The organism is Enterobacter cloacae complex sp. IR53041, assembly GCF_049238285.1.
Taxonomy (GTDB): domain Bacteria; phylum Pseudomonadota; class Gammaproteobacteria; order Enterobacterales; family Enterobacteriaceae; genus Enterobacter; species Enterobacter roggenkampii.
Genome location: NZ_JBMKHB010000019.1, coordinates 56,114 through 102,245 on the forward strand (window position 1 = coordinate 56,114; position 46,132 = coordinate 102,245).

A 46,132-nucleotide genomic window follows, 5' to 3' on the forward strand; every position below is an offset into this window, starting at 1 on the left:
CCCGTGCGAAAATTGCGGTGAAAACCAACGACAAGCGTATCGACCCGGTCGGTGCTTGCGTCGGTATGCGCGGTGCGCGTGTCCAGGCAGTTTCTACTGAGCTGGGCGGCGAACGTATTGATATCGTTCTGTGGGATGACAACCCGGCGCAGTTCGTGATCAACGCAATGGCTCCGGCTGATGTGGCGTCTATCGTTGTTGACGAAGACAAACACACCATGGATATCGCTGTTGAAGCGGGCAACCTGGCGCAGGCAATCGGCCGTAACGGTCAGAACGTACGCCTGGCGTCACAGCTGAGCGGCTGGGAACTCAACGTCATGACCGTTGATGACCTGCAGGCTAAGCATCAGGCTGAAGCCCATGCGGCGATCGATACCTTCACCAAATACCTGGATATTGACGAAGATTTCGCCACTGTTCTGGTTGAAGAAGGTTTCTCTACGCTGGAAGAACTGGCCTATGTGCCAATGAAAGAGCTGCTGGAAATTGACGGTCTGGATGAACCAACCGTTGAAGCCCTGCGTGAACGCGCTAAAAACGCACTGACCACCCTGGCACTGGCTCAGGAAGAAAGCCTTGGCGATAAGAAGCCGGCTGATGACCTGCTGAATCTGGAAGGTCTTGATCGTGCGATTGCGTTCAAGCTGGCTGCCCGTGGTGTTTGTACGCTGGAAGATCTCGCTGAACAAGGCGTTGATGACCTGGCTGATATCGAAGGTTTAACCGACGAGAAAGCCGGCGAGCTCATCATGGCCGCACGTAATATTTGCTGGTTCGGCGACGAAGCGTAATAAACTGTAGCAGGAAGGAACAGCATGACTGATGTAACTGTAAAATCGCTGGCTGCTGAGATTCAGACCTCCGTGGACCGCCTGGTACAGCAATTTGCTGATGCAGGGATCCCGAAGTCCGCTGATGACTCGGTGACCGCGCAAGAAAAACAAACCTTGTTAACGCACCTGAACCGTGAACACGGCTCTACGCCTGACAAGTTAACGCTGCAGCGCAAAACGCGTAGCACGTTAAACATCCCTGGTACCGGTGGCAAAAGCAAATCGGTACAAATTGAAGTCCGCAAGACGCGCACCTTTGTAAAACGTGATCCGCAAGAGGCAGAACGCCTTGCGGCGGAAGAGCAGGCACAGCGTGAAGCGGAAGAACAAGCTCAGCGTGAGGCGGAAGCAGCCGCTAAACGTGAAGCAGAATTAAAAGCTGAACGTGAGGCCGCAGAAAAAGCGAAACGCGACGCAAGTGATAAAGTGAAGCGTGACGCTGCGGAAAAAGACAAAGTGAGCAATCAACAGACAGACGAAATGACCAAAACCGCCCAGGCTGAAAAAGCCCGCCGTGAAAATGAAGCTGCCGAGCTGAAGCGTAAAGCGGAAGAAGAAGCCCGCCGTAAGCTGGAAGAAGAAGCTCGCCGCGTCGCCGAAGAAGCGCGTCGCATGGCAGAAGAAAATGAGAAGAACGGTGTTGATACCGCTGAGCAGTCTGAAGACACCAGCGACTATCACGTGACCACTTCTCAGCACGCACGTCAGGCTGAAGATGATAACGACCGTGAAGTAGAAGGCGGCCGTGGCCGTGGTCGTAATGCAAAAGCAGCGCGTCCGGCGAAAAAAGGCAACAAGCACGCGGAATCCAAAGCTGACCGTGAAGAAGCACGTGCGGCTGTTCGCGGTGGTAAAGGCGGCAAGCGTAAAGGTTCCGCTCTGCAGCAGGGCTTCCAGAAGCCGGCTCAGGCCGTTAACCGTGACGTTGTGATCGGCGAAACCATTACCGTTGGCGAACTGGCGAACAAGATGGCGGTTAAAGGCTCTCAGGTCATCAAAGCAATGATGAAGCTGGGCGCTATGGCAACCATCAACCAGGTGATCGATCAGGAAACTGCGCAGCTGGTTGCGGAAGAGATGGGCCACAAAGTTATCCTGCGTCGTGAAAACGAGCTGGAAGAAGCAGTAATGAGCGACCGTGACACAGGTGCTGCGGCAGAACCGCGCGCACCGGTAGTGACCATCATGGGTCACGTTGACCACGGTAAAACCTCGCTGCTTGACTACATTCGCTCTACCAAGGTTGCCTCTGGCGAAGCGGGTGGTATTACCCAGCACATCGGTGCATACCACGTAGAAACTGACAACGGTATGATCACCTTCCTGGATACCCCAGGCCACGCCGCGTTTACCTCCATGCGTGCTCGTGGTGCTCAGGCGACGGATATCGTTGTTCTGGTTGTTGCTGCAGACGACGGCGTCATGCCGCAGACCATCGAAGCTATCCAGCACGCGAAAGCAGCGGGTGTGCCGGTTGTGGTTGCAGTGAACAAGATCGATAAGCCAGAAGCGGATCCCGATCGTGTTAAAAACGAACTTTCCCAGTACGGTATCCTGCCGGAAGAGTGGGGCGGCGAAAGCCAGTTCGTACACGTGTCTGCGAAAGCGGGTACCGGTATCGACGAACTGCTGGACGCGATCCTGCTGCAGGCCGAAGTTCTGGAGCTGAAAGCCATCCGTAACGGTATGGCGAGCGGTGCGGTTATCGAATCCTTCCTGGATAAAGGACGTGGCCCTGTTGCTACCGTTCTGGTTCGTGAAGGTACACTGCATAAAGGTGATATCGTTCTGTGCGGTTTCGAATACGGTCGCGTTCGTGCGATGCGTAACGAACTGGGTCAGGAAGTGCTGGAAGCAGGTCCGTCCATTCCAGTGGAAATCCTGGGTCTGTCCGGCGTTCCGGCTGCTGGTGACGAAGTGACCGTTGTGCGTGACGAGAAGAAAGCGCGTGAAGTGGCACTGTATCGTCAGGGCAAATTCCGTGAAGTTAAACTGGCTCGTCAGCAGAAATCTAAACTCGAGAACATGTTTGCCAACATGACCGATGGCGAAGTTCACGAAGTGAACATCGTTCTGAAAGCCGACGTTCAGGGTTCTGTGGAAGCGATCTCCGACTCCTTGCTGAAACTGTCTACCGACGAAGTGAAAGTGAAGATCATCGGTTCTGGCGTAGGTGGTATCACCGAAACCGACGCGACCCTGGCTGCTGCCTCCAACGCTATCCTGGTTGGCTTCAACGTTCGTGCGGATGCCTCTGCGCGTAAAGTCATTGAATCCGAAAGCCTGGATCTGCGTTACTACTCCGTCATCTATAACCTGATCGACGAAGTGAAAGCAGCGATGAGCGGTATGCTGTCTCCTGAGCTGAAACAGCAGATCATCGGTCTGGCTGAAGTACGTGACGTGTTCAAATCACCGAAATTCGGTGCGATCGCGGGCTGTATGGTTACCGAAGGTAACATCAAGCGTCACAACCCAATCCGCGTACTGCGTGACAACGTGGTTATCTATGAAGGCGAGCTGGAATCCCTGCGCCGCTTCAAAGATGACGTTAACGAAGTCCGTAACGGCATGGAATGTGGTATCGGCGTGAAGAACTACAACGACGTTCGCGTTGGCGATATGATCGAAGTGTTCGAGATCATCGAAATTCAGCGTACCATCGCTTAATTTCCGATTGTAAGCCGGGATCGCCTCGCGCCACCCGGCAATAATTTCAAAAAGGGGCTTTAGCCCCTTTTTTGTCTGGAGAATTTATTATGGCGAAAGAATTTGGTCGCCCTCAGCGCGTAGCGCAGGAAATGCAGAAAGAGATCGCACTCATTCTGCAACGTGAAATCAAAGACCCGCGCGTCGGCATGATGACCACCGTTTCCGGTGTGGAAATGTCCCGCGATTTGGCCTACGCAAAAGTGTTCGTCACCTTCCTGAACGATCAGGACGAAGCCGCAGTGAAGAACGGCATTAAAGCGCTGCAGGAAGCCTCTGGTTTCATCCGCTCTCTGCTCGGCAAAGCGATGCGCCTGCGTATCGTGCCTGAACTGACCTTCTTCTACGACAACTCGCTGGTCGAAGGTATGCGTATGTCCAACCTGGTGACCAGCGTGGTTAAACATGACGATGAGCGTCGTGTTAACCCGGCGGACGACAGCAAGGAGGACTGATGAGTCGTCCTCGTCGTCGTGGTCGCGACGTGCATGGTGTGCTGCTGCTGGATAAACCCCAGGGCGCTTCCAGCAACGACGTGCTGCAAAAAGTGAAGCGTATTTTTAACGCCAACCGAGCGGGCCACACCGGCGCGCTCGATCCGCTGGCAACCGGCATGCTGCCGATCTGCCTGGGAGAGGCGACAAAGTTTTCCCAGTATCTGCTCGACTCCGATAAGCGTTACCGCGTTATCGCTAAGCTGGGCCAGCGTACGGATACCTCCGACGCGGATGGTCAGGTCGTGGAAGAGCGTCCGGTGACCTTCAGTGCGGAGCAGCTTGATGCGGCGCTGGAGAGCTTCCGTGGGGAGACGATGCAGGTGCCGTCGATGTATTCGGCGCTAAAGTATCAGGGCAAAAAACTCTACGAATATGCGCGCCAGGGCATTGACGTCCCGCGTGAAGCCCGTCCGATTACCGTGTATGAGCTGCTCTTTATTCGCCACGAAGGTGATGAGCTGGAGCTGGAAGTACACTGTTCGAAAGGGACCTATATTCGCACCATCATTGATGACCTCGGTGAAAAGCTGGGCTGCGGCGCGCATGTGATTTACCTGCGTCGCCTTGCGGTGAGCAAGTACCCGGTGGAGCGAATGGTGACCATGGAACATCTGCGCGAGCTGGTTGAACAGGCTGAAGCGCAGGGGATCGCGCCGGCAGATTTGCTGGATCCGTTGCTGATGCCGATGGACAGTCCGGCTGCGGACTTCCCGGTTGTTAATCTTCCTTTAACATCGTCCGTTTACTTTAAGAACGGCAACCCGGTTCGTACGTCAGATGCGCCGCTGGAAGGCCTGGTACGTGTGACCGAAGGTGACGAAGGGAAATTCATCGGCATGGGCGAAATGGATGGCGAAGGGCGCGTTGCGCCGCGTCGTCTGGTCGTCGAATATCCGGTCGACGCGTGACGGTAATAACGGCTCACCTTGCGATAAGCAGGGGAGACGAGTAGAATATCGCCGCTTAACGCCTGGTAAATTGTTTAACAATCTGCGGGGCGTACATGGGATTGCTGAATTAGAGATCGGCATCCTTACATTCTTTATACTTTGGAGTTTGAAAATGTCTCTAAGCGTTGAAGCTAAAGCTAAAATCGTTTCTGAGTTTGGTCGTGGTACTAACGACAGCGGTTCTACCGAAGTTCAGGTTGCACTGCTGACTGCACAGATTAACCACCTGCAGGGTCACTTTGCAGAGCACAAAAAAGATCACCACAGCCGTCGTGGTCTGCTGCGTATGGTTTCTCAGCGTCGTAAACTGCTCGACTACCTGAAACGTAAAGATGTTGCACGCTACACCGCGCTGATCGAGCGTCTGGGTCTGCGTCGCTAAGTCTTGCGAGTTTCAGAAAAGGGGGCCTGATGGCCCCTTTTTTCAAGCAGACGGCAGCAATTCACTGGAAACTATTGTATTGTTGCTATAAATGATCTTCATTGCAGAGGTTCGCGCGGCTAATGAGAGGCTTCACCCAGGGGGGTGTTGGTTGTCATTAGTCGCGAGGATGCGAAGAAGGTCGGGTCAAATCGACAGCACACCGGTGGTGTGCTGTCAAACATTTAAGAAAGGACAGAACTTTGCTGAATCCGATCGTTCGTAAATTCCAGTATGGTCAACATACCGTCACGCTGGAAACCGGCATGATGGCACGTCAGGCGACTGCTGCCGTTATGGTAAGCATGGATGACACCGCGGTATTCGTTACCGTTGTGGGCCAGAAAAAAGCTAAACCAGGTCAGGACTTCTTCCCGCTGACCGTTAACTACCAGGAGCGTACCTACGCTGCCGGTAAAATCCCGGGTGGTTTCTTCCGTCGTGAAGGCCGTCCAAGCGAAGGCGAAACCCTGATCGCGCGTCTGATTGACCGCCCGGTTCGCCCGCTGTTCCCGGAAGGCTTCGTCAACGAAGTGCAGGTTATCGCGACCGTTGTTTCCGTTAACCCACAGGTTAACCCGGACATCGTAGCGATGATCGGTGCGTCCGCAGCCCTGTCACTGTCTGGTATTCCATTCAATGGTCCAATCGGTGCCGCGCGCGTGGGTTACATCAACGACCAGTACGTGCTGAACCCAACTCAGGAAGAGCTGAAAGAAAGTAAGCTGGACCTGGTGGTTGCGGGTACCGAAGCCGCTGTGCTGATGGTTGAATCCGAAGCTGAACTGCTGAGCGAAGATCAGATGCTGGGCGCTGTGGTCTTCGGCCATGACCAGCAGCAGGTTGTTATCCAGAACATCAACGACTTGGTGAAAGAAGCCGGTAAACCACGTTGGGACTGGCAGCCAGAAGCGGCCAACGACGCGCTGAACGCACGCGTTGCTGCACTGGCAGAATCTCGTCTGAGCGATGCATACCGCATCACCGACAAACAGGAGCGTTACGCTCAGGTTGATGTGATCAAATCTGAAGTAACCGCGACCCTGGTTGCCGAAGACGAAACGCTGGACGCTAACGAAATTGGCGAAATCCTGCACGCTATCGAGAAAAACGTTGTTCGTAGCCGCGTTCTGGCTGGCGAGCCGCGTATCGATGGCCGTGAAAAAGACATGATCCGTGGTCTGGATGTGCGTACTGGCGTGCTGCCACGTACTCACGGTTCTGCGCTGTTCACCCGTGGTGAAACGCAGGCGCTGGTTACCGCGACCCTGGGTACAGCCCGTGACGCGCAGATCATCGACGAACTGATGGGCGAGCGCACTGACAGCTTCCTGTTCCACTACAACTTCCCTCCGTACTCCGTAGGTGAAACCGGCATGGTTGGCTCACCGAAGCGTCGTGAAATTGGTCACGGTCGTCTGGCGAAGCGCGGCGTGCTGGCAGTCATGCCAGAAGCAGACAAATTCCCGTACACCGTACGTGTGGTGTCTGAAATCACCGAATCCAACGGTTCTTCTTCCATGGCTTCCGTGTGCGGTGCCTCTCTGGCGCTGATGGATGCAGGCGTGCCAATCAAAGCCGCCGTTGCGGGTATCGCAATGGGCCTGGTGAAAGAAGGCGACAACTATGTTGTTCTGTCTGACATTCTGGGCGACGAAGACCACCTTGGCGATATGGACTTCAAAGTGGCGGGTTCCCGCGACGGTATCTCTGCGCTGCAGATGGATATCAAAATTGAAGGTATCACCAAAGAGATCATGCAGGTTGCGCTGAACCAGGCTAAAGGTGCACGTCTGCACATCCTGGGCGTGATGGAACAGGCTATCAACGCGCCACGCGGTGATATCTCTGAATTCGCACCGCGTATTCACACCATCAAGATCAATCCAGACAAGATCAAAGATGTTATCGGTAAGGGCGGTTCCGTTATCCGTGCATTGACCGAAGAGACCGGCACCACGATCGAAATCGAAGATGACGGTACTGTGAAGATCGCAGCAACCGACGGCGAGAAAGCGAAATTCGCGATCCGTCGCATCGAAGAAATCACTGCAGAAATCGAAGTGGGCCGCGTCTATGCAGGTAAAGTGACCCGTATCGTTGACTTTGGTGCGTTCGTTGCCATCGGTGGCGGTAAAGAAGGTCTGGTTCACATCTCTCAGATCGCTGACAAGCGCGTTGAGAAAGTGACCGATTACCTGCAGATGGGTCAGGAAGTGCCGGTTAAAGTTCTGGAAGTCGATCGCCAGGGCCGTATCCGTCTGAGCATTAAAGAAGCAACCGAGCAGTCTCAGCCAGCTGCTGCGCCAGAAGCACAGGCAGCAGAACAGCAAGGCGAGTAAGTTGCCATTTGCCCTCCGCTTTGCGGAGGGCCTATTATCAGGCAGGACGCCTTGTTAAGCCGCCGGGGGACAGGACGTTCATCCAATAGTTGTCTTCGGGAGTGGGAAATGAAGCCTTTTTTGCGCTGGTGTTTCGTTGCGACAGCTTTAACGCTGGCAGGATGCAGCAACTCTGCCTGGCGTAAGAGCGAAGTCCTCGCAGTGCCATTGCAACCGACTTTGCAGCAGGAAGTGATCCTGGCACGCATGGAACAAATACTTGCCAGTCGGGCTTTAACCGATGACGAACGCGCACAGCTTTTATATGAGCGCGGAGTGTTGTATGATAGTCTCGGTCTGAGGGCATTGGCGCGAAATGATTTTTCACAAGCGCTGGCTATCCGACCTGATATGCCTGAAGTATTCAATTACTTAGGCATTTATTTAACGCAGGCAGGCAATTTTGATGCTGCCTATGAAGCGTTTGATTCTGTACTTGAGCTTGATCCAACTTACAACTACGCGCACTTGAATCGCGGTATCGCATTGTATTACGGCGGTCGTGACAAGTTAGCGCAAGATGATCTGCTGGCGTTTTATCAAGACGATCCTAATGATCCTTTCCGTAGCTTGTGGCTTTACATCGTTGAGCGGAAGCTCGATGAGAAGCAGGCAAAAGAGGCACTGAAACAGCGCTTCGATAAATCGGACAAGGAACAGTGGGGATGGAACATTGTCGAGTTCTACCTGGGCAACATTAGCGAAGCAACGCTGATGGAACGCCTCAAGGCGGACGCAACGGATAACACCTCGCTCGCTGAGCATCTCAGTGAAACCAACTTCTATTTAGGTAAGTACTACCTAAGTCTGGGGGATAAGGACAGCGCTACGGCACTGTTCAAATTAGCGGTCGCTAACAACGTACACAACTTCGTTGAGCACCGTTATGCATTGTTGGAATTATCGCTCTTGGGCCAGGAGCAAGACGACCTGGCAGAATCGGACCAGCAATAGCTGACGACATAAACATCAGCCCGTAATCTTTTGATTGCCATCACCTTAACTGGTGAGGGCGTTGTTGTTCGTCAATACACCTACTTTGAGCCGGTTCACACTTTTCAATGAAAATTGCTAATCATTTTCACGATGAGCTAAGTAGACTGGCCGCCATTGACATTGAGGCACTCGTACTACATGGCTGAATTCGAAACCACTTTTGCAGATCTGGGCCTGAAGGCTCCTATCCTTGAAGCCCTTAACGATCTGGGTTACGAAAAACCATCTCCGATCCAGGCTGAGTGTATCCCACACCTGCTTTCTGGTCGTGACGTGCTGGGCATGGCCCAGACTGGTAGCGGTAAAACTGCAGCGTTCTCGCTGCCGCTGCTGAACAACATTGATCCGGACCTGCGTGCACCGCAGATCCTCGTTCTGGCTCCAACTCGTGAACTGGCTGTTCAGGTTGCAGAAGCCATGACGGAATTCTCTAAACATATGCGCGGCGTAAACGTGGTTGCCCTGTACGGCGGCCAGCGTTATGACGTGCAGTTACGCGCCCTGCGCCAGGGCCCACAGATTGTTGTCGGTACGCCGGGCCGTCTGCTGGATCACCTGAAGCGCGGTACCCTGGACCTCTCTAAACTGAGCGGTCTGGTACTGGATGAAGCAGATGAAATGCTGCGTATGGGCTTCATCGAAGACGTTGAAACCATCATGGCGCAGATCCCGGACGGTCATCAGACCGCGCTGTTCTCTGCCACCATGCCGGAAGCGATTCGTCGTATCACCAAACGCTTCATGAAAGAACCTCAGGAAGTGCGTATTCAGTCCAGCGTAACCACTCGCCCGGACATCAGCCAGAGCTACTGGTCTGTATACGGCATGCGTAAAAACGAAGCGCTGGTACGTTTCCTGGAAGCGGAAGATTTTGATGCGGCGATTATCTTCGTTCGTACCAAAAATGCGACCCTGGAAGTGGCTGAAGCCCTGGAGCGTAGCGGCTACAACAGCGCAGCGCTGAACGGCGACATGAACCAGGCCCTGCGTGAGCAGACTCTGGAGCGTCTGAAAGACGGTCGTCTGGATATCCTGATTGCAACCGACGTGGCAGCACGTGGTCTGGACGTTGAGCGTATCAGCCTGGTTGTTAACTACGACATCCCGATGGATTCCGAGTCTTACGTTCACCGTATCGGCCGTACCGGTCGTGCGGGTCGTGCTGGCCGTGCGCTGCTGTTCGTTGAGAACCGCGAGCGTCGTCTGCTGCGTAACATCGAACGCACCATGAAGCTGACCATTCCAGAAGCGGACCTGCCAAACGCAGAGCTGCTGGGCAAACGCCGTCTGGAAAAATTCGCCGCCAAAGTACAGCAGCAGCTGGAAAGCAGCGATCTGGATCAGTACCGTGCGCTGCTGTCGCAGATTCAGCCTGTTGCTGAAGGCGAAGAGCTGGACATGGAAACCCTGGCTGCAGCTCTGCTGAAAATGGCTCAGGGCGAACGTAGCCTGATCGTGCCACCAGATGCACCGATGCGTCCTAAGCGTGAATTCCGTGACCGTGACGACCGCTTCGAACGTCGTGGCGACCGTAACGATCGTGGCCCACGTGGTGACCGTCCAGAGCGTGGTGGTGAAGACCGTCCTCGTCGTGAACGTCGCGACGCAGGCGATATGGAACTGTACCGCATTGAAGTGGGCCGTGATGATGGTGTTGAAGTTCGTCACATCGTTGGCGCTATCGCTAACGAAGGCGACATCAGCAGCCGTTACATTGGTAACATCAAGCTGTTCGCATCCCACTCTACCATCGAGCTGCCGAAAGGCATGCCGGGTGAAGTACTGCAGCACTTTACGCGTACCCGCATCCTGAACAAGCCGATGAACATGCAGCTGCTGGGCGATGCACAGCCACGCCCTGACCGTGGCGGCGAACGTCGTGGCGGTGGTCGCGGTTTCGGCGGCGAGCGTCGTGAAGGCGGTCGCAGCGAAGGTCGCGGTGGTGAAGGTCGTCGTTTCTCCGGCGAGCGCCGTGAAAGCCGTGGCCCGCGTCGTGAAGAAGGCACCAGCCGTCGTCGTTTCGGTGACGCGTAAGCCTTACGCTTCTGACGTAAAGTAAAATATACAGCCCCGATACATGCTATCGGGGCTTTTTTTATTCCCTTTGTACTCTTGTACTGGTACAGTGCGTCACATTAAAATGCAGAACCGCATGATTGACTGGAGAAAAGGCTGTATGGCGACACTAACCACCACCCAAACGTCACCTTCGCTGCTTGGCGGCGTGGTGATCATCGGCGGAACCATTATAGGTGCCGGGATGTTCTCCCTGCCCGTGGTCATGTCCGGTGCGTGGTTCTTCTGGTCGCTGGCCGCGCTGGTCTTTACCTGGTTCTGTATGCTCCATTCCGGGCTAATGATCCTCGAAGCCAACCTGAACTACCGCATTGGCGCGAGCTTCGACACCATCACCAAAGACCTGCTGGGCAAAGGCTGGAACCTGGTGAACGGGCTGTCCATCGCGTTTGTGCTCTATATCCTGACCTACGCGTATATCTCGGCAAGCGGTTCGATTCTGCATCACACCTTCTCGGAGATGTCGCTGAACGTACCGGCGCGTCTGGCCGGGCTGTGCTTTGCGCTGGGCGTGGCGTTTATCGTCTGGATGAGTACCAAAGCGGTGAGCCGGATGACGGCGATCGTGCTGGGCGCGAAGGTCATCACCTTCTTCCTCACCTTCGGCAGCCTGCTGGGGCACGTGACGCCTGCCACGCTCTTTAACGTTGCCGAAGTGAATACCTCCTATACGCCGTACCTGCTGATGACCCTGCCGTTCTGCCTGGCGTCGTTTGGCTACCACGGTAACGTGCCGAGCCTGATGAAGTACTACGGCAAAGATCCGCGCACCATTGTGAAGTGTCTGGTCTACGGCACGCTGCTGGCGCTGGCGCTGTACGTCATCTGGCTGCTCGGGACGATGGGCAATATCCCGCGCCCGGAGTTTATCGGTATTGCGCAGAAGGGCGGTAACATTGATGTGCTGGTGCAGGCCCTGAGCGGCGTGCTGAACAGCCGCAGCCTGGATTTACTGCTGGTGATCTTCTCTAACTTCGCGGTGGCGAGCTCTTTCCTCGGCGTGACGCTGGGCCTGTTTGACTACCTGGCGGATCTGTTTGGCTTTGATGACTCTGCGATGGGCCGCTTCAAAACCGCGCTGCTGACCTTCCTGCCGCCGATTGTGGGCGGCCTGCTGTGGCCGAACGGCTTTCTGTACGCCATTGGCTATGCCGGACTGGCGGCAACCATCTGGGCGGCAATTGTGCCGGCGCTGTTGGCCCGCAAATCACGTAAACGCTTCGGCAGCCCGAAATTCCGCGTCTGGGGCGGCAAGCCGATGATTGCGCTGATCCTGGTGTTTGGCGCGGGCAATGCCCTGGTACACGTGCTGTCGAGTTTTAATCTGTTGCCGGTGTACCAGTAAACATTTTGTGCCGGATGGCGGCTACGCCTTATCCGGCCTACGCGTCCCCGTAGGCCAGGTAAGCGAAGCGCCACCTGGCAAAAAGGCTACCCCACCAGCTCCTCTTTCACCTGCATGGCCAAATCAAACGAATGCAAACGTGCCTGGTGATCGAAAATCTGACCGTTAACCATAATTTCATCCGCCTGCGTTTCGCGCAGCACTGCTTCCAGCCCGTGACGCACTTTCGCTTTATCGCCTACCAGCGACATGCTCAGCGCCTGCTGTACGCCATACTGCTCTGAAGCTGACCACAGTTGATGCATATTCTCCACCGGCGGCGGAAGCTGGCCCGTCTCACCGCGACGCAGCTTCACAAACGCCTGCTGCATGGAGGTGAACAGGAATTCCGCGTCGCGATTGCTGTCGGCGGCAATAATGTTGATACAGACCATCGCGTACGGTTTCTCCAGACGCTCGGACGGTTTGAAGTGCGTACGGTAAAGATGCAGCGCCTGATGCAGCATATCCGGCGCGAAATGGGAGGCAAACGCAAACGGCAGCCCCAGCTGGGCGGCAAGCTGCGCGCTGTAGAGGCTTGAGCCCAACAGCCATACCGGGATCTTCTCGCCGTAACCCGGTACCGGGCGCACGTGCGGGTTCGGGTCACGCGCGTCGAACCAGTCCACCAGTTCGGCCACGTCGCGCGGGAAGTTATCAATATCGCCGCTCATATGGCGACGCAGGGCACGCATGGTCGGCTGATCGCTGCCCGGCGCACGGCCAAGCCCTAAATCGATACGGCCCGGATACAGGGTATTCAGCGTGCCGAACTGCTCGGCGATCACCAGCGGGGCGTGGTTCGGCAGCATCACGCCGCCGGAGCCCAGGTGCAGCGTGGTGGTATTTGCCGCCAGATAACCAATCAGTACTGAGGTAGCGGCGCTGGCAATGCCCACCATATTGTGGTGTTCGGCCAGCCAGTAGCGGTGATAGCCACGCTTTTCGGCCAGCTGAGCCAGATCCAGAGAGTGCGAAAAGGCTTCTCTCGCCGAGGAGCCTTGTGGGATAGGCGCCAGATCCAGCACCGAAAACGGAAGGGTTTTGTCAGTCATAACAGCTCACTTTGTCGACGGTGAATCTTTAATACTGCATTAAAAAATGATAACCGTTGTTAACAAAGTGAGCCTTTTTTAGGCCTGCAGTTCCAGCCCGGCCAGACGCTTCCAGTAGCCGTTACAGTCGCTGTTTGCCTTCAGCGGCAGCGGAGCAGCGCCGTTTTCGTTAGCGCGGAAGGCGTCCAGCATCGCGAACACGCCGGTATCCAGCGGCGACAGGCGCACCATATCTACCAGCCCGTCCATCGACGCCAGCTCGTTGCCCAGGTTATAGACATAGCCGCTCATGGTCTGAATACCGTTGAGAACAAACACCTGCTGATTCTCCTGGGACAGCATGCTGCGCCCGTTCGGATACTTAATGCAGCAGGTTTCGCACTCGTCTTTCGGACGGTCTTCCGAGCGTGCGGTAAAGCAGCGGGCGGAATAGGCCAGCGGCAGATGTCCGTAGCTCAGCACTTCCACTTCAAACTTGTTGCGAATGCCCAGCTCTTCACACTGCGTGAGCAGGTTTGCCAGCCAGTCGCGGGAGAGTTCCACCGGCATGCACCAGCGCGTCATCCCCTGTTTGAGCAGCAGGCGCAGGGTCACCGCGTTGTAGCAGTTCAGGGCATGACCCGCGACAAACGGCAGCTTGCGCTCGGCACACATGTTCACCACGCCGAGATCGCTCGCTTCCAGCAGGAAATCGCCGTTCTCAACGTAGCGTTTCAGCTCGCCCAGTTCAGAAGAGGCCTGCACCAGCGCGAGCGTGGAAAGCACCACCTGTTTGCCGCTTCCCGCCAGGCTTTTCGCCATCTCCAGCCAGTCGCCCACTTTCGTCGCCCGGCGTTTGCTGCACACCGCTTCGCCGAGGTAAATCACATCGGCGCTGCTGGTGGCGGCCTGTTGGTAAAAATCTTCCAGCGTCTCTTTTGGCCAGTAGTAAAGCACCGGCCCTAATGAATATTTCATGATTTTCTCACTGCCATTTACGGTGATACGCGCCCAGCGTGGTTTGCGTGCCTTCGGACATCGATCCGAGCGTCTCCATCCAGGCCAGCTGCGGCGCGTAGTTCTGCGGGTCCGCCATGCAGCGGTCGATAGCCTGACGCCACACTTTCGCCACCTGGCTCACGTACGCCGGGCTGCGCTGGCGACCTTCAATTTTCACCGAGGCGATATTGGCCGCCAGCAGTTCCGGCAGCAGCTCCAGCGTGTTAAGGCTGGTGGGCTCTTCCAGCGCGTGGTAACGCTCGCCGTCCACCAGATAGCGGCCTTTACACAGGGTGGGATAACCGGCGTTTTCACCGTCCTGATAGCGGTCAATCAGCACCTCATTCAGGCGAGATTCCAGCCCCTGCGGCGTTTGCTGCCAGCGAACGAAGCGGGCAGGGGAGCAGGCCCCGACGGTATTTGGCGACTCGCCGGTTAAATACGAGGAAAGATAGCAACGGCCTTCGGCCATAATGCACAGGCTACCAAAGGCAAAAACTTCCAGCGGCACTGGCGTGACGCGTGCGAGTTGCTTAACCTGATGAATAGAGAGTACGCGCGGCAGCACCACGCGGGCCACGTCAAAGTTTCGGTGATAAAAACGCACGGCCTCTTCGTTGGTGGCAGATGCCTGAACAGAGACGTGGCGCTCAATATGGGGATAGCGTTCTGCCGCATACTCAAGCATGGCGAGGTCGGCCAGAATCAGCGCATCGGCACCCAGCTGTGCCGCCATATCCACCGCGCGCTGCCAGCGGGCGTAGCCGTCAGGATGAGCAAAGGTATTGATGGCGATATGCAGCTTGCGGCGGTGCTGGTGAACGAAGTTAACGGCTTCCTGAAGCTTTTTCTCCGTAAAGTTGAGGCCAGCAAAATGGCGGGCATTGGTGTCATCTTTCAGCCCGATATAGACCGCATCGGCCCCATTTTCGATGGCCGCCTTAAGCGCCGGAAGGTTTCCGGCAGGGCAGAGCAGCTCCATAATTTATCCTGATGTTGTCGATCGCAAAAATGTTAACGAGCTGGGATTTTAATTAACCCATACGCGACAATTTTTGATTTAAGGCAGCTAATGGCGTATTGATGGCACCAATAATGAGGTTGTCCGGACGACGGTTTGTTGATTTACGCCGCTATGTTATGCGTCGGATATGGCAAAATAGCAGGACTATAGATATCAGGGAGTAAAGCTCGTGCTGGATAAACTGCGTTCACGTCTCGTACAATTTGGCCCATCAATGCTGAGCGTGCCGGTCAAGCTGGCGCCGTTCGCGCTTAAACGTCAGGTGCTGGAGCAGGTCCTGAGCTGGCAGTTCCGCCAGGCGCTTCAGGATGGCGAGCTGGAATTCCTGGAAGGCCGCTGGTTAAGCATTGAAGTGCGTGACATCGGGCTGCGCTGGTTTACCTCCGTTGAGAATGACCAGCTGATCGTCCGCGAAACCGCCGAGGCGGACGTGAGCTTTAGCGCCAACGCCAGCGATCTGCTGATGATTGCCGCGCGCAAGCAGGATCCGGATACGCTCTTCTTCCAGCGCCGTCTGGTGATTGAAGGCGACACGGAGCTGGGCCTGTACGTTAAGAATTTAATGGATGCCATTGAGCTGGAGCAGATGCCGAAAGCGCTGCGCGTGATGTTAATGCAAATGGCAGATTTCGTTGAGGCCGGGCTGAAAACCCCGCCGGACAGTAAACACACTTCAGTAGGTGAGCCATGCTGATTCGAGTCGAAATTGGGATTGATGCACCGGGTATCGATGCGTTATTACGCCGCGCTTTTGAGAGCGATGCGGAAGCCCAACTGGTCCACGATCTCCGTGAAGACGGCCTGATCACGCTGGGGCTGGTTGCCACCGATGATGAAGGTCAGGTGGTGGGCTATGTTGCCTTCAGTCCGGTCATCGTTCAGGGCGAAGATCTGCAGTGGGTCGGTATGGCACCGCTGGCGGTGGATGAAAACTATCGCGGGCAGGGGCTGGCGCGCCAGCTGGTCTATGAAGGGCTGGATTCGCTCAATGAGTTCGGTTATGCGGCCGTTGTCACGCTGGGCGATCCGGCATTCTATGGCCGTTTGGGCTTCGAGCAGGCCGCGCATTACGATCTGCGCTGCCGCTGGCCGGGTACGGAATCCGCTTTCCAGGTGCACCGTCTGGCGGACGACGCGCTCAACGGCGTCAATGGTCTGGTTGAATACCACGACCATTTCAATCGCTTTTAATCAGGCTCTCGCGTAGCGCCTCAAAGGAGCCGTCTCCGGTCACGAGGCGCTCTTTCTGGCGCTTCGTCAGCTGTTTGATGCGGTATTCCAGCCTGAGCGCCAGCGATCGGTCACCGACGGGCGCCGAAAAGGCGAGCTGTAATTCTCCTTTCCCCCGCAGCGCTTTTGCCCCTTTCCCCGTTTGATGTTGTAAAAAACGCCGCGCCACATCGGTGGTGATCCCGGTGTAGAGTGCGTTATCAGCGGTTCGGACAAGATAGAGAAACCAGCACACGGTAAACAGATTCAGTATGTTAAGGTGAACGCACCATAGCATGAGAGAGAACGAAAATGGAAACACTGGCCGCCATTAACCGCTGGCTGGCGAAGCAGCACGTCGTCACCTGGTGCGTCTACAGCGAGGGTGAGATGTGGTGCGCAAACGCATTTTACTACTACGATCCGGAGCGCGTCGCATTTTACGTCATGAGCGAAGACAAAACGCGTCATGCGCAGATGACCGGCCAGCAGGCAAAAGTCGCGGGCACGGTAAATGGCCAGCCGAAAACAGTCGCGCTGATCCGTGGGGTACAGTTTAAGGGGGAAATCCGTCGACTGGACGGAGAAGAGAGCGACGCGCGTCGCAAGCACTACACGCGCCGCTTTCCGGTCGCCGCTGCGCTAAAAGCCCCGGTGTGGGAAATCCGCCTCGATGAGCTGAAATTTACCGACAACACCTTGGGCTTTGGCAAGAAGCTGCACTGGTTACGCGCCGAGCAGGCGTAGCGCTTCGCGGTTAAACGCCGGGAGATCGTCCGGGGTCCGGCTGGTGATCAGCTGGTCTTTGTCGTTGACCACCTCCTGATCGTAAAACTCGGCGCCCGCATTTTTCAGATCGATAACGATCGGTTTCACCGCCGTGAGCTTACGCCCGCGGACAACCTCCGCGCTGATGAGCAACTGCGGGCCGTGACAGATGGCAAAGACCGGTTTGCCGGTAGAGACAAAGTCACGGGTAAAGGTCACGAAGCGCTCGTCTCCGCGCAGGGAATCCGGTGAATGGCCGCCGGGTAAAAGCAGGGCGTCAAAATCTGAGGGGCTCACGTTATCGATAGTCTCGTCGATGGTCACGCTGGCCTCGCCCTTATGGCCTTTCACCGTTTTGCCCGCCTCTTTCTCGATGGTGATGACCTCATGTCCCGCCTTGCGGAACGCCTCTGCAGGAGAGGTGAATTCTGAATCTTCAAACTCGTCGGTAATCAAGACTGCGATTTTCTTGCCCATGCTTCCTCCGTTGTTTTGGCTTCAGACTGATTTTTCTCCGCTTGTGGTAAATACTTACCTGTAACAGACTTCTAAGTGTGGTCGACCACGCTGAGTTCGCAAACGGACAATTCTGTAAAGGGGATACGATGAGTCAGGTATTGATTACCGGTGCTACCGGATTAGTAGGCGATCATCTGCTGCGGCTGCTGATTCAGGATCGCCGCGTGAACTACATCGCCGCCCCGACGCGTCGACCGCTGGTGGACATCTCCGGGGTCTTTAATCCGCACGATCCCCAGCTGACGGATGCGCTGGCGCAGGTCCAGGACCCGATTGATATCGCCTTTTGCTGTCTGGGCACCACGCGGCGGGAGGCGGGGAGCAAAGAGGCATTTATCCACGCCGACTATACGCTGGTGGTGGACACCGCGCTTACGGCGAAAAAGCTGGGAGCCAGACATTTTCTGGTGGTCAGCGCGCTGGGCGCCAGTGCCGGATCGCCTTTCTTCTACAACAAGGTGAAGGGCAAGATGGAGGATGCGCTGATTGCGCAGAAATGGGAGCAGCTGACGATTGTGCGCCCCTCAATGCTGATCGGCCACCGGGACGAGCGCCGCTTTAACGAGTCGATATTTGCCCCGCTGTTTCGGATCCTGCCCGGCAACTGGAAATCTATCGAGGCGCGGGACGTCGCGCGTGCGATGTTAAAAGAGGGACTGGCTCCGTCGAAAGCGGGCGTAAACATTATCCCTTCGGCAAAACTGCGTGAAATCGCGCAGGGCGAGGCGTAAACTCCCCCGGCTAATTACTCATACTCTCCGGGGAATGCTATGACTGGTCAGTCTTCATCTCAGGCGGCAACACCTGTTCAATGGTGGAAGCCCGCACTCTTCTTTCTCGTGGTCATCGTTGGCCTTTGGTACGTGAAATGGCAGCCGTACTACGGCAAAGCCTTCACCGCAGCCGAAACGCACAGCATCGGTAAATCTATTCTCGCTCAGGCGGATGCCAGCCCGCTTCAGGCGGCGTGGGACTATGCCATGGTCTACTTCCTTGCCGTCTGGAAGGCCGCCGTCTTAGGCGTGATCCTGGGCTCACTGATTCAGGTGCTGATCCCGCGCAACTGGCTGATGAAAACCCTCGGACAGCCGCGCTTTCAGGGGACGCTGCTGGGAACGATCTTCTCCCTGCCGGGCATGATGTGCTCCTGCTGCGCTGCGCCCGTGGCGGCAGGGATGCGCCGCCAGCGCGTGTCGATGGGCGGCGCGCTGGCGTTCTGGATGGGCAACCCGCTGCTCAATCCGGCGACGCTGGTGTTTATGGGTTTTGTCCTGGGCTGGCATTTCGCGTTCATTCGTCTGGTGGCCGGACTGCTGACCGTGCTGGTGGTGGCGACGCTGGTGCAAAATCTGGTGAAGGATAAGACGCCAGAGTCCGCGTCTGTTGAGCTGGACGTCAGCGAGCCGCAGGGCGGGTTCTTTGCGCGCTGGGGCAGGGCGCTATGGCAGCTTTTCTGGAGCACCATCCCGGTCTATATCCTGGCGGTGCTGGTTCTCGGGGCGGCGCGCGTCTGGCTCTTCCCGCATGCGGATGGCGCTATCGACAACACGCTGTTGTGGGTCATTGCGATGGCCGTTGCAGGCTGCCTGTTTGTGATCCCTACCGCCGCAGAAATTCCTATTGTTCAGACCATGATGCTGGCCGGCATGGGCACCGCACCGGCACTGGCATTGCTCATCACGTTACCGGCCATCAGCCTGCCGTCGCTGATTATGCTGCGTAAGTCATTCCCGGCGAAAGCGCTGTGGCTCACCGCGGGGCTGGTGGCGTTGAGCGGGGTGATGGTGGGAAGCATTGCGCTTCTGTGAAAAACGCCCGGTGGCGCTACGCTTACCGGGCCTACAAAAAAATCCCCTCACTTGAGGGGATTTTTTTATTTAATGTAAGTAAACGCGGTGGTGACGTGCTTCACGCCGCTCACCCGGCTGGCGATATCGGCCGCTGCTTTCCCTTCACGTTCGGTCACCAGACCCAGCAGGAACACTTCACCGTTTTCCGTTGTCACCTTCACGTTGGAAGATTTCACCTGGTCCGAGCCCAGCAGCTGGGAACGTACTTTGGTGGTGATCCAGGTATCGGAAGAGGCATCACCCAAACCAATTGGCTTGCCCTGACGCACTTCGTTAAACACCTCTGTGGTCCCTTCAACGCCCATCGCAATCTGTTTCGCACGCGAGGCGAGCTCCATATTCGGCGCCTGGCCTGCCAGCAGCACTTTGCCCTGATAAGCCGTCACGTTGATACGCGCCTCTTTCTTGATCTGTTCGTCTTTCGACAGCGCACTGTTGACGCGCAGCTCCAGCGTACCGTCATCCACCTGTGTTCCCACAGTGCGCGGATCGGTTGCCGCTTTGGTGCCTACTGCGGCGGTACCCACAACGGCCGCAGCGATACATCCCTGAAGCAGTAATGCAGACATAAGGACTGCGAGGGTCGATAAAGCCTTCATAAGAACTCCTTAATCATCCTGGTGAGGGAAAAGCGTGTTATCGATCAAGTCACATAAGCAGTTCACCGTGAGCATATGCATCTCCTGTATGCGTGCGCTCCGGTGAGACGGAATGCGGATTTCCACATCCTGCGGCCCAAGCAGACCCGCCAGCTCACCCCCGTCATAGCCGGTTAAGGCCACGATAGTCATGTCGCGGGTGACGGCGGCTTCAACGGCTTTGACAATATCCCGGCTGTTGCCGCGCGTGGAGATAGCCAGCAGCACATCTCCGGCATGACCCAAGGCTCGCACCTGCTTTGCGTAAATTTCGTCATGCAGACGATCGTTAGCAATCGCCGTTAAGACCACATTATCGGTATTAAGTGCAATGGCAGGTAAACTGGGGCGTTCTGTTTCAAAACGATTGATCATGCTGGCAGCAAAATGCTGTGCGTTGGCGGCTGACGTGCCGTTGCCACAACAGAGGATTTTGTTGCCGTTTAGCAGGGATTGCACCAGCGTCATTGCGGCACGCGAGATAGCATCCGGAAGGGCTTCCGCCGCGGCAATCTGAGTCTGGATGCTTTCTGTGAAGCACACTTTAATTCTTTCGAGCACGTTATCCCTTTTAAATCTTAATTATGCGTCTTCGCCAAAAGCGTTTTTAAGCCATTCGATCTCATTTCCGGTGAAGGCTATCACATCGAACCGGCAATCCACAGTATCAAAACTCCCATTATGGCGGGCAAGCCACAAGTGGGCAGTCTGTAATAATTTATGTTGTTTGGCGAGCGTCACGCTGGCGGCAGCACCGCCAAAACGGGAGGACTGTCGAAAGCGCACTTCAACAAACACAATGACCTGACCGTCTTTCATGATCAGGTCGATTTCGCCACCACGTCCACGGACGTTGGCGGCGATAAAACGCAGTCCTTTGCCTTCAAGCCAGCGACGCGCCTTTAACTCCCACGCATCGCCGGTTTGTTTGCGGCTTAACTGGCCGGGACGATCTGCCCCTGCTGGTATTTGAGCCATGATAACTTCCTGTTAATCACACAATCCTGGGTCGCGGTCAGATCGCCGGTGTTGCCGTTAAGCTCGAAGCCCGGCACCTGACGCATCTGGGTAAAGTGGTTCGCCAGCGCCCACGCATCAACCCCCATCGCATACAGACGCGCCAGAGAGTAATCGTTACGCACCGCGCTCAGCGCCTGCTGCATCAGGGATGGATTGCTGCCAGCCAGCATCGGGATTTCGCTGTACTGCAGACCGTCCATTTCCAGACGGAAATCCGGGCCTGCGGTGCCCTGTGCGCTGCGGGAGCTGGCGTAGAGCGTTGCGCCGCTCTGGCTGCCGTTACGCATCGCAATCATCGGTTTGATAAAGGCGATCTCCTGCGGCGTGGCAACGATATAGGCCGCATCCACTTTACCGCCACCGCTAATCTGCGCGTCGGTTGGCGGCGCAGGGATCGTCAGGCCGCCAATCGTCACGCCCTGCTGCTGTGGCAGGCTCGCGGTGACCGGGCTACCGTTAAGTGCGATACCCGCCCCGCCGTTTACGCCTGCGCGCAGTTCAGAGACGGAACCGAATTTCTGCTGCAGCACCACGCCGCCGCCCAGCTTCTGCCACTCATCGGCAAAGGCATTGGCCACGCGATCGCCCAGCGTGCTGCGTGGGATGAGCAGCAGCGGAGCCTGCTTACCCTGCTCATGAATATGACGCGCCGCATCGCGGGCTTCATCTTCTGGAGAGAGTGCGAAGTAGCAGATATTGGCCCGGTTCTGAACCTGCTCTGGCTGGTTGAGCGCCAGCACGTTCAGCGTGGTATTGCTCTTCATCAGCTCTTCCACGTTGTTCTTCAGCAGCGGACCGACAACGATGCTCGCCCCGTCCTGCTGTACCTGCGCCAGCACCTGGTCAAGCGGCTGCGAGCTGGTGTCGTAGATTTTCAATTCAGCGCCCGGGTTGGCGCTGGTGGTTGCCACGGCCTGCGGCTGCGCGGCAGGTTGAGCCGCGGGTTGTGCAGGCTGCTGTTGAGGCTGTTCTGCTGTTGTGGCAGGAGCTGGCGCCGTTTGCGTCTCGGCCGGAGCCTGGGCCGCAGGTGCTGCTGTAGCCGGTGCAGCTTCAGCTGGAGGCGTCGTCGGGGCCGTCACAGGGTTTTGCATTGTGCCCTGCGCTGGCGTTTGCGCCGTGGTCAGGTCGCTGGTCTCTGCGGCGGATGGGCTGACAACATCATTATTCACATTAGCCGCCTGGGCTGCCTGTGCGGGAACGGCGCTGTCGGCTACCGACGTCGTGCCGTTTTTCGCCGCTTCAAAACCCTGCTGAATGGTACGTCCAAACACCGCCGCCTGGCCGTTGAGCGGCAGAAGCAGGGCGATTTTGCTGGTGGAAGCTGGCTTAAAGTTCTGCACGTTCACCAGCTGGGTTGGCAGCATTTTCGCGCCCGGGTTTTGCGGGTAGCGCGTCTGCCAGTCCGTAATGCCGGCTTTCAACATTTTTGGATCGCTGCGGTTGTTAAACCACATCTGCTGCAGATCCAGCCAGCCCTGCAGGACGTTTTCATCGGCGTTGATGACCAGCGCCTGCGCCTGTTCCTGCGTCATCGACGCCAGCGCTTGCCAGGTGGCATCAATATTTTTCTGCTTATCAGCACCGCCAAGCAGCGGCTCTTGCGCGACGAGCGCGCGGAGCAAGGTCAGCGAAGGGCGTCCCTGCTCAGCGGTAATACCCGCCTGCCAGAAGCGCGCCTGCTGGTTTTTATCCAGCGCGCTTACGTCGATATCACCGAGGATCTTCTTCGCCGCGGCGTAATCTTTCAGCGCGACTTTCAGCTCGGCAGAGAGCAGGCTCTGCTCGCGACGCTGTGCGTCGTTAAGATCTTTTGGCAACTGGTTAAACAGTTCGGCTGCCCGCTGGGTTTTACCCTCTTTCAGCAGTGCACGAATGGCGAGTAATTGCCAGTTGGTCTTGGTATCATTTGAACTCTGCGACATTTGTTGCAGATAAAAGCCAGAATCAGCCTGAGCAAAACCCTGGAGATGGGCGGTGCTCTGGTCAGGTGCCTGAGTGCCACAGCCTGCAAAGATCAGGGCTGCCAGCAGAAGCGGCACGCTGCGCGTGGCTTTTTTTCGAAGAAACGTTAACGGTACCATACTGTATCCAGTGATTTTTTTTACGCAATGCTCAATATTAAATCGGCAATACGGACGAAACAATGAAACAACACGAAACGGCAGATAATTCTCAAGGCCAGCTTTATATTGTACCTACTCCTATCGGGAATTTGTCTGATATTACCCAACGTGCGCTCACCGTACTGCAAGCTGTTGATTTAATTGCTGCTGAAGACACCCGCCACACCGGCCTGCTGCTGCAACATTTCGCGATTAACGCCCGTTTGTTTGCGCTGCACGATCACAATGAGCAACAAAAAGCCGAAACGCTGGTGGCGAAGCTGAAAGAGGGGCAGAACATTGCCCTGGTCTCCGATGCCGGTACGCCGCTGATCAACGATCCGGGCTATCACCTGGTGCGTACCTGTCGCGAAGCCGGTATTCGCGTTGTGCCGCTGCCGGGTCCATGCGCTGCCATTGCTGCGCTGAGCGCCGCAGGTTTGCCATCTGACCGTTTCTGCTATGAAGGCTTCCTGCCTGCCAAATCCAAAGGCCGCCGCGACGTCTTAAAAGACCTTGAAGCGGAACCGCGCACCCTGATTTTCTACGAATCCACGCACCGCCTGCTGGAGAGCCTGGAAGATATGGTGACCGTCTGGGGGGAAGGCCGCTACGTGGTGCTGGCGCGCGAGCTGACCAAAACCTGGGAAACCATCCACGGTGCGCCGGTGGGCGAGCTGCTGGCGTGGGTGAAGGAAGACGAAAACCGCCGCAAGGGTGAAATGGTGCTGATCGTCGAAGGGCACAAGGCGGAAGAAGACGCCCTTCCTGCCGACGCGCTGCGCACGCTGGCGTTGCTGCAGTCGGAACTGCCGCTGAAGAAAGCCGCTGCGCTGGCGGCAGAAATTCACGGCGTGAAGAAAAATGCGTTGTATAAGTATGCGCTGGAGCAGCAGGGGGAGTAAGGCATCCCCTGCCCGTTTTTGCCGGGTGGCGGCTACGCCTTACCCGGCCTACAGATCTTTAAGCGTCTTTTAGCTAGCAGGTATCGCCTCAAACACCAGCGTTTCCAGTGGTTGCAGCGTAATCACCACGGCGTTTTTGTACGCCTCCGGTACGGTTGAATTACGGCCATACACCGCCTTCAGACTAAACTGCGCCGCGTTTCCTGTCGGGACTTCGAAATCTCTCGTCAAATCCAGGTAGTAGCTTTGCGGCTTATCCGACGGGTTACGCAAGCCGAGAATCGCTTTGTCCTTGCTCCATGATGCCCAGCCGTAAACCTGCAGCGCCGTTGGGTCGCCGCCTATCCAGTGGGTGTCCACCAGCACGCTGGCGTTTTCCCGGGACCATTTCGCGGCCTGCGCCAGGGTGTCCCACTTCGCCTTATTCAGCATTGAAGGGGTGATATACAGCTCCTGCAGTTGCGTACCGGTCGCGAAATAGCTCCAGACCTGGTCGGCAAAATCGCTGTCCGTTTGCACTTTCTCCAGCCCGTAATAGGCGTTTTCCGCGCTGACGATCCCGTGGTACATCAGCGAGTTCAGCGGGAACAGCGGGCCTTTGCGCACAATGGAGCGGTACGTTTCCGCATCGCGGTAGGTCATCCACTGCTGCACCGGCGTGCCGGGGCCGTACAGGTTGATGTCATCGCCCTGGCGCCAGATAGAATCGGCATAGAACAGCCAGGACGGGCTGGCGTTGGTACCTGTCGTCAGGTTGATAAACAGATTCGGGTTGGCGCTGCGCATGTTGTGCAGCAGGGCGATGGAGGCGTCAAAATCCGAGGCATACGGGCTGCCCTGGATATGCGCGTTGGCATTACCCATCCCGTCCAGCTTGAATGAGGTAATGTGTTCGTTTTTGATTAGCTTAACGATCTGCTCATTGAAGTTCTTAAAGTAGTTCGGCCCTGACAGCGCCAGCTTCCCGTCGACGGTTTCGAACCCATACTCTTTTGCATGCGAGACGCGAACGTCGCGCGGCTTGTTGTAGCCTCCCCACGGTGAGAGCCACAGTCCAACCGAGCTGTGCAGGCTGTCGGCTTTTTCCCGAACCTTGCCAAAACCGTTGCTGAATGCCGGGCCAAATAGCCAGCGCCCGGTAAGGTCGTCCCATCCGTCGTCCAGCAGAAAGGCGTCCAGCGCCACGCCGCGTCCGGTAATAAACTCCTTATTCCACTCGTCCATCCGCTCCAGCACATCCTGCTCGGTGTAGGGATTGAAAAAGCCGATATCCATCCAGCTGTTGTAGTGCAGATAAGGCTTGTACGGTCGCGGACGAACGGCATCAATAAACTGGTTTACGCTGCGGCGCAGCTGGCTGATTTCCGGGAAAGTGCCGAACCAGGTGGTAAAGCTGACCGGCGACTCTGGCTGGATCGGCGTTTTCAGTTCTACGTTGAGATTAGTGGTCGCTTCATAGGCGTAAGTGTTAACGATGGGCTTGTCCGGCAAAATAAAGAATGAATCAGCAACTATCGGCGAGCTGTTAATCGCTCCGTCGACATAGGGGGCCTGAGACTGTTTTTTGGTCGGGAAGAAGGTAATTTTCGCCACGTCTCGCGGCTGGCCGACTGCGGCAATGGTGTAGTCGATGCTGGCGTATTTTCCCTTCACCAGGTTTAGCTTCACCGTCACGTTAAAGTCCGGATGGGTAAAGTCGATGACAATTGCGTTGTCCTGCTTTTCGACGTGCTTGATGGTGAAATCAGCGGTGTGGATTTTTGTCTCATCCGGCAGCGTCAGAAAGAACAGCTCCTGGGGCGTGAGCGGATGGTTAGCCTTGCTGTCCTTCACTACCGCCGTTGCGTTTGCATCATCAAACGAAAGGGCAATATTGTCATTATTGAGCGCGTAGTTGGCGGCCAGAGCGCCATGAGAAACAGAGAGAGCCAGCAGCGAAAGAGTGAGCACTTTTTTCATCGGGTTTAGATCCTTATCAGTAATGCTTCAGCATTCGGGTGATGGACTGCTCCAGCCAGTAGCGCTGGGTGCCGAAGTTAATCCGCAGGTAGTTTTCGCCGTTTTGCACGTAGTGGCTGCCGTCTTCAATGACCACGCCTGCCTGCCGGGCAAAATGTTGGGTTAACTGGGTGGCGCTGCGCTCGTCGGCGCTCACGTCTACCCAGGCCAGATACGACGATTCCGGGTTCATCATCTTCCACGCCGGGAAGTGGGTCTGAATAGCATCCGCAAGGTAGCGCGCGTTGCCTTGCAGATACCCGTTCAGCGCGTCGAGCCACGGCATACCGTGCTGATAGGCGAGGATAATCCCCCATACGCCGAACATATTGGGGGAAGTAATCGAGTTCTTCTCAAGCTGCTGGCGGAAGCGCTGGCGCAGCGAATCGTCCGGGATCATCGAATAAGACGTTTTCAGCCCGCCCAGGTTGAAGGCTTTATTGGGCGACGTCAGCACGATCAGGTTGTCCTGCGCGGCACAGCCCGAAGTCAGACAGCTGACGAATGTACCGTCCAGAATGTGCTCGGCGTGAACCTCATCGACCACCAGAATCGTGCCGTAGCGCTTACAGAGATCGGACACCTGCCGTATCTCATCTGGGCGCCAGATTCGGCCCGAGGGGTTATGCGGCGAGCAGAAGAACCACAGTTTTGGACGGTGGGTTTTGAGCTGATCTTCAATCAGATGAAAATCCAGCTGATAGCGGTTTTCCTCCACGCGAAGCGGGTTAGCGAGGACCTTAACGCCCTGGCGCTGTGCCGCCATTGCAAACGGGTCGTAGACCGGGGTGTTCATCATTACGCTGTCGCCAGCCGTGCAGAACGCCTGAACCGTGTAGTGCAGGGTGGATACGGTGCCGTAGGTCAGCGTGATCCACGACCTGTCTACCTCAACCTGATGACGCGTCCGCTGAAAGGCGATCGTCGCGTCGTAGAATTCGTCGAAGCACCACGTATAGCCAAAGGTGCCGTGCTCCACGATACGCTGGAAGCCTTCAATAACGGCGGGCGGTGAGGTGAAATCCATATCTGCGATCCACAGCGGGATAAACCCCTCCGGAACATCACCAAAGCGTGAGCAGACAAACGCATGGTCCCATTTACGGCACTTATCGCTTTTACGCTCGATGATTTTGTCGAAATCAAACACAACGACCCCCTGTTAAATTAAGGCTTCAATGCCGGTTTTGACGCTCTGCACCTGCGGGCCGATGATCACCTGTACGCTGTGAGCATCCAGCACCACCACCGACAGGGCGCCCGCTGCTTTCAGCGCCTGCTGATCGATAAGGCCCATCTCTTTCACCACCAGACGCAAGCGGGTGATGCAGTTGTCGAGCGACTCGATGTTCTCTTTGCCACCGAGCGCCTGCAGGATAAGCCCATGATCGTATTTCGATTTTCCACGCGCGCGGGTGTTGGCTTCGACGGCCTGCTGTGCAGCCTGTACATCCACTTCACGTCCCGGCGTCTTGATATCGTGTTTGAGGATGTACCAGCGGAAGACGACGAAGTAGATAGCAAACCAGGCGATACCGACCGGGAACAGCAGATACCATTTGGTCGACATCCCCTGCATCACGCCGAAGATCAGCAGATCCAAAATCCCGCCGTCGGTGTTGCCGATGGTGACGCCGAGCAGTGCCATCACCATCAGCGCCAGGCCCGACATCACGATATGGAAGGCGTAAAGCGCAGGGGCGATAAACAGGAACAGGAACTCAATCGGCTCTGAAATACCGGTGACGACGGACACCAGCACGCCGGAAAGCAGCAGCCCCTTAATCACCGGGCGGTTCTCCGGACGGGCGGTGCGGTAGATGGCGTAGGCCACGGCAGGTAAGCCAAAGATAAAGGTCGGCATAAACCCTTGTGACAGAAACGCGGTAACGTGCGGGCTAAACGGCAGCCCGGCTTTCAGCTCGGCGTAGAAAATATTCAGCGCGCCGGCCACTTCATGGCCGTTGACCATCTCAATCCCGCCTGCTGGCGTGAAGCGCACCATCGCCAGCAGAATGTGGTGCAGGCCGAAGGGTTTAAGCAGCAGCACGCCCACGCCGTAAAGGAAGGGGCCAAAAACGCTGGTGCTCTGGATAATATGGCCAATCCCGGCAATCCCCAGCGCCACGTATTCCCACAGCAGGGGAATGAACAGCCCGACCAGTGAAAGGGTAAGGGCGGTGATAATCGGTACAAAACGGATGCCGCTAAAGAAGGCAAAGGCGTCGTGGAGGACCGTGTCCTGAAAACGCTCGTGCAGGAAATAGGTAATCACCCCCACCACGATGCCGCCCAGCACGCCCATCTCCAGGGTCTGTATCCCCAGCACGATCGATTGTCCCACCTGTCTCATGGTCGCGGCATCGGCAAGCTGGTGGGTGGCGGTCAGGTAGTAGTTGATGCTCATGTTCATCAGCATGTAGCCAACGAACCCGGCAAAAGCGCCCACGGCCTTGTTGCGTTTCGCGAGGCCCATCGGGATCGCCATGGCGAACATCAGCGGCAGATAGGTAAAGGCGAAGCCGCCCACCATGGCGATAAAGCCAAAGGTTAGCTGCGTTAACTCGCCGCCCAGAAAGGGAAAACTTTTTATGGTGGAAGGGCTGGTGACGGAGCTACCGATCCCCAGCAGCAACCCCATAAAGGCCAGCAGGGAGACCGGGAACATAAAGGTCTTTCCCAGGCTTTGGAAAAATTCCCACGCTTTCGATTTAAACGACTTTTCCTGTGTCATGTAGGGACTCCTCGGATTTTTAGGATAATGGAAGGCGCTGTCCGGCTTAAGGACGCGCCTTCATATTTGCGAGGCTTATAGTTATTTTTAGGTACTGACGTAATGCGCGATGGGATCAGGCTTCCGCTGGAAGCAGCAGCCGGTTTGCCGAGCCGCAAACGGTGATTTTGCTTCTGACCACCTCTTTCATGGCGTCCATGCCGACCCGCATATAGAAGCGCGGATCGTTGCCCTGCGGGTTGTCGGCAAACCAGGCTTTCACCGCGTCAGAGAAGGCGATTTTCAGCTCGGTTGCCACGTTAACTTTGCACACGCCCAGTTCGATGGTGCGACGCACATCCTCATCCGGCACATCGCTCGCGCCGTGCAGCACCAGCGGCGCGGAGACCACTTCACGGATCTCGGCCAGCCGCTGGAAGTCGATTTTTGGGCGCTTGGTATACAGACCGTGCGCGGTGCCGATGGCGACGGCAAGGCTGTCGACGCCGGTCAGTTCGACAAAGCGTTTCGCCTCTTGCGGATCGGTGAGAAACGCGCTTTCCGCATCAACGCTCATGTCATCTTCCACGCCGCCCAGGCGGCCCAGTTCGGCTTCGACGCTGCAGTCGTTGAGGTGGCAGAAATCGACCACCGACTTCACCAGCTTCACGTTCTGTTCAAACGGATAGTGGCTGCCGTCGATCATCGCGCTGCGCACGCCCGCGTTGACCTTGCGGCGAATATCGTCCAGCGATTCGTGGTGATCGAGGTGTAGCGCCAGCGGCATGTCGTAGGTGAGGGAGTAGGCGCTGCACAGGGCGTAAATCTCTTCCAGCGCAATATGCTTAAAGGTGCCCGGCGTGCCCGCGAGGATCACTGGCGATCGCATTTCGCTGCACACTTCGAGGATCGACTGGATCGTCTCCGCGTTGTGGATGTTGAACGCCGGAACGGCATAGCCTTTTGTCTGCGCGTCCTGGAGAAGATATTTCGTCGAAATAATACTCATAATCAGATCCTCTTAAGCCTGCCACGGATGAATAACAACGCCCTGCACCACGCGGTTGACCGTCCCGCTGGCGGATGGCGTATCGGGCGTATTGCCTACGCTGAGCGACTGGGTAAGGGCAAAGACCTGCGCATACATCAGGAAGCAGAACGCCTGTTCCATATCGATAAACGGACGTGAAGGTGGCAGCAGAATGTGCGGACCCGCTTCAATGACCGGATCGTTTTCAGCGGCGATGGCGACGACGCGCATAGCCTGGCGATCGCGGCGTAGCTCAGCCAGCAGATCCAGATCGTACTGGCGCGTATACGGATGGCTGGAGATGAACACCACCACCAGCGTTTCGTTGTCGACCAGAGACTTCGGTCCGTGACGGAAGCCCGTCGGAGAATCGTAAAACGCCGCCAGCTTGCCCGCCGTCAGCTCCAGCACCTTCAGCGCCGATTCGCGCGCCGCGCCCTGCAGGCCGCCGCTTCCCAGATAGACGATCCGTTTCCACGGTTCGCTGCCAAAGACGCCATGGCTGAAATCGCCGAGCGAGGTGAGGATCGCCTGACAGCGATCGGCCACGTCGCGGAAGGTGTGACTGTTGATCGTTTCCGGAGCGAATACGGCCAGACAGCTCGCCATCATGGTGGTAATACTGCTGGTCATCGCGAACCCGCGATCGTGCGTTTCGGCAGGCATCAGCAGGGCATAGGCGTTATCGCTGTCGACGGCGGTCTGGTACAGGCTTCCGGCCTCGTTACAGGTGATCGACAGGTGATAGCACTCCGGTACGAACTGATTGGCCAGCTCAACGGCTGCGACGCTTTCCGGACTGTTGCCGGATCGGGCAAACGAAACCAGCAGCAGCGGATGCGCAGGGCTGAAGTAATCCATAGGGTTTGTGACCAGGTCAGTAGTCGGGACGGCGGAGATAGTTTTCCCGGTGTGGCTCGCAAGCCATGGCGCAATGATATCGCCGATAAACGCGGACGTTCCCGCGCCGGTCAGGACGATCCGCAGATCGTGCTTGCGCAGCAGCGGCGTCAGGAAGCTGTCGATCGAAGAGCGCAGGCTATCGATATTGTTGAGCGAGCGGATCCAGCTGGCAGGCTGCTGGCGGATCTCTTCCTCGGTCCAGGTGCCGGTTGCGGCGGTGGTAGTTTGTGGCATAACTCAGTCCTTAGTCGTGTGAATTCCACATCAGACGCTGGCAATCGTGTCGCTATCTTTCGTTTCGTTTCACTTGTTCACTTTAGCAGTTAAATAAAATCTATAGAAAAGAAATCGAAACTTCAATGAAAGAAAAGAAATAAAACGAAAAGTGTGATCGTGAAAGGAAGAGGCAGATTAAAGGAAAGGAAAAGAAAGGCCTTACGGTTTCAGGCCGTAAAGCCAAAAGGAGACACAATGAAAGGGCTAAAGGGGGAGAGCCTGGCCCTGAATCCAGATCTGCTGGAGGTGTAAACCCCCGTTCAGCGCGTTGAGATTCGCGCGTTTACCCGGCGCTAACGAACCGAGTTGGTTATCCATGCCCAGCAGGCGGGCGGGATGCAGCGAGGCCATATGAATGGCGTCTTCGGCAGTGATACCCGTATGTTCCACCATATTGCGTACAGCGGCATCCAGCGAGAGCGTGCTCCCGGCCAGCCCGCCGGAACCGGTTCGAACCACGCCGTTTTGCATCGTGACCGTTTCACCACAGAGCGTATACCGACCGTCCGGCATACCGGCTGCCTGCATGGCATCGGTGATCAGCACCAGGCGTTCTTTTGCGCAGCAACGGCATAACCGCATGGCTGCCGGATGGACATGGTGGCCGTCGGCAATCAGCTCCAGCCACGCCCGTTTGTCCGTCAGCCCTGCGCCGACCATGCCGGGTTCCCTGTGGTGCAGTCCCGTCATGCCGTTATAGCAGTGCACCAGCCCATCGGCACCCGCGTCAAACGCGGCGAGGGTTTGATCGAACGTAGCGGCGCTGTGGCCCAGCATCACGCGTATTCCGCGCTGTTTGAGATGGCGGATCGCCAGCAACGCGCCAGGTTTTTCCGGCGCCAGCGCCACCACCCGTAACGTGCTCAGTGAAACGTCAATCAGGCTGTCCAGCTCGGCGATATCCAGTTCCCGGAACAGATCCGGCGGATGCGCCCCTTTGTTCTGCGGCGTAAAGTACGGTCCTTCCAGGTAGCTGCCCAGTATCTGCGCGCCGGGGCCGCCCGACTGACAGCGTCGGGCGATTCGCGCGAGCGCGCCGTGGATAGCCTCCAGCGGCGCGGTAACGGTGGTGGGTAAAAAGGCGCCCACGCCTTCGCGCGCTTTATGCATCGAGAGAATATCCAGCACGTCAGGCGCATCATCCATCACGTCCACGCCCGCGCCGCCGTGGACGTGCGTATCGATATACGCCGGGCAGAGCAGTTCCGCATCGCGCGACGTCACGCCCGCCGGGACAGGCTCAATAGCCGCAATCACGCCGTTTTCAATGCGTAGCTGGTGGTCATCCAGCCAGCCCTGTTCGGTAAGCACCCGCCTCGCGCGCAGCAGCTGGCTCATATCCCTTCCTCGGCAGGGGCTTCCTCGCGACAGCGTCCCAGCTCGTCTACGAGGCTCGTCAGGCCGCGGTGCCCGCACTCCAGTGCCTGCAGACGAAACGCTTCGCTGCTTAATCCGTCGCGCTCTAGCACCATCTCCAGCAGCAGCTGCAGGTTGGTCCCGGTGATCACTTCGCTGCCCGGCCGTTGCATGGCGAGCGTCGATGCCACGCGAAACGGCGTGCCGCCGAGCAAATCGGTGAGAAACACAATATCGTGCTCTGCATCGAGTTCACTCACTGCCTGCTCAAGCTGAGCGGTCAGTCGCGCGGTGGTGGATGTTTCAGGAAAATCGATGGCGATAAACTGCGGCTGTTCGCCGAGGATCTGCTTCATCGCCTGCTCAAGCCCGCTGGCAAAACCGCCGTGGCCAGTCAAAATAATGCCTAACATCGCAACCTCTTTGCTTTTACAGGAAGTGACAGAATTTACCGATAACGCCCAGCAGCACGGTGATACCGATCAGCCGCAGCGGGCTCCAGCCGCGGCGCACCAGCCAGAACATGGTCAGGGTGTAGACCAGCGGCAGGAAGGCGGGCATCAGCTTGTCGATAACGTCGGCCTGTAGTTTGACAACGGCATCACCCGCCTTGATTTCAAGCGTCGTATTGAGTCGGACATAGGTTGCCACCAGCGCGCCAATTACCGTCATCCCGACGATAGACGCCGCGTGACCGACCTTTTTAGTGTTGGCTTTGATCAGCGGAATGGCCGCCACGCCCATCCGGTATGCGTAGTGCGCCAGACCAAAACGCAGGCCGAGGTGCACCACGTTAAACAGCACGATAAAGACCACGGCCCCCAGAATCGACCCTTGCAGCGCCAGGCTGGCGCCGATACCGCCGCAGATGGGCAGCAGGGTTAGCCAGAACATGGCGTCGCCGATACCGCCGAGCGGGGCGCCGACGGCAATTTTGGTGCTCTGGATGCTGTTCACATCCTGCTTGGAGCGCTCCATCGCCAGAATGATGCCGATAACAAAGGTCACCAGGAACGGGTGGGTGTTAAAGAAGCCCATATGGCCTTTCATCGCCCGCGCCAGGTCTCGCTTGTTGGTGTGGATCTTTTTCAGCGCGGGCAGCAGCCCGTACAGCCAACCGGAGGCCTGCATACGTTCATAGTTAAACGAGGCCTGCAGCAGCATTGAACGCCAGGCCACGCGGTTAATATCTTTTTTCGTCAGTTCGGCACCGATGCTCTGGTCTTCGTAGACGTTTTCGTTGACGCCTGTCAGCAGCGTCTCTTCGGATTCAGACACGCCCGGTAACGTTGTTTGATTAGATGCCATCTTCGAATTCCTCTTTCTGGGCCGCTGGAGCCGTCGGTTCAGGTGATTTACGCATCAGGTCGATCAGCGCCATGGCCAGCGCGGCGGCCGCAATCGCCAGCACCGGAAGCTTGAGCCAGGCGGCGGCGACAAAACCGATAATGAAGTAAGGGATGTAGACGTTTTTCATCATGATCTTCAGCAGCACGGCGAAGCCGATGGCAGGCATGATGCCGCCCGCGACGCCGAGGCCGTCAATCAACCGTGCCGGCAGAACATCAATGGCGGTTTTCGCATGTTCCGCACCGAAGTAGATCGGCAGGAAGGCGCACAGAAAATAGAAGATGCCGAGCGCCAGCAGCGCAAGATAGTTCACCCGTTCAATACCGTGAGTATCTGCATTGGCCGCCATGCGATCGCAGCGTGACATCACGCCGGACATCACCGAGAAGAGGAACGTAATTCCCATCTGTACCGCGACGGCAAACGGGACGGCGACGCCCACGGCAACTTCTGGCTTCACCCCGGTGCTGATGGCAAATGCGGTACCCACAATGGTGCCGATAATGACGTTCGGCGGCTGGGCACCGGCGAGCGGGGCCAGCCCCATCCAGACCAGCTCTAACGTGCCGCCGGTCAAAATACCGGTATGCAGGTCACCCAGAATCAGGCCGACCAGCGGCCCGAGCACCACCGGGCGGTGCATGTGCGTTAACCCGTTAAACATATCCAGACCGGCGATAAAGGCGAGTATGCCCAACCCCAGCGCCTGCAACAGACTGATTTCCATTGTGAATCCCTCAGAGCAGTTTAAAGAGATCCAAAGCAGTTTCTGTTGGAACGCCCTGAACGAAGCATTCCACCCCGGCCGCTTTCAGGCCGTTGAACGCGGCGATATCGTTTGCGTCGACAGAGACCGTTTTGGCAATTTGTTGTTTGCCACTGGCGTAGTGCATGTTTCCTACGTTGATACGGGTGATGGGCACGCCGCCCTCAACCAGCTTCAGAAAATCAGCGGGTGATTTGCAGACCAGCAGGATTTTCTGGCGGTCAGCGGCGCGGTGAATGTTGTCGATCACTTTTTGCAGTGACCAGAAGCGCACGGCGATCCCTTCCGCGAGCACCATCTCCATCAGGTTCTGTTGAACCGGATCGTCAGCCACCTCATCGTTGGCGACGAGTACCAGGTTTGCCCCCGCAAACCCCACCCACTGCACGCCCACCTGACCGTGGATCAGGCGTTCATCAATGCGGCATAAGACAATGTTTGGCATAGCGCTTTCCTCTTTTTATTATGCGTTTTGCGTTGTTACACCTTCGCAGGCGGCGTGGTACTGCTGGAGTATGTCCTGAATGTGGTCGATGATGAGTTCCCGTGGCGTTGACTTGAGAGCGCCCTCGCGAACTTTGCCGTACTGCAGCGGCAGGTACTGGCTGATCAGCGGCAGCGGAATGGGCTCGTCTGCCAGGTTGCGCACCAGCCGTTCAAAAGCGTCGTCAATCTGGCTGTCCGGCCAGTAATAGCGCACGCGGTCAGAGTAGCTGTAGCCACGGGCCAGGCGACGCGCGTTGCCGTCACCGTGGTAATGGCTTTGCCAGTATTCCGGGCGATCGAGCATGACGTTTTCCAGCACGTGACGCAGGTCAGAAACGGCTTTCGCTGGCAGCAGTTCCTCTTCGATGGCGGCCAGCGCGAAGAGCGCTTCGCGCAGGGCGAAGGTCAGGGCAGGGCCAACCTTCAGAATCGCAAAGTGATCGTTGACCAGCTTTCGCAGCGCCTGCGGCGTCTGGTAGTCGGTGGAGTGGGCTTCAAACACCAGCGTGTCGTAGGCTGCAACCATTTTGCTCAGGGCGACGGCTTTCTGCGGCTGATAGTCGCAGACGTGCGCATGGTCGAACTCCACGCCGGGCTGGACGACCAGACCAATAATGCGCGGCCAGATGTCGGTTAAGCCTTCCTTTTCGAATGCATGACGGTGCGCTTCAAGCGTGGCGCGGGCTGCGTCCGGCGTGGTGACTTCAAGTTCGGTGAGCGTCTCGTGCGCGCCACCGGGAACCGGTACTTCCGTGCCGATAACGTAGACCAGATCGGATTCACCAAACTGCTCGCGACAGGTCGCTTCGGCAATCTTCGCCAGGCGTGCGGCGCGTCCGGCGACGATCGCATCGGTCAGGGGAACCGGATCGTCCTCACAGGACATGCTGCAGTCGAGGTGGATCTTTTTGAATCCGGCAGAAACATAGCTTTTGATCAGATCGTCTGCGTTGGCCATCGCCTGTTCCGCAGGGAGATTTTGCCAGCGGTTGGGGCCTAAATGATCGCCGCCGAGGATCAGCTGTGACGTCGGGAAACCGAGCGACTCGGCAAGCTTGCAGACAAACCCGTGAAAATCAGCGGGCGTCATGCCGGTATAGCCGCCAAATTGATCCACCTGATTGGAGGTGGCCTCGATCAGCAACGGGGATCGATGCGAATGCGCATAACGAATGGCCGCTTCCAGTACCAGCGGATGCGCGGAGCAGACGGCATAGATCCCGTTTGAATTCCCCCGTTTATGGTGTTCCACCATTTCTGTCAGATGTTTCACTTTCCTCTCCATTTCGGATGGTAATGATATTTATCTTTCGTTTTGTTTCATTTAATCCTGCATCATGGTGATATAAAAATAAAACGAAAGATAATAGTTTTCCGATCTGTTTCACAAAAGAAACATAATGAAAGGTTTCAGCGCGATGCCAGCTTGCGTATCGTCACCATGCAGGGCTTGCATTAGCGTAAAGGAAAGGCCTTAATAGGCAAAACGAAATGAAACGAAAGAATATTGATTAAGGAGCTCGTATGAGCAGCACCGATTCATCCGCAGAAAAGCGCATCACCGGCACCAGTGAAAGGCGAGAACAGATCATTCAGCGGTTGCGGGCGCAGGGAAGCGTGCAGGTTAACGATCTGTCTCATCTGTACGGCGTATCGACGGTGACGATCCGCAATGACCTCGCCTTTCTTGAGAAGCAGGGCATTGCCGTTCGCGCCTACGGCGGGGCATTGATTTGCGAAGGTAATGTGCCGGGCGCTGAGCCTTCCGTGGAAGATAAAAGCTCGCTGAATACAGCGGTGAAGCGCAGCATTGCTCAGGCCGCTGCCGCGCTGGTCAAACCCGGGCACCGCATCATTCTGGATTCGGGTACCACGACGTTTGAAATCGCCCGCATGCTGCGCCAGCACACGGACGTGATTGCGATGACTAACGGCATGAACGTAGCGAATGCGCTGCTGGAAGCTGATGGGGTGGAGTTGCTGATGACCGGCGGGCATTTGCGTCGTCAGTCGCAATCCTTCTACGGTGACCAGGCCGAGCAGTCGCTACAGAATTACCATTTTGACCTGCTGTTCCTGGGCGTCGATGCCATCGATCTCGATCGGGGCGTGAGTACGCATAACGAAGACGAAGCCCGTCTGAATCGCAAAATGTGCGAGGTGGCGGAGCGTATTATCGTTGTTACTGACTCCAGCAAATTTAATCGCTCAAGCCTGCATAAAATCATTGATACGCAACGGATTGATATGATTATTGTCGATGAAGGTATTCCGGCGGAAAGTCTTGAAGGATTACGGAAAAGCGGGATTGAGGTGGTGTTGGTTTAAATTTTTTTACCCTCTCCCTGGGGGAGAGGGTAGAGTGAGGGGAAATCACGTCACCGGTGCCGGGTTAAACACCGCCAGCTGGTTGTGTAATCCCCACTGATCCGAAAAGGTTTTCTTCCGCCCGCTGGCGACATCGAGAATGAAGTGGAACAGCTTCCAGCCCACGTCCTCAATACTCTCTTCTCCGGTGGCGATGGTGCCCGCGTTGATATCCATTAAGTCATACCAGCGGTTCGCCAGCGCGGTGCGGGTCGCCATTTTGATCACCGGTACCGCCATCAGGCCGTACGGCGTGCCGCGCCCGGTGGTAAAGACCTGCACCGTAATGCCGGATGCGACCTGCTGCGTGCCGCACACAAAATCGCTGGCCGGCGTTGCCGCGTAGATCAGGCCGCGTTTCGTCGGGCGCTGTCCCGGAGAGAGCACCTCTGCAATGGCGCTCTGCCCGGATTTGGCAATAGAGCCGAGGGCTTTTTCCACCACGTTTGCCAGGCCGCCTTTCTTGTTCCCGGGGGAGGGATTGGCGCTGCGGTCGGTTTTGCCCATATCGAGATAGTTATCGTACCAGGCCATCTCCTCAAGCAGGCGCTTGCCGACCTCTTCATTAACCGCGCGCGGCGTCAGCAGATGGATGGCGTCTCGCACTTCGGTCACCTCGGAGAACATTACCGTGGCGCCGCAGCGAACAAGCAGATCGGATGCAAAGCCCACCGCCGGGTTGGCCGTCACGCCGGAGAAGGCATCGCTGCCGCCGCACTGGGTGCCCACAACCAGCTCCGACGCCGGGCACGTTTCTCGCTGGCGGCGGTTGAGCTTGTCCAGATGGCGTTCTGCCACCTGCAAAATATCGTCGACCATTGAGCGGAAACCGACGTGGCGTTCGTCCTGCAGGCGCACGATGCTGGCCTCGTCTGCCGGGATGGCTTTGACATCCTCGGTCCCCTGAAGTAAACGTTCTGGCTGCAATTTTTCACAGCCGAGGCCAATGACCATCACCTCGCCGCCAAAGTTCGGGTTCAGGGCGATATTGTGAATGGTCCGGATAGGCACCACGGCAGCGGGCGCATTAATCGCCACGCCGCAGCCGTAGAGGTGGTTCAGTCCCACCACGCCGTCGACGTTCGGGTATTTTGGCAGCAGATCGCGTTCGATGATTTTCACCACGTAATCCACGACGCCCGCCACGCAGTGCACGCTGGTGGTAATGCCGAGCAGATTTTTGGTGCCGACGCTGCCGTCCGCATTGCGATAGCCTTCAAAGGTATAGCCTTCCAGTGGGGGAAGCGGTTCCGGCACGCGGGTTGCCAGCGGAAGCGTATTCAGCGGCGGCGCTTCTGGCAGCGCCACCAGCGACTCCTCCACCCAGCTTCCCTGCGGTATCGAACGAACGGCATAGCCGATGACTTCACCGTAACGCACGATTTCGCTGTTAACAGGGATATCCACCAGGGCGACTTTATGTCCCTGCGGAACATGCTCAATCAGTTCCAGCCCGTCCGGAAAGCGGGTTCCCGCTTTTAAGCCATTGTCGTTGACGATAATCGCCACGTTATCGGCGTCGTGCACTTTTATATAAAACGCTGTTGGCGGTGCCTGTCGAATTTCAATGTCGGCCATTGTTCAGTATTCTCCAGCAAAAACTCTGATAATAAATTCAGCCATTTTTCTAATGGTAGAAATAAATACGCGGCTTTCAGAAATAAAGCATGTCAGCAGAATGAATAGCAAAATGTGATCCCGATCGCTTCAGAACCCGTAATCCTTGATTCTGTGCATTAGCGCCCAGTGCTTTGTGCATATGCAAAAATTTTGGTAATGCTGTCAACCTGTTGATGACTATTTTAATCTGTAGTCATTCAATCCTTGTAACATCAGGATGATCCTGGTGTCAGTGAAAATACGAAATCAACACGTTGGTATCATTACCAAAATTTTTATCAAAATATACCGTAATACCTGAGCATTAAAACAATGTGCGGTCGCGGATAGCGTCTTATACTGAATGACGTTTTTATCACGCCAGAATACGGCAGAATAATAAATATCATGCTGGCGCGGTGTCTGAATAAATAAAATGATGCTGAAAAAGGCTGCTGAATTAAAAAGGTAAATACGATGAATAACGCGATCTTCCCGAATAAATTTAAAGCGGCTCTCGCGGCGCACCAGATTCAGATTGGCTGCTGGTCCGCGCTGGCAAATCCCATCAGTACCGAAGTGCTGGGCCTGGCCGGTTTCGACTGGCTGGTGCTGGACGGCGAGCATGCGCCGAACGATATCGGCACCTTTATTCCGCAGCTGATGGCGCTTAAAGGCAGCCACAGTGCTCCGGTGGTGCGTGTCCCCACCAACGAACCGGTGATTATCAAGCGTCTGCTGGATATCGGCTTCTACAACTTCCTGATCCCGTTTTTGGAGACGGAAGAACAAGCGGCACTGGCCGTTGCGTCTACGCGCTACCCTCCCGAAGGGATCCGCGGCGTCTCCGTTTCACACCGCGCCAATATGTTTGGCACCGTCCCGGACTATTTCGCGCAGTCCAACAGCAACATCACCATTCTGGTTCAGATCGAGAGCCAGCAGGGCGTTGATAACGTCGACGCGATTGCCGCCACAAACGGCGTGGACGGGATCTTCGTCGGTCCAAGCGATCTGGCTGCCGCCTTTGGCCATCTGGGCAACGCCAGCCACCCTGACGTGCAGCGCGCGATCCAGCACATCTTTGCCCGCGCCAAAGCACACGGTAAACCGTGCGGCATTCTGGCGCCGGTTGAGGCTGACGCACGCCGCTATCTGGAGTGGGGAGCCACGTTTGTTGCCGTCGGCAGCGACCTCGGCGTTTTCCGCTCGGCTACGCAGAAATTAGCGGACGCTTTTAAAAAATAACCATCATTGAGGAAACAGATTATGACGCTGAAAGTGGGTTTTATTGGCCTGGGGATCATGGGTAAACCAATGAGTAAGAACCTCATCAAAGCGGGTTACTCACTGGTGGTATCCGATCATAATCCACAGGCCGTGGCTGAGGTGATGGCGGCGGGAGCAGAAACGGCCACCACCGCGAAAGCGATTGCCGAGCAGTGCGATGTCATCATCACCATGCTGCCAAACTCCCCGCATGTTAAAGAGGTTGCGCTGGGTGAAAACGGCATTATCGACGGCGCGAAGCCTGGCCTGGTGCTGATCGATATGAGCTCTATCGCACCGCTTGCAAGCCGTGAAATCAGCGAGGCGCTAAAAGCAAAGGGCGTCGATATGCTGGATGCGCCGGTCAGCGGCGGTGAGCCGAAAGCCATCGACGGCACGCTGTCGGTGATGGTCGGCGGCGATAAAGCTATTTTCGATAGATTTTACGACCTGATGAAAGCCATGGCGGGCTCCGTGGTGCACACCGGAGAGATCGGGGCGGGTAACGTGACCAAGCTGGCAAACCAGGTGATTGTGGCGCTCAACATTGCCGCCATGTCTGAAGCGCTGACGCTGGCAACCAAAGCGGGCGTCAATCCGGACCTGGTCTATCAGGCCATTCGCGGTGGTCTGGCGGGCAGTACCGTGCTGGATGCCAAAGCGCCCATGGTCATGGATCGCAATTTCAAACCTGGTTTCCGCATCGACCTGCATATTAAAGATCTGGCCAACGCGCTGGATACCTCCCACGGCGTGGGCGCACAGCTGCCGCTGACCGCAGCGGTCATGGAGATGATGCAGGCGCTGCGTGCCGATGGCCTGGGCACGGCCGATCACAGCGCAATTGCATGCTACTACGAAAAACTGGCGAAGGTGGAAGTGGCGCGTTAATCACGCCTTACCTATACCTGAGGGTGACAGCGGCGCGCAAACCCTCTATACTGCGCGCCGAAGCTGACCAGACAGTCGCCGCTTCGTCGTCGTCCCTTTCGGGGGAGACGGGCGGAGGGGAGGAAAGTCCGGGCTCCATAGGGCAGGGTGCCAGGTAACGCCTGGGGGGGAAACCCACGACCAGTGCAACAGAGAGCAAACCGCCGATGGCCCGCGCAAGCGGGATCAGGTAAGGGTGAAAGGGTGCGGTAAGAGCGCACCGCGCGGCTGGTAACAGTCCGTGGCACGGTAAACTCCACCCGGAGCAAGGCCAAATAGGGGTTCACATGGTACGGCCCGTACTGAACCCGGGTAGGCTGCTTGAGCCAGTGAGCGATTGCTGGCCTAGATGAATGACTGTCCACGACAGAACCCGGCTTATCGGTCAGCTTCAACTTCTTCTAAAACAATTCGTTGGTGTGCCTCAGGCCTTCACAGGCGAAAATGAAACACAGACTGTGATACAAACGAGGCACACCAACGGCTGTTCCATCCCGACTATCCTGAAACCTGGCAACCGCGACAGCCTTCATTTCTGACTACCTTCAGGTGGTTTTTTCGTATGTCTCTGGATTGCGATTCATGTTTATTCCCTGTCAAAATTTGATCTACAAACCACCCTGGCTCACTAAAATGTATGAGAAAAATAAATGAATCGTTAATAAATACAGTTTACCCCTAATTAATTTCTGAAAATGAAGAGGGGCTATTGCTACAGGATGATAAGAGCGCTTAACTCAACGCCTAATTTACCCATCGGTATTCAGTTGAGCATGAACAAAAAAAACAAACTAAAAAAACTGATTAAATATCATAGAAATATACTGAAAAATCACCGATACCAGCCTGATTTGGCAGGTGCAGACCTGCGGTTTATGGATCTCAGGGGGCTCTATTTACGCAATATTGATTTATCGGGATGCGATATTTCGTTTTGTGATCTTCGGGGAGCCGATTTCTCCTGTGCTAATCTTGCAGGCGCTAATCTTAGCTACTGTAAAACGGAAGGTACTATTTTTAGTCATGCTGATTGTACTTGCGTGGATTTTACTGGAAGCGATATCCATAATGCCTGCTTCAACGATCGCACCGGGCCATTGACAGAACATGAGAAAATTGAAAGTGACATGCCACTATCCCGACCTCTCATCTCCATCTATATGCCAACCTGGAACCGCCAGACATTGGCGATCAGAGCCATACAATCGGTGCTGAATCAAGACTATGTGCACTGGGAACTCATTATCATTGATGATTTCTCATCGTCATTTGACCAGCTCTTGACGTATATCACTGAACTGAATGACCCGCGCATTACCTATATTCGTAATGAATTTAACTCTGGCGCTTGTGCAGTTCGAAATCAGGCTATACGGATGGCCCGGGGTGATCTTATTACGGGTCTGGACGATGATGATGAATGGCTGCCGACACGCCTGTCCTCTTTTCTTACCTGTCAACATCAACTTCAGTTGCACAGTTTTTTATACGCAAATGATTATCTCTGTGACGGTACCGGATATCATCACCCTGATGAGTTGCAGGTATATCCGAAACCGGCTTATAAAAAAAGCCTGTTTGATAAACGTAATATTATAGGCAACCAAATTCTGACCTTAACCAGTAGAATGCAACAGATCCTGTTCGACGACGCCTTGCCTGCGGCTCAGGATTATGATGCGTTTTATCGGCTTGCAGAAACCTTCGGTGAACCTTTCAAACTGGATGACATCACCCAGGTGCTTTATGTCAATCACGGCGACGTCCGCATCACCTGCTCAGGACGAAAATTTTCAGGTTATCTACGTTTTTACCGGAAACACAAAGCCAAATTAGACGTACCGAGTAAAAAATATCAGCTCTTCACTCTTTACTACATTCGCAACAAAAAAATGCGCCCGCAAACCCTGATGAAATTGATGACGCTACGCAATCTGAAACGCTATCTGATGATGTATACCCGCTTCCGGAACAAAAAGTTCTAAGGCCTACAAACGACAAGAGTCGTGGCGGTGTTCAGAATGAGTAGATGGATACGGAAATCTTAGCGACGAGGGGCTGGGTAAGTCGCCGGGAATCACCCCGGCAGACAACCACGACGAACGGGTAAGCGCTGCGCCACCCGACAACCACACAAACGACATCAATTCTCATATTTGCGACATTAAGCACATTTCACTGTTTTTCCCTTATCAACTCCACCTCGGTATCTGCATATGATCGACATCACAAAATTTAAATCCAAAAAACCGACGATCTGTAGTATTGATAATTTGTTATGATTGTTAGCTTAATGATCGCAAATCTTTTCTCGTTTGATATGCACATATTGAAATCAAATACATTTCTCCCATGAATGTGTGACGTATTCCACTCTTTTCCTGAAGTCTGAAAATTCACGCCGTAAAAAATTGATAAATTGAAAGAATGTTTCAAACAAATAACGGTTATTTATTGGTCTTTAATTGCCTGAAATATCGTCTTTATTGATTTATTAAGATCGATGAAATTTATCCGGGTTATCGCCATAAAATAAATTTATTACCGCTATTTTTGTTGATCAATATCAGCGTTGTAGCGTATTTTTATGTTTCTATTTTGTTGATCTGTAAGGTTTTTAATGGGTTTTTGAGAGGTGGATTAAAAGGGCTGAAAAGCAAATTGTGAGTAACAGCACATACCCCTTTAAACATTATTGAGTAGAATTCACCCCGTCATAGGGAAATAAGCGCAGAATATTATGAACACTATTATTCTACCGAAAACACAGCACCTCGTGGTATTTCAGGAAGTCATTAAAAGTGGCTCCATAGGTTCTGCAGCAAGGCAGCTGGGCCTGACGCAACCCGCCGTCAGCAAAATTATCAGCGATATTGAGTCCTACTTCGGCGTGGAAGTGATGGTGCGCAAAAACACCGGCGTGAAACTGACCGCCGCGGGCCAGGTTCTGCTCTCGTACTCAGAGTCGATCACCCGCGAAATGAAAAACATGGTGAGCGAAATCAACAGCCTTAGCTTCAGCACCGTTATGGATGTCTCCTTTGGCTACCCGTCACTGATCGGCTTTACCTTCCTGTCCGGGATGATCAAAAAATTTAAGGAAGTGTTCCCGAAAGCGCGCGTCTCAATGTATGAAGCCCAGCTCTCCTCTTTCCTCCCGGCCATTCGCGACGGTCGTCTGGATTTTGCCATCGGCACGCTGAGCGACGAAATGCTGCTGCAGGATCTGCACGTCGAACCGCTGTTTGAGTCCGAGTTTGTGCTGGTCGCCAGCAAAACGCGAACGTGCACCGGCCCGACGACACTGGCATCGCTCACGCACGAGCAGTGGGTGATGCCGCAAACAGATATGGGCTACTACAAAGAACTCCTGACTACTCTGCAAGACAACCACATCAGCATCGAAAACATCGTCCAGACCGATTCGGTCGTCACCATTTATAACCTTGTCCTGAATGCCGATTATCTGACGGTGATTCCCCGCGACATGATCGCCCCATTCGGTTCGGATCAATTTATTGTGCTGCCTGTGGAAGATGAATTACCCGTGGCGCGTTATGCCGCCGTGTGGTCTAAAAATTACAGAATTAAAAAATCGGCGTCCGTATTAGTTGAGCTGGCAAAACAATATTCGTCGATGAATGTCGAAAAACGACGATAAATAATAAGTTTCTATTTTAAAAATACCCAGAGCTTAACGCATTAACGCTCTGATACCCTGACTTTGCCTGAAAAGAATGAATTATTATAACGAGGATATTATGCATATTACTTACGATCTCCCGGTAACCATTGAAGATATTCAGGATGCCAGAAAACGCCTGGCAGGCAAGATATATAAAACCGGTATGCCACGCTCGAATTATCTCAGCGAACGTTGTAAGGGCGAAATATTCCTGAAGTTTGAGAACATGCAGCGTACCGGCTCGTTCAAAATTCGCGGCGCGTTTAATAAATTAAGCTCGCTGACCGATGCTGAAAAACGCAAAGGCGTGGTCGCCTGCTCAGCGGGAAACCACGCGCAGGGGGTTTCCCTTTCCTGCGCCATGCTCGGCATCGATGGCAAAGTGGTGATGCCAATGGGCGCACCAAAATCCAAGGTGGCCGCGACGCGCGACTACTCGGCGGAAGTGGTGCTGCACGGTGAGAACTTTAACGACACCATCGCCAAAGTCAGCGAAATCGTCGAGATGGAAGGGCGCATTTTTATCCCGCCTTACGATGACGCCAAAGTGATTGCCGGTCAGGGCACTATCGGCCTGGAAATTCTCGAAGATTTATATGACGTGGATAACGTGATTGTCCCTATCGGCGGCGGCGGTTTAATTGCCGGGATTGCAACGGCGATTAAATCCATCAACCCGACCATTAATATTATCGGCGTACAGTCTGAAAACGTGCACGGAATGGCAGCCTCCTGGCAGGCAGGAGAAATAACCAACCATCGCGTCACCGGCACGTTAGCCGACGGCTGCGACGTCTCTCGCCCGGGCAAATTAACCTTCGAAATCGTTCGTGAACTGGTCGATGACATTGTGCTGGTGAGCGAAGACGATATTCGCAACAGCATGATTGCCCTTATTCAGCGAAATAAAGTGGTGACGGAAGGGCTGGCGCACTGGCCTGTGCGGCGTTATTAAGCGGCAAACTGGACCACTATATTCAGGGCCGCAAAACGGTAATGACTCCAACTTACTGATAGTGTTTTATGTTCAGATAATGCCCGACGACTTTGTCATGCAGCTCCACCGATTTTGAGAACGACAGTGAC

Annotated in this window: 43 protein-coding genes, 1 other RNA gene and 2 pseudogenes (1 of these 46 only partly in view); 24 read left to right on the forward strand and 22 right to left on the reverse strand. The window is 55.6% G+C overall.

Annotated elements, in window-relative coordinates; genetic code table 11:
• From nusA to mtr, 10 genes are all read left to right on the forward strand, one after another.
• Window positions 1-794: the 3' portion of a transcription termination factor NusA gene (gene nusA / locus ACOTXF_RS14765; RefSeq protein ID WP_003861798.1), read on the forward strand. Its footprint begins 709 nt before the window's first position; 794 of the gene's 1,503 nt are visible here — the last part of the coding sequence; its start codon lies off the left edge, out of view; it ends in the stop codon at window positions 792-794.
• Between the two features lie 24 nt (window positions 795-818).
• The gene (infB, locus tag ACOTXF_RS14770; protein WP_008501472.1) at window positions 819-3,506 is read left to right on the forward strand and encodes a translation initiation factor IF-2; all 2,688 of its coding nucleotides are present in this window, start codon (window positions 819-821) and stop codon (window positions 3,504-3,506) included.
• An 89-nt stretch (window positions 3,507-3,595) separates the two neighbouring features.
• Window positions 3,596-4,000, forward strand: a complete 405-nt coding sequence (rbfA, locus tag ACOTXF_RS14775) for a 30S ribosome-binding factor RbfA (RefSeq protein WP_003024988.1) — start codon at window positions 3,596-3,598, stop codon at window positions 3,998-4,000.
• Window positions 4,000-4,950, forward strand: a complete 951-nt coding sequence (gene truB, locus ACOTXF_RS14780) for a tRNA pseudouridine(55) synthase TruB (protein WP_047746887.1) — start codon at window positions 4,000-4,002, stop codon at window positions 4,948-4,950. The genes rbfA and truB overlap by 1 nt, the downstream gene beginning before the upstream one ends.
• A 154-nt stretch (window positions 4,951-5,104) precedes the next feature.
• Window positions 5,105-5,374: a 30S ribosomal protein S15 gene (gene rpsO / locus ACOTXF_RS14785; RefSeq protein WP_003861789.1), complete on the forward strand. Its 270-nt coding sequence runs from the start codon at window positions 5,105-5,107 to the stop codon at window positions 5,372-5,374.
• A gap of 242 nt (window positions 5,375-5,616) precedes the next feature.
• Entirely contained in the window at window positions 5,617-7,755 is a 2,139-nt protein-coding gene (gene pnp / locus ACOTXF_RS14790; RefSeq protein ID WP_008501475.1) for a polyribonucleotide nucleotidyltransferase, read from the forward strand.
• Between the two features lie 108 nt (window positions 7,756-7,863).
• On the forward strand, window positions 7,864-8,748 hold the full coding sequence (gene nlpI, locus ACOTXF_RS14795; RefSeq protein ID WP_008501476.1) for a lipoprotein NlpI: 885 nt from the start codon (window positions 7,864-7,866) through the stop codon (window positions 8,746-8,748).
• A 107-nt stretch (window positions 8,749-8,855) separates the two neighbouring features.
• On the forward strand, window positions 8,856-8,936 hold the full coding sequence (gene yrbN / locus ACOTXF_RS14800) for a protein YrbN (protein ID WP_100122156.1): 81 nt from the start codon (window positions 8,856-8,858) through the stop codon (window positions 8,934-8,936).
• Window positions 8,929-10,824 (forward strand): DEAD/DEAH family ATP-dependent RNA helicase, encoded by a 1,896-nt coding sequence (locus ACOTXF_RS14805; protein WP_021242253.1) that lies wholly within the window; start codon window positions 8,929-8,931, stop codon window positions 10,822-10,824. The genes yrbN and ACOTXF_RS14805 overlap by 8 nt, the downstream gene beginning before the upstream one ends.
• 142 nt (window positions 10,825-10,966) lie before the next feature.
• Window positions 10,967-12,211: a tryptophan permease gene (gene mtr / locus ACOTXF_RS14810; RefSeq protein ID WP_008501478.1), complete on the forward strand. Its 1,245-nt coding sequence runs from the start codon at window positions 10,967-10,969 to the stop codon at window positions 12,209-12,211.
• Between the two features lie 86 nt (window positions 12,212-12,297).
• Here the strand turns inward: mtr and ACOTXF_RS14815 are convergent, their stop codons facing one another.
• The 3 genes from ACOTXF_RS14815 to ubiU all read right to left on the reverse strand — a co-directional run bounded on the left by ACOTXF_RS14815 (window position 12,298) and on the right by ubiU (window position 15,265).
• Window positions 12,298-13,305 carry a luciferase-like monooxygenase gene (locus tag ACOTXF_RS14815; protein WP_023326163.1) on the reverse strand — a complete coding sequence of 336 codons (1,008 nt, stop codon included), beginning with the start codon at window positions 13,303-13,305 and terminating at the stop codon, window positions 12,298-12,300.
• A 78-nt stretch (window positions 13,306-13,383) separates the two neighbouring features.
• Window positions 13,384-14,262 (reverse strand): U32 family peptidase, encoded by an 879-nt coding sequence (locus tag ACOTXF_RS14820; protein WP_047746882.1) that lies wholly within the window; start codon window positions 14,260-14,262, stop codon window positions 13,384-13,386.
• 7 nt (window positions 14,263-14,269) lie between these two features.
• Window positions 14,270-15,265 carry a ubiquinone anaerobic biosynthesis protein UbiU gene (gene ubiU / locus ACOTXF_RS14825; protein WP_008501481.1) on the reverse strand — a complete coding sequence of 332 codons (996 nt, stop codon included), beginning with the start codon at window positions 15,263-15,265 and terminating at the stop codon, window positions 14,270-14,272.
• Between the two features lie 211 nt (window positions 15,266-15,476).
• Here ubiU and ubiT point away from each other — a divergent pair, with 211 nt between their 5' ends.
• Both ubiT and ACOTXF_RS14835 read left to right on the forward strand, forming a co-directional pair.
• Entirely contained in the window at window positions 15,477-16,001 is a 525-nt protein-coding gene (gene ubiT / locus ACOTXF_RS14830; protein ID WP_008501482.1) for a ubiquinone anaerobic biosynthesis accessory factor UbiT, read from the forward strand.
• Window positions 15,995-16,498: a GNAT family N-acetyltransferase gene (locus tag ACOTXF_RS14835; protein WP_023344977.1), complete on the forward strand. Its 504-nt coding sequence runs from the start codon at window positions 15,995-15,997 to the stop codon at window positions 16,496-16,498. Before ubiT ends, ACOTXF_RS14835 begins: the two co-directional genes overlap by 7 nt.
• Here ACOTXF_RS14835 and ACOTXF_RS14840 read toward each other — a convergent pair.
• Complete coding sequence (locus tag ACOTXF_RS14840; protein ID WP_008501484.1) at window positions 16,485-16,814, reverse strand: GIY-YIG nuclease family protein; 330 nt, start codon at window positions 16,812-16,814, stop codon at window positions 16,485-16,487. The genes ACOTXF_RS14835 and ACOTXF_RS14840 overlap by 14 nt on opposite strands.
• A 14-nt stretch (window positions 16,815-16,828) precedes the next feature.
• Here ACOTXF_RS14840 and ACOTXF_RS14845 point away from each other — a divergent pair, with 14 nt between their 5' ends.
• On the forward strand, window positions 16,829-17,263 hold the full coding sequence (locus ACOTXF_RS14845; RefSeq protein ID WP_008501485.1) for a YhbP family protein: 435 nt from the start codon (window positions 16,829-16,831) through the stop codon (window positions 17,261-17,263).
• Here ACOTXF_RS14845 and ACOTXF_RS14850 read toward each other — a convergent pair.
• Window positions 17,243-17,761: a type 1 glutamine amidotransferase domain-containing protein gene (locus ACOTXF_RS14850; RefSeq protein WP_008501486.1), complete on the reverse strand. Its 519-nt coding sequence runs from the start codon at window positions 17,759-17,761 to the stop codon at window positions 17,243-17,245. The genes ACOTXF_RS14845 and ACOTXF_RS14850 overlap by 21 nt on opposite strands.
• Before the next feature lie 128 nt (window positions 17,762-17,889).
• Here ACOTXF_RS14850 and ACOTXF_RS14855 point away from each other — a divergent pair, with 128 nt between their 5' ends.
• Together ACOTXF_RS14855 and ACOTXF_RS14860 are read left to right on the forward strand one after the other, a co-directional pair.
• The gene (locus ACOTXF_RS14855; protein ID WP_023326160.1) at window positions 17,890-18,534 is read left to right on the forward strand and encodes an NAD(P)H-binding protein; all 645 of its coding nucleotides are present in this window, start codon (window positions 17,890-17,892) and stop codon (window positions 18,532-18,534) included.
• Window positions 18,535-18,573: 39 nt separating this feature from the next.
• Window positions 18,574-19,611 carry a permease gene (locus ACOTXF_RS14860; protein ID WP_023294653.1) on the forward strand — a complete coding sequence of 346 codons (1,038 nt, stop codon included), beginning with the start codon at window positions 18,574-18,576 and terminating at the stop codon, window positions 19,609-19,611.
• A 65-nt stretch (window positions 19,612-19,676) separates the two neighbouring features.
• Here ACOTXF_RS14860 and dolP read toward each other — a convergent pair whose 3' ends face one another.
• The 4 genes from dolP to ACOTXF_RS14880 are packed head-to-tail and all read right to left on the reverse strand — an operon-like array spanning window position 19,677 to window position 23,392.
• A complete protein-coding gene (dolP, locus tag ACOTXF_RS14865) occupies window positions 19,677-20,252 on the reverse strand; it encodes a division/outer membrane stress-associated lipid-binding lipoprotein (protein ID WP_008501489.1) in 576 nt (191 codons plus the stop codon).
• A gap of 9 nt (window positions 20,253-20,261) precedes the next feature.
• Window positions 20,262-20,852: a DnaA initiator-associating protein DiaA gene (diaA, locus tag ACOTXF_RS14870; protein ID WP_003861754.1), complete on the reverse strand. Its 591-nt coding sequence runs from the start codon at window positions 20,850-20,852 to the stop codon at window positions 20,262-20,264.
• A 21-nt stretch (window positions 20,853-20,873) separates the two neighbouring features.
• Window positions 20,874-21,269: a YraN family protein gene (locus ACOTXF_RS14875; RefSeq protein WP_021242244.1), complete on the reverse strand. Its 396-nt coding sequence runs from the start codon at window positions 21,267-21,269 to the stop codon at window positions 20,874-20,876.
• A complete protein-coding gene (locus ACOTXF_RS14880) occupies window positions 21,227-23,392 on the reverse strand; it encodes a penicillin-binding protein activator (protein WP_232926965.1) in 2,166 nt (721 codons plus the stop codon). The genes ACOTXF_RS14875 and ACOTXF_RS14880 overlap by 43 nt, the downstream gene beginning before the upstream one ends.
• Window positions 23,393-23,454: 62 nt before the next feature.
• Here ACOTXF_RS14880 and rsmI point away from each other — a divergent pair, with 62 nt between their 5' ends.
• Window positions 23,455-24,318, forward strand: coding sequence for a 16S rRNA (cytidine(1402)-2'-O)-methyltransferase (gene rsmI, locus ACOTXF_RS14885; protein WP_045415303.1), 864 nt, complete (start codon window positions 23,455-23,457; stop codon window positions 24,316-24,318).
• Window positions 24,319-24,387: 69 nt separating this feature from the next.
• Here rsmI and ACOTXF_RS14890 read toward each other — a convergent pair whose 3' ends face one another.
• The 11 genes from ACOTXF_RS14890 to kbaZ all read right to left on the reverse strand — a co-directional run bounded on the left by ACOTXF_RS14890 (window position 24,388) and on the right by kbaZ (window position 36,481).
• The gene (locus tag ACOTXF_RS14890; protein WP_045415301.1) at window positions 24,388-26,277 is read right to left on the reverse strand and encodes an enterotoxin; all 1,890 of its coding nucleotides are present in this window, start codon (window positions 26,275-26,277) and stop codon (window positions 24,388-24,390) included.
• A gap of 16 nt (window positions 26,278-26,293) precedes the next feature.
• Window positions 26,294-27,466 (reverse strand): MalY/PatB family protein, encoded by a 1,173-nt coding sequence (locus tag ACOTXF_RS14895; protein WP_045415299.1) that lies wholly within the window; start codon window positions 27,464-27,466, stop codon window positions 26,294-26,296.
• 12 nt (window positions 27,467-27,478) lie between these two features.
• Window positions 27,479-29,050, reverse strand: a complete 1,572-nt coding sequence (malX, locus tag ACOTXF_RS14900; RefSeq protein ID WP_045415298.1) for a maltose/glucose-specific PTS transporter subunit IIBC — start codon at window positions 29,048-29,050, stop codon at window positions 27,479-27,481.
• Between the two features lie 115 nt (window positions 29,051-29,165).
• Complete coding sequence (gene kbaY, locus ACOTXF_RS14905; RefSeq protein ID WP_045415297.1) at window positions 29,166-30,038, reverse strand: tagatose-bisphosphate aldolase subunit KbaY; 873 nt, start codon at window positions 30,036-30,038, stop codon at window positions 29,166-29,168.
• 12 nt (window positions 30,039-30,050) lie between these two features.
• Entirely contained in the window at window positions 30,051-31,196 is a 1,146-nt protein-coding gene (locus ACOTXF_RS14910) for an SIS domain-containing protein (RefSeq protein WP_047746871.1), read from the reverse strand.
• 246 nt (window positions 31,197-31,442) lie between these two features.
• On the reverse strand, window positions 31,443-32,576 hold the full coding sequence (gene nagA / locus ACOTXF_RS14915; RefSeq protein ID WP_048962237.1) for an N-acetylglucosamine-6-phosphate deacetylase: 1,134 nt from the start codon (window positions 32,574-32,576) through the stop codon (window positions 31,443-31,445).
• Window positions 32,573-33,007 carry a PTS galactosamine/N-acetylgalactosamine transporter subunit IIA gene (agaF, locus tag ACOTXF_RS14920; protein ID WP_045355421.1) on the reverse strand — a complete coding sequence of 145 codons (435 nt, stop codon included), beginning with the start codon at window positions 33,005-33,007 and terminating at the stop codon, window positions 32,573-32,575. The genes nagA and agaF overlap by 4 nt, the downstream gene beginning before the upstream one ends.
• A 16-nt stretch (window positions 33,008-33,023) precedes the next feature.
• Window positions 33,024-33,902: a PTS N-acetylgalactosamine transporter subunit IID gene (agaE, locus tag ACOTXF_RS14925; protein ID WP_045415294.1), complete on the reverse strand. Its 879-nt coding sequence runs from the start codon at window positions 33,900-33,902 to the stop codon at window positions 33,024-33,026.
• On the reverse strand, window positions 33,892-34,671 hold the full coding sequence (gene agaW / locus ACOTXF_RS14930) for a PTS N-acetylgalactosamine transporter subunit IIC (RefSeq protein ID WP_024906387.1): 780 nt from the start codon (window positions 34,669-34,671) through the stop codon (window positions 33,892-33,894). Before agaW ends, agaE begins: the two co-directional genes overlap by 11 nt.
• A 10-nt stretch (window positions 34,672-34,681) precedes the next feature.
• Window positions 34,682-35,155 (reverse strand): PTS N-acetylgalactosamine transporter subunit IIB, encoded by a 474-nt coding sequence (gene agaV / locus ACOTXF_RS14935; protein ID WP_028014524.1) that lies wholly within the window; start codon window positions 35,153-35,155, stop codon window positions 34,682-34,684.
• 18 nt (window positions 35,156-35,173) lie between these two features.
• Window positions 35,174-36,481, reverse strand: a complete 1,308-nt coding sequence (gene kbaZ / locus ACOTXF_RS14940; RefSeq protein ID WP_045415292.1) for a tagatose-bisphosphate aldolase subunit KbaZ — start codon at window positions 36,479-36,481, stop codon at window positions 35,174-35,176.
• A gap of 239 nt (window positions 36,482-36,720) precedes the next feature.
• Between kbaZ and ACOTXF_RS14945 the strand changes: the two genes are divergently transcribed.
• The gene (locus ACOTXF_RS14945) at window positions 36,721-37,524 is read left to right on the forward strand and encodes a DeoR family transcriptional regulator (protein ID WP_045415290.1); all 804 of its coding nucleotides are present in this window, start codon (window positions 36,721-36,723) and stop codon (window positions 37,522-37,524) included.
• 45 nt (window positions 37,525-37,569) lie between these two features.
• Here the strand turns inward: ACOTXF_RS14945 and garD are convergent, their stop codons facing one another.
• Window positions 37,570-39,141, reverse strand: coding sequence for a galactarate dehydratase (garD, locus tag ACOTXF_RS14950; RefSeq protein ID WP_045415288.1), 1,572 nt, complete (start codon window positions 39,139-39,141; stop codon window positions 37,570-37,572).
• 498 nt (window positions 39,142-39,639) lie between these two features.
• On the opposite strand from garD, the gene garL reads away from it, so the two are divergent.
• The 7 genes and pseudogenes from garL to tdcB form a co-directional block, all read left to right on the forward strand.
• Window positions 39,640-40,410: a 2-dehydro-3-deoxyglucarate aldolase gene (garL, locus tag ACOTXF_RS14955; protein ID WP_232926960.1), complete on the forward strand. Its 771-nt coding sequence runs from the start codon at window positions 39,640-39,642 to the stop codon at window positions 40,408-40,410.
• A gap of 21 nt (window positions 40,411-40,431) precedes the next feature.
• Window positions 40,432-41,322 carry a 2-hydroxy-3-oxopropionate reductase gene (garR, locus tag ACOTXF_RS14960; RefSeq protein ID WP_045415285.1) on the forward strand — a complete coding sequence of 297 codons (891 nt, stop codon included), beginning with the start codon at window positions 40,432-40,434 and terminating at the stop codon, window positions 41,320-41,322.
• 59 nt (window positions 41,323-41,381) lie between these two features.
• Window positions 41,382-41,758: RNase P RNA component class A (rnpB, locus tag ACOTXF_RS14965), an RNA gene on the forward strand.
• Window positions 41,759-42,134: 376 nt separating this feature from the next.
• Window positions 42,135-42,434: pseudogene (locus tag ACOTXF_RS14970) on the forward strand (pentapeptide repeat-containing protein); the annotation flags it as partial.
• Window positions 42,435-42,488: 54 nt separating this feature from the next.
• Complete coding sequence (wcaA, locus tag ACOTXF_RS14975) at window positions 42,489-43,346, forward strand: colanic acid biosynthesis glycosyltransferase WcaA (protein WP_045415340.1); 858 nt, start codon at window positions 42,489-42,491, stop codon at window positions 43,344-43,346.
• Window positions 43,347-44,101: 755 nt separating this feature from the next.
• Entirely contained in the window at window positions 44,102-45,022 is a 921-nt protein-coding gene (tdcA, locus tag ACOTXF_RS14980) for a transcriptional regulator TdcA (RefSeq protein WP_047746863.1), read from the forward strand.
• 100 nt (window positions 45,023-45,122) lie between these two features.
• Window positions 45,123-46,042, forward strand: a pseudogene (gene tdcB, locus ACOTXF_RS14985) (bifunctional threonine ammonia-lyase/L-serine ammonia-lyase TdcB); the annotation flags it as partial.
• Window positions 46,043-46,053: 11 nt separating this feature from the next.
• On the opposite strand, the gene ACOTXF_RS14990 reads toward tdcB, so the two are convergent.
• Window positions 46,054-46,132, reverse strand: a 79-nt coding sequence (locus ACOTXF_RS14990; RefSeq protein WP_421635261.1) for an IS1 family transposase, incomplete at its 5' end; no start/stop codon positions are given.

Excerpts from the sequence above, each read along its gene's own strand:
- infB (WP_008501472.1), top strand. The coding sequence starts at position 819 with ATGACTGATGTAACTGTAAAATCGCTGGCTGCTGAGATTCAGACCTCC.
- rbfA (WP_003024988.1), top strand. The coding sequence starts at position 3,596 with ATGGCGAAAGAATTTGGTCGCCCTCAGCGCGTAGCGCAGGAAATGCAG.
- truB (WP_047746887.1), top strand. The coding sequence starts at position 4,000 with ATGAGTCGTCCTCGTCGTCGTGGTCGCGACGTGCATGGTGTGCTGCTG.
- rpsO (WP_003861789.1), top strand. The coding sequence starts at position 5,105 with ATGTCTCTAAGCGTTGAAGCTAAAGCTAAAATCGTTTCTGAGTTTGGT.
- nlpI (WP_008501476.1), top strand. The coding sequence starts at position 7,864 with ATGAAGCCTTTTTTGCGCTGGTGTTTCGTTGCGACAGCTTTAACGCTG.
- yrbN (WP_100122156.1), top strand. The coding sequence starts at position 8,856 with ATGAAAATTGCTAATCATTTTCACGATGAGCTAAGTAGACTGGCCGCC.
- ACOTXF_RS14805 (WP_021242253.1), top strand. The coding sequence starts at position 8,929 with ATGGCTGAATTCGAAACCACTTTTGCAGATCTGGGCCTGAAGGCTCCT.
- mtr (WP_008501478.1), top strand. The coding sequence starts at position 10,967 with ATGGCGACACTAACCACCACCCAAACGTCACCTTCGCTGCTTGGCGGC.
- ACOTXF_RS14815 (WP_023326163.1), bottom strand. The coding sequence starts at position 13,305 with ATGACTGACAAAACCCTTCCGTTTTCGGTGCTGGATCTGGCGCCTATC.
- ACOTXF_RS14820 (WP_047746882.1), bottom strand. The coding sequence starts at position 14,262 with ATGAAATATTCATTAGGGCCGGTGCTTTACTACTGGCCAAAAGAGACG.
- ubiU (WP_008501481.1), bottom strand. The coding sequence starts at position 15,265 with ATGGAGCTGCTCTGCCCTGCCGGAAACCTTCCGGCGCTTAAGGCGGCC.
- ACOTXF_RS14835 (WP_023344977.1), top strand. The coding sequence starts at position 15,995 with ATGCTGATTCGAGTCGAAATTGGGATTGATGCACCGGGTATCGATGCG.
- ACOTXF_RS14840 (WP_008501484.1), bottom strand. The coding sequence starts at position 16,814 with ATGCTATGGTGCGTTCACCTTAACATACTGAATCTGTTTACCGTGTGC.
- ACOTXF_RS14845 (WP_008501485.1), top strand. The coding sequence starts at position 16,829 with ATGGAAACACTGGCCGCCATTAACCGCTGGCTGGCGAAGCAGCACGTC.
- ACOTXF_RS14850 (WP_008501486.1), bottom strand. The coding sequence starts at position 17,761 with ATGGGCAAGAAAATCGCAGTCTTGATTACCGACGAGTTTGAAGATTCA.
- ACOTXF_RS14855 (WP_023326160.1), top strand. The coding sequence starts at position 17,890 with ATGAGTCAGGTATTGATTACCGGTGCTACCGGATTAGTAGGCGATCAT.
- ACOTXF_RS14860 (WP_023294653.1), top strand. The coding sequence starts at position 18,574 with ATGACTGGTCAGTCTTCATCTCAGGCGGCAACACCTGTTCAATGGTGG.
- dolP (WP_008501489.1), bottom strand. The coding sequence starts at position 20,252 with ATGAAGGCTTTATCGACCCTCGCAGTCCTTATGTCTGCATTACTGCTT.
- ACOTXF_RS14875 (WP_021242244.1), bottom strand. The coding sequence starts at position 21,269 with ATGGCTCAAATACCAGCAGGGGCAGATCGTCCCGGCCAGTTAAGCCGC.
- ACOTXF_RS14880 (WP_232926965.1), bottom strand. The coding sequence starts at position 23,392 with ATGGTACCGTTAACGTTTCTTCGAAAAAAAGCCACGCGCAGCGTGCCG.
- rsmI (WP_045415303.1), top strand. The coding sequence starts at position 23,455 with ATGAAACAACACGAAACGGCAGATAATTCTCAAGGCCAGCTTTATATT.
- ACOTXF_RS14890 (WP_045415301.1), bottom strand. The coding sequence starts at position 26,277 with ATGAAAAAAGTGCTCACTCTTTCGCTGCTGGCTCTCTCTGTTTCTCAT.
- malX (WP_045415298.1), bottom strand. The coding sequence starts at position 29,050 with ATGACACAGGAAAAGTCGTTTAAATCGAAAGCGTGGGAATTTTTCCAA.
- kbaY (WP_045415297.1), bottom strand. The coding sequence starts at position 30,038 with ATGAGTATTATTTCGACGAAATATCTTCTCCAGGACGCGCAGACAAAA.
- ACOTXF_RS14910 (WP_047746871.1), bottom strand. The coding sequence starts at position 31,196 with ATGCCACAAACTACCACCGCCGCAACCGGCACCTGGACCGAGGAAGAG.
- nagA (WP_048962237.1), bottom strand. The coding sequence starts at position 32,576 with ATGAGCCAGCTGCTGCGCGCGAGGCGGGTGCTTACCGAACAGGGCTGG.
- agaF (WP_045355421.1), bottom strand. The coding sequence starts at position 33,007 with ATGTTAGGCATTATTTTGACTGGCCACGGCGGTTTTGCCAGCGGGCTT.
- agaE (WP_045415294.1), bottom strand. The coding sequence starts at position 33,902 with ATGGCATCTAATCAAACAACGTTACCGGGCGTGTCTGAATCCGAAGAG.
- agaW (WP_024906387.1), bottom strand. The coding sequence starts at position 34,671 with ATGGAAATCAGTCTGTTGCAGGCGCTGGGGTTGGGCATACTCGCCTTT.
- agaV (WP_028014524.1), bottom strand. The coding sequence starts at position 35,155 with ATGCCAAACATTGTCTTATGCCGCATTGATGAACGCCTGATCCACGGT.
- kbaZ (WP_045415292.1), bottom strand. The coding sequence starts at position 36,481 with ATGGAGAGGAAAGTGAAACATCTGACAGAAATGGTGGAACACCATAAA.
- ACOTXF_RS14945 (WP_045415290.1), top strand. The coding sequence starts at position 36,721 with ATGAGCAGCACCGATTCATCCGCAGAAAAGCGCATCACCGGCACCAGT.
- garD (WP_045415288.1), bottom strand. The coding sequence starts at position 39,141 with ATGGCCGACATTGAAATTCGACAGGCACCGCCAACAGCGTTTTATATA.
- garL (WP_232926960.1), top strand. The coding sequence starts at position 39,640 with ATGAATAACGCGATCTTCCCGAATAAATTTAAAGCGGCTCTCGCGGCG.
- garR (WP_045415285.1), top strand. The coding sequence starts at position 40,432 with ATGACGCTGAAAGTGGGTTTTATTGGCCTGGGGATCATGGGTAAACCA.
- wcaA (WP_045415340.1), top strand. The coding sequence starts at position 42,489 with ATGCCACTATCCCGACCTCTCATCTCCATCTATATGCCAACCTGGAAC.
- tdcA (WP_047746863.1), top strand. The coding sequence starts at position 44,102 with ATGAACACTATTATTCTACCGAAAACACAGCACCTCGTGGTATTTCAG.